Origin of the sequence: Streptomyces cyaneofuscatus (genome assembly GCF_033109485.1) — a bacterium.
GTDB lineage: Bacteria > Actinomycetota > Actinomycetes > Streptomycetales > Streptomycetaceae > Streptomyces > Streptomyces cyaneofuscatus.
Genome location: NZ_CP137002.1, coordinates 343671 through 399282 on the forward strand (window position 1 = coordinate 343671; position 55612 = coordinate 399282).

A 55612-nucleotide genomic window follows, 5' to 3' on the forward strand; every position below is an offset into this window, starting at 1 on the left:
CCGCGCTGCGCAGTTGACCCATGGTGGCGGCCGCCGAGACACCGTGCCCCTGGACGTCGCCGATGACCAGGGCGAGTTCGTCGCCGGTCTCGATGACGTCGTACCAGTCGCCGCCCACCTCCATGTCCTGGGTGCCGGAGAGATAGCGCCCGAGGGTGTCGACCCCGTCGACCTCCGGCAGCCGGTGCGGCAGCAGGGCGTCCTGGAGCCCCCGGGCGAGCGCCGACTCGCTGTCGTACCGCTGGGCGCGTTGCAGGGCCTGGGCGATCAGCCCGGCCAGCGCGGTCAGGACGGTGCGCTCCTCGGGGCTGAACCCCCGGGGCCGGTCGAAGCCGAGGATGCACGAGCCGACGGGCCGCCCCGACGCGATCAGCGGGAGGAAGGCGCGCGCGCCGACGTCGGTCTCCATCGGGATGCCCGGATAGGCGTCGGCCAGGCGCTGCATGGATTCGAAGAAGATCGGGCGGCCGGTGGTCAGGGTCTCCACGCCGGGGATGGAGACGTCGAGCCCGACCCCGTCGAAGCGGTCGAGGAACCCCTTGGGGAACCCCGTCTCCCAGGCGAGGTGGAGGTGACGTTCGCTCAGCAGGTAGATGGCGAGCTGCCGGCCGCCGAACGCGGGCAGCAGCTCCTCGGTGACCACGGCGGAGACCTGACGGGCCGTGACCGCCTCGGTGAGCGCGATGGCCAGGGCGACCGGGCGGTAGAGCGCGGAGGAGCGGTCGGCGGTGGAGCCGATGCCCAGCCCGGGCGTGGTGACGGACCCGGGCGCGTACGCCGGCCGTTCCGTGGCCTGGAAGACCGCGCTCAGCCCGTCGTGGCCGGGGTACAGGGAGACCGAGAGCCAGACCGACGGGGCCCGCCGGGCGAGGAAGTGGACGGGTTCGTCGGAGATCAGGGCCGCCCGGCAGTGGTCCTCGTACGCCGGATGCCCGAACCACGGCAGCACCTCCCACACGACGTGGCCCACCAGCTCGGCGCGGGGGAGGTCGAGCAGCTCCTCCGCGAGCGCGTTGGCGTAGGTGATGCGCCCGATCCGGTCCAGGGAGACGATCCCCCGGGGCAGCCGGTCCGCCGCCTCCGCGATGACGGGTCCCGCGCCGAAGTCGACGACGAAGCCGGTCAGATGGCTCTCCGCGCTCTCCCCGTCCGGGTGGGTCCAGCGGCCGGAGAGCTCCAGCAGGTGGTAGCGGCCGTCGGGCCCGCGCAGCCGCATCCTCCGCACCACCGGGTCGGCGGACTCCACCGCCTGCCGGGCCAGGGCCCACAGCCCGTACACGTCCTCCGGTACGAGGCGTTCGGCGAGGGCGTCGACGGTGCCGGGGAACTCCGCCGGCTCCGTCCCGAAGATCGCGCACAGGTCGTCGTCCGCGGTCAGGCCCCCGGAGTGCAGGTCCCAGTCGAAACTGCCGACCCGGACCGGGGGCGCGGGGGCGGCAGGCAGCTGGACGGGGATCGGCTCCTTCTCCCAGACGACGGGGAGGGACCGCGACTCCAGATCGGTGAGCGCGGCCCCGAGGCGGTGGCCCAGGCGCAGCAGCCGCTCCCCGTCGGCGGGAGCGATCTCCTCGCCCGGGGTGGCGGTCCGCAGGACGGCCATCACGCCCATGCTGCCCTGCGGGCCGGTGATCGGGACCCACAGCGAGCCGAACGGGAACGGCAGCCCCGCCATCAGCTGGGGAAACCGCCGCATGCCCTCCTCCGCGTCGGCGAGCAGCACGGGCCGCCCTGAGCGGTAGGCCTCGGAGACGGGGAACGGCCGGTTCACGTGCATCCGCCACCAGGGCCGGAACAGCGGCCCCGGCAGTCCGGCGAGGACGGCGAGGCGCAGCAGTCCGGGCGTCCCGGAGCGGAGGTAGATGCCGCCCGCGTATCCCCCGGCGGTCTCGACGGCGCTGACCACCCCCTGCGCGAGTACGAGGGACAGCTCGTCCGGTACTCGGCCGCCGTCGTCTTGCCCGGCCGCGGCCCCGTCTCCGGGGGACGGGGCGGGCCGGGTCTCATCGTGCCGGGTCACACAGCCAGCATGCTCCCCGCAGCGGGGGCCGCGCACGTCGGCGGACCGGCCGGAACCCCGTGCCGGCCGCTCCGCCGACGCGGTCTCAGTGCAGCTTGGCGACGGCGGTGCCGGTCGTCTTCCGGAATCCCTTCAGCGGGGCGCCGTCCAGGTCACCCAGCTGTCCCCACTCCAGGACGGTCACCGTGCGGCCGTCCCGGCCGACGGAGTGGAGGCCGATGTCGGTGGAGCCGACCTCCGGGTAGGACGTGTCGATGCTGTACACATGCGCGCCCTCCTCCACGTTCACCCGGCCGTGGTAGCGGCTGACGCCCTCCAGGCCGGGCTCCTGCTCCTTCAGCCGGTCGAGGCAGGTCGCCAGCGCGGTCCGCAGCTCGGCGGCGAGCGCCTTGGCCTTCGCGGCGGTGGGGGCGACGGTGATGGTCTGCCGGGCGCCGGTGTCCAGCTCGGTACGGAAGTCCCGGTGGCGGGTCCCCTTGGCCGGGATGGTCCCCGCCGTGCAGACGGAGCCCTCCTCGGGCAGGCCCTTGTGCACCGGCCCGGCGGTCCAGGGGGTGAGGGAGGCGGGCCACTGCCCGGCGGAGAGGAACTTCGGCGCGGCGGGGGCGGCGGCCGCGGGGGCCGTGGGCAGTGCGGTGGCGGCGAGGCCGACGATCGCGGCGGTCAGGAGTGCGGTGCGGAACGTGCGGGTGGTGCGCATGGTGGTGATCCCCGTTCAGATGGTCGAGCGGTCGGTCGGTGGAACGGCACCAGCCTGGGGCGGGCCTCCCGGCGGCGACAAGCACGACACGGGTTCCGACGGCCCTGGAACCGTCCCACCTCCGGTGACGTGGGTGTTCTCGGCGGGGTGGAACGCCTTGGTGGGACGGCCGGGGGAGGTCGAGCGGGTGTCGGGTGACGAGGGAACGGGCGGTCGACGGGTGGGTGAGGAGCTCGCACGGGAGGTGCTGGCGGGCCGGCTGCGGGAGCTGCGGGACGGCTCAGGCCGGACGTACGCGTCGCTGGCCCGGCGGATCGGGGTCAGCGGCTCGACGCTCCACCGCTACTGCACCGGGCAGACCGTGCCGGCGGAGTTCGCCCCGGTGGAGCGGCTGGCACGGCTGTGCGGCCGCACCGTCGAGGAACGGCAGGCGCTGCACCGGCTGTGGCTACGGGCGGACGCGGAACGGCTGGAGCGGCAGGAGGCGGGCGCGGCCCCGGGTGCCGAGGAGTCGGGCTCTTCGGCGGACCCGGATGCCGAGAAGGCCAGTTCTGCGGCGGACCCGGATGCCGAGGAGGCACGTTCTGCGGCGGGTCCGGCATCCGAGGCTCTGGGCACGCCCGGTGCGGAGGCCCTCGGCGATTCCGGTGCGCCCGGCGCCACCTCCGTACACCGCGACGGGGACCGGTCCGCGCCCGTACCCCCGGCGCCCCGCTCCCCCGTCGTACGCCGGTGGGCGCCGGTTCTCGCCGTCTGCGCGGCCGTCGCCGCCCTGGCCACCGGTCTGGTCGCGGGCTTCGGCGGGCCCGCGCGGCCGGAGCGCCCCGAGCGGCAGCCACCGGTGGCTCGGCCCGCCGCTCCCCCGTTCACCTGGACCACCGACGACCATGTCTGGCGGTACGGCTGCGGGCACGAGTATCTCGTCGCCCGTCCCCCGGGCGCGGTCCCGCCGCCACCGGCCGAGGCGGACGCGGAGCCCTGGGCGCAGGCGCTCGGCGCGGTGCACGCGGGTGAGACCGGCGTACGGATCACCCTCCAGGGCACGGGCGAGCGGGCGGTGGTGCTGGAGGCGCTGCGGATCCGGGTGGTCGCGCGGCGGGGGCCCGCCGAGGGGCAGGTCCACCGGATGAGTTCCGGGTGCGGCGGGGCGCTCACCCCGCGGATGTTCGACGTCGATCTCGACGCGGAGCGTCCGGTGGCCCGGTCCGTGCCGGGCAACGACACGGGTGAGCCCATCGCACCGGTCTCCTTCCCGTACCGCGTCTCGGCCGCGGACCCCGAGGTCTTCCTCGTCACAGGGCGTGCGGCCCGCTGCGACTGCGACTGGGTCGCGGAGCTGCGGTGGAGCGGCGGGGGCCGGTCCGGCACGGTGCGGATCGACGACGGCGGGCGCCCGTTCCGTACGAGCGGGGCGCCGGGCCGGCCCGTCCATGACTACAACTACGGGGCCCGGCGCTGGGCGGCGGCGGAGCCCGAGGGAGCCGGTTGACCGTCGGGGCCCGGGAGGGGACGGCGGTCCGGTGGCCGTCCGGGCGCCGCTGCGGCGATCCTGGGGACAGGCGGCCCGGACGGGTGACCTGCGGGGCGGCCGACGCTCCCACCTGGAGGTGCCGATGGACCCCGTCACCGCTCTGCGGCGTATCGCGTTCCTGCTGGAGCGCTCGCAGGCCGCCACCTACCGGGTGAAGGCCTTCCGGACCGCCGCCGAGGTGGTCGACACGATGGAGCCCGGGGAGGCGGCCGAGCGGGTGGCCGCGGGGACCCTGGAGCGGGTCTCCGGGATCGGCCCCCGTACCGCGCAGGTGATCCGGGAGGCCCAGGCAGGTGAGGTGCCGGGCTATCTGGAGCGGCTGGAGGACGAGGCGGCCGCCGAACCCGCACCCGGCACAGGCCAGGAACTCCTCTCCCGGCTGCGGGGCGACTGCCATCTCCACTCCGACTGGTCGGACGGCGGCAGCCCGATCGAGGAGATGGGCCGCACGGCGGCGGAGCTGGGCCATGAGTGGGCGGTGCTCACCGACCACTCGCCCCGGCTGACGGTCGCCAAGGGCCTGTCGCCCGAGCGGCTGCGGGAGCAGCTGGCGGTGGTGGAGCGGCTCAACGAGGAGTGGGCGCCGTTCCGTCTGCTGACCGGGATCGAGTGCGACATCCTGCCGGACGGTTCGCTGGACCAGGAGCCGGAGCTGCTGGAGCGGCTGGACGTGGTGGTCGTCTCCGTCCACTCCAAGCTGCGGATGGACCCGGCCCCGATGACCCGGCGTCTGGAGGCGGCCGTCCGCCATCCGCAGGCGAATGTGCTGGGCCACTGCACGGGCCGTCTGCTGTCGGAGCGCGGCAGGCCGGAGTCCCGGTTCGACGCGGACCGGGTATTCGCCGCCTGCGCCGAGGCGGGGACGGCGGTGGAGATCAACTGCCGGCCGGAGCGGCTGGACCCGCCCCGCCGGCTGCTGCGCCGGGCCGTGGAGGCGGGCACTCTGTTCGCGATCGACACCGACGCGCACGCCCCCGGCCAGCTGGACTGGCAGATCAACGGCTGCGCACGGGCCGAGGAGTGCGGCGTACCGGCGGAGCGGGTGGTGACCACCTGGCCGGTGGAACGGCTGCTGGACTGGGCGGGGTGACGGGGGCCCGGGAACGCCCGCCCCGGGCACGGGCCAGGGCGGTGCGGGTCTGCTGCACACAGGGACGCCCGCCCCAGGCACAGACCGGGGCGGGCGAGTCGCACCACAAGGGCGCCGGTCCTGCCGGGCCGTCTACTTCTCCGGGTAGATGTCTCCGGCGGCCATGGCGCTCTGCTGTTCGCTGCGGTCCCGGATCGTCCGGGACTTCTTCGCCAGCCGCTGACGTTCCTCGGGGTCCGTCGCGCGTTCCGCCGCCTCGGCGAGCTGCTGGGCTTTCTCACGCATCTGCCGCGCCAGGTCGGCGGGCTCGTCCGAACCGCTCATCACCACTCCTCGGGCCAGGGGAACCACTGCCTCCAGCGAACCAGTGACCGGAGGCTTCCGCATCCCGCGTACCCCACCGGGAACGTTTCACGTGGCGGCCCGGCTCAGCCGCCGGATCATCGCGCGCACCCGGGGGTGGCGTTCGTGGGCCTCGGACGCCCGCCGGTCCAGCTCCTCGCCCAGCCGCTTGGTCCGTTCGTCGATGTCGAGCTCGGCCAGCACCCGGTCGATCTCGGCGAGCAGCGCCCCGTGCAGCTGCCACTGGCGCGGGTGCTCCTGGACGTCCTCCAGCAGCAGGTCGGCGACCAGGTCGCGGGTGGCGCGGCTGCGGGCGAGCGCCTCGGAGAGCCGGTCCTCCGCCGCCTCACCGTCGGCGGCGAGCGGGGTGGTGACGAGGACGGCGAAGCTTTCGATGGCGTCGGCGAGCTGGCCGAAGAGCTCCTGGAGCAGGCCCGCCACATCGGCCGGGAACAGCGTCTCCTCCGTGCGGGCCTTCGCCAGGTCGGTGAGGGTGCGGGACAGGACCCGCAGCACGACCGCGCAGATCTCCAGGGTGTCCAGTCCGGTGCGCAGGACGACCCGGTAGAGAAGCCCTTGTCTCACCCTGGGGTTGAGGGTGAGACTTTCCTCCGCCTGGCGGAGCGAGGCGTCGACCTCGACGATGTCGTGGTCGAGCCTGCGGGCCTCGTGGAGCCGGGCCGCCGCCCGGGAGACGGGGTTGTTCCCCACCACCTCCTCGCCCATGCTGCGGAGCATCGTGCCCATCCGGCCGGCCAGGGAGCCGATGGAGGTGCCCGCCGACGCGACCCAGACGGGCGGGGCGAAGACCAGGTTGAACAGGAGCCCGACCACCGCCCCGATGAGCGTCTCCCACACCCGGTCCCAGGCGGTGTCGGCGACCTGGGAGACGCCGAGCACGAGCATCGCGCTGATCGCCACCTCGGGGACGAACTCGTTGACCCGTACCAGCCGCCCGATGAGCAGCGAGGTGAAGATGGTCAGCCCGAGGCTCCACCAGCTCAGCCCCACCAGGGAGCTGAAGGCGATGGCGATGAGCACGCCGACGATGACGGAGTTCACGCGGCGGATGCCGGTGGTAAGGGTGGCGTAGAGGGTCACCTGCACGACCAGGAGCGCGGTGAGGGGGGCGGTCAGCGGTGCCGGTTCGGGCAGGGCCCACACGGCGACGGAGTAGGCGATGACGGCGGCCGCGGTCGAGCGGAGCGTCTGGACCCCCGCGGGTTCGGTGGTGCGCTGCACGAGCTTGATGACGGGCGCGGAAACGGCGGGCATGCCTTTGACCGTGCCCCGTTTCCCCCGCGCGCAGCGCTCCGCGCCCGGGGTGCCTCCGTACGGCCCTGTCCCGGTGGCGGGACGAGGTCCCGTCCGTACGGCGTGCGCGCGGGCAGCGACCGAGGGACTCTGGATGCATGGCTGTTCTCGTGAATCCCCCCACAGAGACGCCCCCCGCCGAGGGCTCGATCGGCGATGCCCACGAGGAGCGCCCGGACGGCGGTGTCTGGGAGCACCCGGCCGTCTGGATCGGCCTCATCGTGCTCGGTGCGCTGCTGGTCGCCGGGTTCTTCGTCGCGCGGGTCTTCGGTCTGGCATGAGCGGGAGGAAGCCGCCCTCGGCGCGCCGGATCGCCGACGCGCTGATGGAGGAGTGCGGCCGGACGTACGCGGAGGAGGCGGGCATCCGGCTCAAGGACACCCCGCAGCCCCTCTACCAGCTCCTCGTGCTGAGCCTCCTGCTGTCCGCCCGCATCCGCGCCTCGGTGGCCGTCGCGGCCGCCCGGGTCCTCTTCGACCACGGCATGCGCACCCCGCGCCGGATGGTGGACGCCACCTGGCAGCAGCGGGTCGACGCGCTGGGAGAAGGCCACTACCGGCGTTACGACGAGCGCACCGCCACCCAGCTCGGTGACGGCGCCCAGCTCGTCCTGGACACCTGGCGGGGCGATCTGCGGCGACTGCGCGAGGAGGCCGACGGCGACCGGGACCGGCTGATGGAGGGGCTCCGGCGCGTGCCGGGCATCGGACCCGCCGGCGCCGACATCTTCGTACGCGAGGTGCAGTCCGTCTGGCCGGAGACCGGCCCCTGGCTGGGGGCGAAGGCGCTGCAAGGGGCCGAGCGGCTCGGCCTGCCCACATCCCCCGGCAAGGCGGCCCAGGCGGCGCGCGGACACGACGACGCGAGGTTCGCGGCCGCGCTCGTGCGGGCGGCCCTGAACAAGGACATCGTGGACGCGGTCACGGAGGCGGCACGCCGTCAGTAGCACCATCCGCACGGGGAGCCATCAGGAGCACCACCCGCACGCGGGCTGGCGCCCGGACCCGTACGCGCGGAAGCGCCCGTACCGTACGACTGATCGCGACGGCACGGGCGCCCCACCACCTCAGTGGCCGGAGGCTCCCCGCAGTGCGCGGGCCCGCTCTTCCTCCCGGCGGGCCGCCTCCTGCTCCTGCCTTCCTTCGGCCTTCATCCGCTCGTCGCCGAGGGCGATGCCGTCCGACTCCTTCTTCATGCCTTTCAGCCGGCGCGCCTTGGCGCGGGCCATGTCGGTGCTCCTACCCACAGGTGCCTCCGTACCGCGAGGAGATTCACGCTTCTCCCTCCCACTATGCCTACGCGCGCCGCAGAATGCAGGAGGCCGCCGGTGCGGGCTCTAGAGCACCGGCCCGTCGTCCTCGTCCTCGGGTCCGCCGGCCTCGACCCGCAGTGCCAGGTCCTGCAGGACATCGGCCGACGAGACGTCCGTCTGCCCGGAGTCGTGCACCTGCGCCAGCATCGTGAAAGCCAGCGTGAAGGCGCTCACGAGCTGCTCCACCGCGCCGCCGACCTCACGCCCGACCACGGTCACCACCTCCTCGACGGAGAAATCGTCGGGGATGGCGATGTGGGGCATCGTCTCGTTCAGCAGGGCGGTGACGGCGCCCGCTCCCGCATCCAGGTCTTCCCGTTCGAGGTCCGCCTCCAGCAGGCGCTGCATTTCGCGCGCCTCTGTGAGGATGCCGATCACGCGCTTCACGACTTCCCGTTGCTCCATGGCCGCGAGCATAGGGCGTGCGCACCGGTCACCACGTGCGGTGGAGTGCACTTCTGTGCGGCGTCCGCGTGCTGCCGCGGTGGCTCAGCCGGTGTCACGCACCGCCACGATGCCGTTGAAGACCCCCGCGTACGCCGTGCCGTCGGGGCCGATGGTGATGGGCGCCCAGTTGTTGTCGTACGCCGGTCCGGTGCCGGTCAGCTTGCGCCAACGGCGTTCACCGGTGCGGAAGTCGACGGCGGTGAGGTACCAGGCGTCGATGCCGAGGGCGTTGGGCTCCTTCTCGTAGAAGTAGAGCAGCCCGTTGGCGGTGGAGAGCTTGGGCACGGTGGAGGGTGAGCGGACGGCGCTCTCCCACACGGTGTCGCACCCGCTGCCGTCGGGCCGTACGTCGATGCGGGTGACACCGCCGACGACACTGCGGCCCAGCAGGAGCGAGGTGGGGTTCTCGTAGCCGTAGTTGTTCTCGACGACGAGGCTGTTGCCCCAGCTGATCAGGGAGTTGTCCGTGGTGGAGCGGCCGGAGCCGAAGACGGGGACCGAGCAGACGAGGCGGCGGTCGGCGGGGACGCCGGTGCCCCGGCGGTAGACGAGGACGTTCATGCGGTCGTCCGCGTTGTCGGTGATCGCCACGTACTCTTCACCGGTGCCGAAGAGGTCCGGCGTGGTGCCCGAGCCCTGGTTCACCGAGCCGGGCTTGGTGCCGGTGCCCCGGTCGTAGGTCTGGCGCCACTGGATGCGCGGGGTGCCGTCGGGGTCGGCGGTGAAGCTGTAGAGGGCGTGGTCGGAGACGATGGAGACCCCGTCCCGGGCCACGGAGAAGGAGTTCTGGATCTCCTCGCCGGTCAGCCGGACGGAGCGGATGACGGAGGTCTCCGGGTCGACCGTGCCGACCCGGCCGAGCCGGGTGACCCACCAGATGCGGCCCTGCCAGTCGGGCATCACGGAGGTGACGGGGTCGCAGGTGCCGCTGGGGAAGAGGTTGGTCCAGCTGACGCAGTCGTGCGGGACCTGCCCGGTGAGGTCCCAGTCGTTCTCGACGGTGAACTCCCAGCGGCCGGCCGCGTTCTGCCGGTGGGCGATGCGCAGGACGTGCTGGCGGGAGTCGGCGAGGACGACCCGGTCCTGGTCGTCGAGGTAGAAGTAGGCGCCGCCCGAGGTGTCCTTGAAGATCTTCGAGAAGTCGAGACGCGTGATCGCTTCGACGGTGGACGAGCGCTGCGGCAGCTTGTACTCGGCCAGCGTGTCGAGGGTGCGCGGGTCGAGCAGCTTGAGCAGGAAGCCGGTGAAGGTCCCGCAGACCGTGATCAGCCGGCCGGCCGTGTCGAAGGTGGCGGTGGCGCACTCGCCGCCGACCGGGGCGATCTTCTCGCTGACCACTTCCGGGTTCCGGCCGAGCGGCCCGGAGTACGGGTGGGTGCCGCTGCCCGCCGCGTCGGCGTGCATGCCGCTGCGGCCGTTGGGGGCGAGGTACGGGTGTTGCGGGGGCGCCTGGCCGGGGGCCGGGGAGGCGGTGGCGGGCGCGCCCTGGTAGTCGCCGACCAGGCGGTGGCCGGGAGCCTTCGGGATGTCGTCGGCCACCGCGGGGGCCGCGGGGGCCAGGAGGGTGACGGAGGCGACGGCGAGCGTCAGGGCCAGGACGCGGGTGAGCACACGGCGGTACGGCGGGGGCATCGGGCTCCTTGATTACGGACGGGGGTCGCGCCGCCGCCCGACGTTAGGACGCACCCCTTGAAGTGTCCATGGAAAGCGGAAGGGTTTCGCGGGCACGACACACGGCCGCAACACCGCGCCACGTGCGGCAATGCCCGCTCCACACCGAGCCGAGCCCCGTCCGCCTGTCCGCTACCGCCCGCCTGTCCGCTATCCGCTCGCCTGTCCGCGCGGGGGGAGCTTCTTGCGCGAGCGGTTCTCCAGCATCGCCCGGCGGATCCGGGCCGCCGCCGCGTGGGCGTGCTCCGGGGTCGCGGTGTGGTCGGCGACCGAGGTGACGAACCGGTGCAGGGGCTGCCGGCAGCGGGTGCACGGGGCGTCGGTCGAGGCGAGGTGGCCGTCCTCGCACTCGGGGTCGGAACAGGAACCGGGCATCAGCAGCTGCTCGGCGATGTCCTGGGCGCTCCAACGCCGGCGGCCGTCCTCGTCCTTCTCGTTGAGGGCGTGGGCCCAGCGCAGGTTCCAGCGGCGTTCGATGCGCTCCCGGAGGAGACCGGCGCTGCGGTTGCGGCCCAGCTCGTCGTGGATCAGGTCGTGGACGGTGCTCGGGACCCGGCCGCCGAGCGCCTGGAGAAGCTGCTGCGGCAGCGCCTGGAGGACATAGCCGCGCGGGTTGCTCTTGGCGTTCTCCCGCCAGCGGTCGCAGGCGCAGGACCCGTCGGGCCTTCTCGGCGCGTGGCAGCGCTCGCACAGGCCGCGGCACTCGGCGCACAGCCCGCCGTCGAGTCCGTCCAGGTGGGGCGCGGGCGCCCGGCCGCACTCCTGGCAGCAGGCGGCGCACGGCCCGCAGAGCCGCTCGCTGCCTGCCTTCGTCGTCCAGGTACGCATCTGGCACCGGCAGCAGAGGCCGGTGTTGCAGTACTCGTGGTGGGCGGCGCCCGAATGGCGTCCGGGGGGCGGAAAGGACATCTGCCCATTGTGCGTGATCGCCGGACACCGCAGGACCGGCGGCCGGAATCAGGGGTGCAGGCCGCTGACCAGGTTGGCGGTGGCGCCGATCCCGTCGTGGATGGTCGGCGCCATGCTCGTACTGGCCAGCAGGAAGCCCAGCAGGGCGCAGACGATCGCGTGCGAGAGCTTCAGCCCGCCGTTGCGGAGAAAGATCACCGCCAGGATCGTCAGCAGCACCACCAGGGAGATCGAAATGACCATGGCCAGCCTCCTCCGCCGCGCCGGATTTGCGGCATTCGGCCGCCAGTGTGGCGCAGCGGGGCGACCGTTCGGCGCACTGGCGTGTCCGCCGAACGGGTACTCCCGGCCTGTGCGGTGTTACGGGGTCGGAGCCGCGCCCGTCCGCGCACGGAGGAAGCGTTCCAGCCCGGCCAGGTCGTCGGTGTTGAGGTGGTCGGCCCCGGCGGCCAGGAGCTCGTTCCAGACCGCCTCGCGTTCGGGTCCCGGCAGGTCGGGGGTGGCCCAGAAGCGGATACGGCGGCCCTCGCGGTGGGCGGCCCGGACGAGGGTGCGGAGCCGGTCGCGCTCGGCGCGGGGGAAGGGGCCCGCACCGAGCCAGCCGAAGGTCTGGGTCCAGTTGGCGCTGATCAGCGGGGTGAACGAGGCGGGTGACGCGGTACCGAGGTCGTCGAGGCGGCCGTCGTAGAAGGCGAGGCGGGTGCGCTGGGCCTCCATCGGCACCCGGGCGGCGCGGTCGCCCGAGATGACGGCGGTGACCGCTCCGGGGCGGACCCGGCCGTGGTGGTAGCGGGTGAACAGGGAGCCGTAACGGGTGAGCTGCCGGTCGAGTTCGCGGTAGGCGGCGACGCCGTCGGCCTTGATGTCGATGAGGAGTTGCAGGGGCCGGCGGTGGTGCGGGTACACGCTGCCGTGTCCGGCCCGGACCAGGGCGCGTAACGGTTCGAGGTAGAGGCCGGCGAGGGTCCGGCTGGGGTCGAGCCCGGCGGGGTCGTGGGCGACGAGCAGCTCGCCGTCGACGAGGAAGATGTCGGCCTCGACGCTGGTGAAGCCGTGCGCGAGGGCGTCGTGGAGCGGACGCGGGTGCAGGTAGTCGTTGTGCGCGTGGGCGTGCCGGAGGGGGCGGGACCTGGAGGGGCGGCCGACGGTGGCCGGGGAGGCTGCGGCCGGGGACGCGGCGGCCACTCCGGCGGGAGCGGCGATCACCGCGGCGGCGGCGAGGGTGACGGTAAGGGCGCGGCGGCGGGTCGGGGCGGGCGGTGCGGCCATGGAGGCTCCCTGAAGCGTCTGCGGGGCCCGGGACGGGCCGGACGCGACGAGTATGGGCCCGGCCACCGGCAGACCGTCAGGTACCTGCCAATTGTTGGCGTGATCGTCGCCTGCCGGTCAGCGCTTGATAAGTGGATCGCGCTCCACGGACCCGCTCATGGGACGCGCTGACCACCCCCGTCACCCCACCGGGACACGCTCCACGGCCCGCTCGTCCCACCGGACCGTCCGGTCGCACCAGCGTTCCAGCAGCACCCGGTCGTGGCCGACGGCCAGGAGCGCGGCGCCGGACTCCGCGCGGTACGCCTCCACCACGGCGACCAGCGCGGCCGTCGTCGAGGCGTCCAGCATCGCGGTCATCTCGTCGCAGATCAGCAGCCCCGGCCGCAGCACGAGCGCCCGCGCCAGGCAGGCCCGTTGCAACTGCCCGTCGCTCACCGCGTGCGGGCGGCGCTCCAGCAGTTCGGCGGAGAGGCCGACCAGCGGGGCCAGCTCCGCCACCCGGGCCGGGACCTCGCGGCGGCGGCCGGTGGACCGGAGGGGCTGGGCGATAAGTTCGCGCAGGCTGAGGCGGGGGTCGGCGGAGAGGCGGGGCTGCTGGAAGACGACGCCCACGGCGGTGCGCTGCTCGCGCGGGGCTCGGTGCCGCCAGCCGCGTACGACCGTTCCGTCGAGGGTCATGGTTCCGGCGTCCGGGCGGTGCAGGAGGGCGGCGACCTTGGCCAGGGTGGACTTGCCGCAGCCGCTGGGGCCCAGGAGCCCCACCGCCTCGCCGTGCCCGACGCTCAGGGAGACATCGCGGACGACCGGGGCGCGGCGGTCGTACCCGGCGGTGATACGGGTCAGCTCAAGCATCGGCGGCCGCCTTCGTGAGGGTGTGCGCGTGGCCGGTCAGCCCGTGGTGGCAGGCGAGGCTGTCTGCGAAGGCCGGGCGTTCGGTGGTGCAGCGGTCGTCGGCGCGGGCGCACCGGGCGGCGAAGGCACAGCCGGCGGGGAGCGCGCCGAGCTCGGGCGGCATGCCGGGGATGGGGGCGAAGTCCCGTTCGGGCAGGGCGTCGAGCAGGCCCTTCGCGTACGGGTGGCGGGGGCCGGGTGCGCCGAAGAAGGGGCCCGCGTCGGCGATCTCGACGATCCGGCCCGCGTACATCACGGCGACCCGGTCCGCGATCCGCTCGGCCGCCGCCAGGTCGTGGGTGATGATCAGCAGCGCCCGGCCCTCGTCGGTGTGGCGGCGCAGTTCGTCCACGGTCCGCTCGACCAGATCCCGGTCGAGGCCGGTGGTCGGCTCGTCCGCGAGCAGCAGCGGGGCGTCGCCGATCAGGGCGAGGGCGGTGGCGGCGCGCTGGGCGAGGCCGCCGGAGAGTTCGTGCGGGTAGCGGTCGAGGTGGTCGGCCGGGAACGAGGCCCGGGCGGCCGCCTCCTGTACGGCGGCGGACCCGCGCAGCCCGGAGAGCTCCCGCAGGGTCTCCTCCAGCTGGGCGCGGACGGTGCGCACGGGGGTGAGGTGGGCGGCGGGGCTCTGCGGTACGAGGCCGATGCGCCGTCCCCGTACCGTACGGGCCAGCGTCCGCTCCCCCGCCGTCAGCAGGTCGGTGTCCCCGCCCAGCACCGCGCTCCCCGTGGTCTGCGCGTTGGCCGGGAGCAGGCCGAGCAGCGCGGAGGCGAGCACCGACTTGCCGCAGCCGCTCTCACCGACCAGGGCGAGGCACTCTCCCGGCGCGACGGAGAACCGGGCGTCGGTGACCGCCGCGATGTCCCGGCCGCCGCGCATCCGGAAGCGTACGGAGAGGTCCTGGACGTCGAGGACGGCCGCAGCGTGGTCGCGGGTCACAGCATCAGCTCCGATTTCCGGCGCGGGTTGATCCGGTCCCGCCAGGCTCCGGCGATCCCCGCCAGGGCGAGCGTCGGGATGATCAGGAAGAGGCCGGGGAAGAGCGTCGGCCACCAGTCCCCCGCGAGCAGCGAACCGCGCGCGGACTGGACGAGGTTGCCGAGACTGGCCTGGTGGGCGGGGAGGCCGAGCCCGAGGAAGGAGAGCGCGGACTCGTGCCACATGGCGTGCGGCACCATGAGGACCGCCGCGAGCCCGGCCTGCGGGAGCACCCCGGGCAGCAGGTGGCGCACGATGACCCGGACCCGGGACGCGCCGCCGGAGACGGCCGCGTCGATGAAGGGGCGCGAGCGCAGCGAGAGCACCTCGGAGCGGACGATCCGGGCGGTGGAGATCCAGTGGGTGAGGGCCACCGAGATGATGACCGGCCAGACCCCGGGCCGGAACATCGCCACGATGAAGATGCCGAGCAGCAGATGCGGGATGGAGGACAGGGTGTCGACGATCCGCATCACGATCCGGTCCGGCCAGCCGCCGAACGACCCGGCGAGCGCGCCGATCGCCGTGCCGATCACGGTCGCCGTCAGGGCCGCGACCAGTCCGACGAGCAGCGAGACGCGGAGCCCGTAGACACAGCGCAGCAGCAGGTCGCGCCCGACGTCGTCGGTGCCGAAGGGGTGGGCCCAGGACGGTGGGTGGAGCTTGTTCGACAGGTCGACGGCCTGCTGGTCGAGCTGGGCCAGCGGCGGCACGATCAGTACGGCGAGGGCGACGGCGACGACGATGGTCGCGGAGGTGGCGACCCGGATACGGCGGGTGGTGCGGCCCGGCAGCGGGGCGAGCGCGGTCTCAGCCATCGAAGGCCACCCGGGGGTCGGCGAGTCCGTAGAGGAGGTCGGAGAGGAGGTTGCCGAGCAGGACGGCGGCGGTGGCGAGCACCGTGAGCGCGGCCAGCAGGGAGAAGTCGACCGAGGTGGCGGCCTCCACGGTGGCGGCGGCGATGCCGGGCCAGCTGAAGACCGTCTCGATGAGGAGTGCCCCGGTGATGAGTTCGGGGACGCGGGAGCCGATCAGGGTGAGCATCGGCAGCATCCCGGAGCGCAGGGCGTGGCCGAGAAGCACCGTGCGCTCGCTCAGCCCGCGGGCGCGCGCCCCGCGCACCGGGTCCTCGGCGAGTGCGTCGGTGACCCCTTGACGTACGTACAGGAAGAACCACGGCAGCTGGGAGATCCCGAGGACGGCCGCCGGCAGGACGAGGTGGGAGGCGACCTGGCCGAAGGTGATGGTCTCGCTGGCGGCGTCGGTGAGCCCGCCGGCCGGGAGGACGTCCAGCTTCAGGGCGAAGAGCCAGATGGCGAGGAGGCCGAGCCAGAAGACGGGGGCGGCTTCCAGGGTGTACGCGGCGGAGCTGACTCCGCGGTCCAGCCAGCCGCCGGGCCTGCGGGCGGCGAGGACGCCGAGTCCGGTGCCGAGCAGGATGGCGATCAGGAACGCGGAGGCGGCGAGCAGGGACGACCAGCCCATGCGTTCGACGATCACGTCGGCGACCGGCTGGCGCATCACGCTGGAGTCGCCGAAGTCCCCCTGGAGCGCCGAGGTCAGCCAGTTCCACCAGCGGGTGACGAGCGGCTGGTCGACGCCGAGGTTGACCCGGAGCTGGTCCAGGTTCTCCTGCGAGGCGGTGAGGCCCGCGGTGCCCGCGTACGCCTTGACGGGGTCGAAGGGGGACGCGGCGGCGACGGCGAAGACGCCGAAGGTGACAGTGAGGAGGACCGGGACGGCGAACAGGGCCCGCCGTCCCGTCATCCGTGCCATCGGCCCCCAGGGGAGGCGCGGCTTCACTTCTTCGTGTCCCCGGTGCTCTCGGGCTTCCACTTCTCGACGTTCCACCAGGGGCCGGAGGCCAGCCCGTGGTCGTGCGGCTCGACCTGGGTGGTGAGGGGGCCGAAGCGGTCGTCGACGACGTAGAGGTGGTCGATGTGGGTGAGGAAGGTGTAGCCGGGGTTCTTCACCAGCTCGCGCTGGACGGTGTCGTAGGCCTTCTTCCGCTCGGCCTTGTCCCCGCTCCTGCGGCCGGCCTCGATCGCCGCGTCGACGGCCTTGTTGTCGTACCAGGCCATGTTGTTGAAGCCGTCGCCCGCGAGGGAGGACTTCAGCAGGGTGTACTGGTCGAAGTCGGGGTCGGCCGGCGAGCCGCCGCCCGCGAGCACGGCATCGTTCTTCATCCGGGGCTGGATGACCTCCCAGGTCCCGGCCTCGGTGCGGATGTCGATGCCCGCCTTCTTGGCGTCGGAGGCGTAGGCGAGGGCGTGCTCCTGGCGGAGCTTGTCACCGCTGAGGTACCAGAGGGGGAACGTGGCGCGCACGCCGTCCTTGACCCGGACGCCGTCCTTGCCGGGCTTCCAGCCGGCCTCGTCCAGGATCTTCTTGGCGGCGGCGACGTCGTGCTTGCGCTCGGTGCCCTGGGTGAACCACTCGCTGTCGGTGGGGACCGGCCCGTAGGCGGGCTTGCCGCTGCCGTTGAGGATGGCGTCGACCATCGTCTGCCGGTCGACCGCGACATCGAGGGCGCGGCGCACGGCGGTGTCACCGGCGACCTTGTTGTTGGTGGGCAGCGTCACCGTGCGGTAGTCGTAGCTGTTGGCCGCGTACGTCTTCTTGCCCTTGTCGTCCGCGAAGCCCTTGGCGAGGTTGGGCGGCAGGATCGCGCCGTCCAGGTCGCCGGAGCGCAGCCGGGTGGCGCGTACGTCGTCGTCCTTGATGATCGCCATGGTGAACTTCTTCACCTCGGGTTCGCCGCCCCAGTAGTGGGGGTTCGCGGTGAAGCTGAGCTTCTCGCCCTTGGACCAGTTGGTGAGGACGTACGGTCCGGTGCCGATCGGCTTGGTGGTGAAGGCGCCCGTGTTGACGTCCTGCTTGCCCGCGATGTGCTCGGGGGCGATGGGCAGGACGGTGCGCTGGGCGAACGGCGCGTAGGGGTACTTGAGCGTGAAGACGACGGTGTCCTCGCCCTTCGCCGTGACGTCCTTGACGGCGTCCAGCTCGGTGCGGGAGGGGTTGTTGGTCTTCGCGTCGAGGATGGTGCGGTAGGTGAAGACGACGTCCTTGGCGCTGAACGCCTTGCCATCGCTGAACTTCACGCCCTGGCGCAGCTTGTACGTGTACGTCAGCCCGTCCTCGCTGACCTCGGGCAGCGCGGCGGCGAGGGCCGGCTGGAGCTTCAGCTCCTCGTCCAGGGCGAGCAGCCCGTCGAAGATCTTGGAGTTGCCGTCCTTGCCGTAGCCGAGCAACGGGCTCAGGCTGTCGGGCTCGTAGGCGATGCCGACGACGGCCGAGGTGGTCCCGGTGCCGGAACCGGCCTTGGGGCTGTCCGGGTTGGAGCAGGCTGCCGCGGTCAGGGACAGTGCGGTCACCAGCGTGGCGGCGACCGCCCCCCGTATCGATCGGGCCGTCATACTCTGCACATCCCTGTTCAAGATCGACTGTTATTGCGAACGGTATGCAATTAAACAGCACGTAAAAGGCCCTGGTACACCCCGCCTCGACAGGTGAGACGCGGGTACGAGGGCCTTGGCCCGACAGGCTGCTACGGGGCGGGCAGCTCCGCCAGTTCCGCAACCGCCTCACGGTGGCTGCCCGCCGAGCCGTACGCGATCGAGTCCGCCTTGGCGCGCTTGAGGTAGAGGTGCGCCGGGTGTTCCCAGGTCATCCCGATCCCGCCGTGGAGCTGGACGCACTCCTCGGCGGCGTGGACCGCGACGCCGGAGCAGTAGGCCTGCGCCACCGCTACCGCGAGCGGGGCGTCGGGGCTGCCGGTGGCGAGGGCGTCGGCGGCGTTACGGGCGGCGGCGCGGGCCGAGACGACCTCCAGCCAGAGCTGGGCCATGCGGTGCTTGAGCGACTGGAAGGAGCCCACGGGCCGGTTGAACTGGTGGCGTTCGCGGGTGTACCGCACGGTCTCGGTGAGGCACCACTCGGCGATCCCGAGCTGCTCGGAGGCGAGCAGTCCGGCTCCGGCCAGCAGACCGCGCCGTACGGCGGTGGTGCTCGCGTCCGCGTCGGCGAGCAGGGTCCCGGCGGCGCCGGACAGGGTGAGGGCGGCGAGGGGGCGGGTCAGGTCCAGCGGTACGAGGGGTTCCACCACCACTCCGGGGGCCACAGCCTCGACCGCGTACAGGCCTTCGGCGGTAGGCACCAGCAGGACGTCGGCCACGGCCGCGTCGGCGACTCCGCGTACCGTGCCGTCGAGTGAGGTGAGGGCCGCCCGCGCACCGGAGGGCGGGGTGGCGAAGGGCACGGCGAGCACCGCCGTACGCGCACCGGAGGCCAGCTCGGCCAGGAGCGCGGCGGCCGGTCCGTCCTCCCCGTCGGCCAGTGCGAGCAGCGTTTCCGTCGCCACGACGGCGCTGGTCAGGTACGGGGCCGGGGCCACGCTGCGGCCCAGCTCCTCCAGGACCACGGCGGCCTCCCGGTGGGACGCGCCCTGGCCGCCGAGCTTCTCCGGTACGAGGAGTCCGGCGGCGCCGATGCCGGTGGCCAGCGCCTCCCACAGCCGGGGGTCGTACGGCGTGTCGGACTCGGTCGCCGCGATCACCGTCGGCGCGTCGGCCCGGTCGGCGAGGAGGGCGCGTACGGCGGAGCGCAGGTCCTCCTCGTCCTGGGTGTAGAGGAGGTCGGGGGTGGCGGGGGGCTGTCCCGGGGTGGCGGCGGAGGGCTGTCCGGGGGTGGCGGCGGGGGGCTGGGTGGGCGCGGTCATCGGCTCAGGTCCTTCCAGGCGACGTCCTTGTCGTTGCGGGGTTCGGCGGGCAGCCCGAGCACGCGCTCGGCCACGATGTTCAGCAGGACCTCGCTGGTGCCGCCCTCGATGGAGTTGCCCTTGGAGCGGAGGTAGCGGTAGCCGGCGTCGCGGCCCGTGAAGTCGACCAGCTCCGGGCGGACCATGGTCCAGTCGCCGTACAACAGGCCCTCGTCGCCGAGCAGTTCCACCTCCAGGCCGCTGATCTCCTGGTTGAGGCGGGCGAAGGCGAGCTTCATCCCCGAGCCCTCGGGGCCCGGCTGTCCGGCGACGAGCTGCTGACGCAGCCGCTCCCCGGTGAGCCGGGCGACCTCGGCCTCGACCCAGAGGGTGAGCAGGCGTTGGTGGGTGTCGTGGGTGCGCAGGTCGGGGCGGTTCCGCCAGGTCTGCGAGACCGGGCCGATCATGCCGCCCTCGCGCGGGATGCGGGAGCCGCCGATGGAGACGCGCTCGTTCATCAGCGTGGTCTGGGCGACCTTCCAGCCGTCGCCGACGGGGCCGAGCCGGTGGCTGTCGGGGATGCGTACGCCGGAGAGGAAGACTTCGTTGAACTCGGCCTCCCCGGTGATCTGGCGCAGCGGCCGGACGTCCACGCCGGGGTCGGTCATGTCGCAGATGAAGTAGCTGATGCCCCGGTGCTTGGGGAGGTCGGGGTCGGTGCGGGCGATGAGGATCGCCCAGCGGGCCAGGTGGGCGCTGGATGTCCAGACCTTCTGCCCGTCGATCACCCAGTCGTCGCCGTCGCGAACGGCCCGGGTGGCGAGCGCCGCGAGGTCGGAGCCGGCGCCGGGCTCGCTGAAGAGCTGGCACCAGACCTCCTCGCCCACCCACAGCGGGCGCAGGAAGCGGCGCTTCTGCTCGTCGGTACCGAAGCCGAGGATGGTGGGCGCGGCCATGCCGAGGCCGATGCCGATGCGGCGCGGGTCGTTGTCCGGCGCGTCGGCGGCGGCGAGTTCGGCGTCCACGACCTGCTGGAGGGAGCGGGGCGCGTCGAGTCCGCCGAGGCCCACCGGGTAGTGGACCCAGGCGAGGCCCGCGTCGAACCGGGCCTTCAGGAAGTCGGTACGGTCGGTCGTGGCGGGCGGGTGCGCGGCGAGCAGCTCACGGGTGCGGCGGCGGATCTCGGCGGCGTCGACGGCGGGTGCGGCGGCGGGGCTCATCGGGCACCTCCGGCCACTCCTGCGGGCACTCCTGCGGGCAGGACGACGATCCGGCCGGTGCTGGTGCCGTCGGCGACGCGCTGGACGGCCTCGGCGGCTCCGGCCATCCCGACACGCTCACTGATCAGGGGTTTCACGATCCCCTGGGCGGCCAGCTTGGTCAGCTCGTCGTGGCAGGCGCGGACGGCGGCCGGGTCCTTGGTGTTGTAGAGGCCCCAGTGCAGCCCGACGATGGAGTAGTTCTTCACCAGGGCGTGGTTGAGCGCCGGGGCCGGGATGCTGCCGCTGGCGAAGCCGACGACGAGGACGCGGCCCTCGAAGGCGATGCACTTGACGGACTTGGCGTACGCGTCGCCGCCGACCGGGTCGTAGACGACGTCCGCGCCGCGCCCGCCGGTGGCTTCCTTCACGGCGGCGACGATGTCCTCGCCGCGCCGGTCGATGACCAGGTCGCAGCCGAGCTCACGGGCGACGGCCGCCTTGTCCGGTCCGCCGACGACCCCGATCACGGTGGCGCCCGCGGCCTTGCCGAGCTGGACGGCCGCGCTGCCGACACCGCCCGCCGCCGCGTGGACGAGGAGGGTCTCGCCGGCCTGGAGGTGGGCGCGGCGGTGCAGGCCGAACCAGCCGGTCTGGTAGCCGATGTGGAGAGCGGCCGCCTCGGCGTCGTCCAGGGCGTCGGGGGCGGGCAGCAGGGCTGCCTCGTCCGCGACGACGTACTCGGCGAAACCGCCGTACGGCAGGGCGGGGGTGGCGAGGACGCGCCGCCCGTCCTCCGTCGTGCCGCACACCTCGACGCCCGGGGTGAACGGGAGCGGCGGCCGCACCTGGTACTGGCCCCGGCAGAGCAGGGCGTCGGGGAAGTTGACGTTCGCCGCGGCGACCCGGACGAGCACCTGCCCGTCACCGGGGGTGGGCCGGTCCGTCTCCTCCAGGCTCATCACCTCGCCCGGCTCGCCGTTCCGGTGCACTCGCCATGCCTGCATGAGGGGCCTCCACAACACTGTCGGCATCAACCGCTGCCGCTGTCGGCATTTCCACTGCTCGCGTAACCACTGCTCGCGTAACCAGCGCTCCGGCGCATACTAAGCGGTCGCTTGCCTGGATGGGAACACCCCGGTGGTGCTTCACCCCCGCTTCGGCTTGGCCCGCACATGCATCCGCTCGCCCTGCGGGCCGAAGAGGCTCAGGAACTCCACCGGCTTGTCCTCCGCGGGCCCGAACCAGTGCGGCAGCCGGGTGTCGAACTCGGCGGCCTCCCCCGGCTCCAGCACCAGATCGTGCTCGGCCAGCAGCAGCCGCAGCTTCCCGGAGAGCACGAACAGCCACTCGTACCCCTCGTGCGTGCGCTGCTCCGGTACCTCGCCGCTGCCCGCCTCCTGCACCATCTTGTACGCCTGGAGTCCGCCGGGCCGGGCGGTCAGCGGCAGCATCGTCCGGCCGTGCTGCACGATCGGCTTGGCCCGCACCCGGGGGTCCCCGACCGGCGGGGCGCCCACCAGGTCGTCGAGCGGGACCTCGTGGGCGCGGGCGATGGGGAGCAGCAGCTCCAGGCTGGGGCGGCGGCCGCCGGACTCCAGCCGGGAGAGCGTGGAGACGGAGATCCCGGTGGCGGCGGAGAGGGCGGAGAGGGTGACCCCGCGGTCCTTGCGCAGGCGGCGCAGGCGGGGGCCGACCCCGGTGAGGACGGCGTCGAGTTCGGGGTCGTCCCGGTCGTGTTCCTTCATGCGCCCATTGCAGAATCGGCAAGCGGGATTGTCAATCCCGCTTCGCCATTCCTGACGGTTTCAGTGGGCGAAGACCTCGAAGGTGACCGCCGGGCGCCCGCCGAACCGGTCGGCCTCGGCCCGCACCATGCCCTCCAGGAAGGTCCGGCAGTACGTCTCCGGCTCTTCCTCGCTCAGGGCCTCGATGTACGTGCGGTGCGCGAGCAGGGACGTGACGGAACGTTCGAACCCCGCCGTCGCGTCCACCGCGTGCGTGGGCCGGTCGCTGCCCGCCACGGCGGTCCACCGCACCCCGTCCCACGGCTCCAGGCCCTGTTCCTTCAGCTCCGGGAAGATCCACCGGTTGCCCGCGTCGGCGACTGCGTCCAGGGTGGCCCGGCCGACCGCCCGGTGGTCGGGGGTGTTCCAGGCGACGCCGCCCCAGGTGTCCCGGTGGTTCAGGGTGACGACCAGTTCCGGGCGGTGGCGGCGGATGGCGGCGGCGATGTCGCGGCGCAGCCCGGTGCCGTACTCGATCACCCCGTCGCGGTGGTCGAGGAACTCCACCGTACGGACCCCGACGACGGCGGCGCTCACCCGCTGCTCCCGCTCGCGCAGGGGCGCGCACTCCTCGGGCGGCAGGGTGTCGATCCCGGCCTCGCCCCGGCTGGCGAGGAGGTAGACGACCTCACGGCCGCCGTCGGTCCAGTCGGCCACGGCGGCGGCCGCGCCGTACTCCAGGTCGTCGGGGTGGGCGACCACCGCCAGGGCGCGGCTCCAGTCGGCGGGCAGGGGTTCGAGCGGCTGCTGCGTCATACCCGCAGGCTACCGACGATCATGCGAGAGAGCCGTGACCGGCGGATCTCCGGGTACGGGAGGGGAATGCGGGCGGGCCGTACGGTGCTGGAAACACGTACAGCCGCCGCTGGGGACACGTGTAGAGTCCCAGCCCTCCCGCCGCCCGCCCGGCCGTCGAAAGGAACCCCCACCCGTGACCAGCCCCGCATCCCTCTCCCCCGCCCAGGCCGCAGCCCGTCTGGAGGAGTTCACCGTGATCGATGTGCGGGCTCCCGGCGAGTACGCCGCGGGCCATGTACCCGGCGCGCTGAACATTCCGCTCGACAAGCTGCCCGACGCGCTGCCCGCCCTCAAGTCCGCGTCCGCCCGCGGCTCGCTGCTGGTGGTGTGCGCCTCCGGCGTTCGCTCCACCCGGGCCTGCGAGATCCTCGCGGGCGCCGACATCGAGGCCGCCACGCTGACCGGCGGCACGTCCGCCTGGGAGGGTGACGGCCGCGGCCTGGACCGGCCCGAGGGTGCCCGTGCCGTCTGGCCCATGGAGCGCCAGGTGCGGCTCGCGGCCGGTTCGCTGGTGGTGGCCGGGCTGGTGGCGGGCATCCGCTTCCCGGCCGCCCGCTGGCTCTCCGCCGGGATCGGCTCGGGCCTGGTCTTCTCGGCCGTCACCAACACCTGCGGCATGGCGTCGGCCCTGTCGAAGCTCCCGTACAACCGGGCGCCGCGCTCCGCCGAGGACCTGGACGCCACGCTGGAGGCGCTCCAGCGCTGACGTCCGCCGCGCCGATGGTCAGGCTTCGTCCCTGACCATCGCGAGCAGCCGGTCCAGGACGCGCGGTCCGCCGGCGCGCACCCCGTCGTGCTCGTACTCGTTCGTCACCCAGGTGCGCAGCCCCCGGATCGCGGCGGCGGTGCGCAGCGAGTGCTCGGTGTCCACGTACATGTCGTCGTGGTAGACGGCGGCGGCGACGGGCACCTCGTTGGCGGCGAGCCGCTCGGGGTCGTAGAGCGTGGGCCAGTCGGTGCGCTGCGCGAGGAGCTCGGCGGTCTCGCGGAGCGGGCGCAGCGCCGGGTCGACGTCGAAGTGCCAGGGGTGGACGGTCTCGCCGGTGAAGAGGAGCGGCCCGTCGCCCGCCAGGGCCGCCGCCGCGTCGAACTGCGGGAACTCGGTGCGTACGCGTTCGGCGGACCAGCCGGTGGGGCGCTCGCCGTATCCGTAGATCGCCTCGTGGACCAGGGCATAGAGCGGGTGCCCGGCGAACGAGGTGGCCGAGCGCAGGGCCTCCTGGAAGGTGTCGGAGAGCTCGGTGCCGTGCGGGGTGCGGACGAACGCGTTCTCCAGCAGGTAGTGGAGCTGGTGGCTGCCGCTGCCGGCGCCGAGCAGGATGCCGAGCGACTGGAAGAGTTCGGGGGTCAGCCGGTGGCCGGCGCTCTCGGGACGGTGTTCGGCCAGGTACGCGGCGATGGCGCGGGCCCGGTCGACGTCCTGCGGGTAGCGGGCGTAGTGCGCGGCGACCTTCCGTTCGATACGGGGGTACGCGGCCCGGTAGACGTCGTCCGCGTGGGCGTCCAGCGAGGGCAGCCCGCCCGTGATGAGGACCGCCGCGAGTCCCTCGGGCGCCGAGGAGAGGTAGCGGACCGCGCAGAACCCGCCGAAGGACTGGCCGAGCACCGTCCAGGGGGCGCCGCCGGTCAGCCGGGGGCGGATGAGCTCGCAGTCCCGGACGATGGCGTCGGAGCGGAAGTGGGCGAGGTAGTCGGCCTGCTCCCGGGGACCGCCGAGCAGCGGGAGGGTCTGCCGGTTGGCGGGGGTGGACAGGCCGGTGCCGCGCTGGTCGAGCAGGAGCACCCGGAACTCGCGCAGGGCCCGGCCGAGCCAGGCCTCCGTACCGGTGAACCGGCGGGCGCCGAAGCCGGGGCCGCCCTCCAGGTAGACCAGCCAGGGCAGCTCCTCGCCCGCCCTCCCGGCGGCCACGGCCTCGCGCCCGTACACCTCGATCTGCTCGCCGCCGGGGTCGCTGTGGTCGAGGGGGACGGTGAAGCGGTGGTCGGTGAGGACGACGCCGGGCTGGCGGTAACTGGTCACGGGTGCTCCTGGGTCGTGGGGCCGGGCGGGTCCTGATGAGTCCTGATGAAAGGGCCAGTTCAGCACATGGCCCGGCGCCGTCGGCGAAGGGGCGGGTGCCCCGGACGGTCCCGGCCCGTGTGCGCCGCGCCCGGGGCGCTCCTACTGTGCGGACATGATCCGGTTCGAGCAGGTCGGCAAGGTCTACCCGGACGGGACGACGGCGGTCGACGGGCTCTCCTTCGAGGTGGCGGAGGGTGAGCTGGTGACGCTGGTCGGGCCGTCCGGCTGCGGCAAGACGACCACGATGATGATGGTCAACCGGCTGATCGAGCCGACCTCGGGCCGGATCCTGGTGGGCGGCGAGGACATCGCCGGGATCGACCCGGTGAAGCTGCGCCGCCGGATCGGCTATGTGATCCAGCAGGTCGGCCTCTTCCCGCACCGCACGGTCCTGGACAACACCGCGACCGTGCCCGCGCTGGTCGGCTGGAAGCGCGCACGGGCCCGGGAGCGGGCGGCGGAGCTGCTGGACCTGGTGGGTCTGGACCCGAAGACGTACGGCTCGCGCTATCCGTCGCAGCTCTCCGGCGGTCAGCGCCAGCGGGTCGGCGTGGCGCGGGCGCTCGCCGCGGACCCGCCGGTGCTGCTGATGGACGAGCCCTTCGGAGCGGTGGACCCGGTGGTGCGGGAGCGGCTGCAGAACGAGTTCCTGGCCCTCCAGGAGCGGGTGCGCAAGACGGTCCTGATGGTCACGCACGACATCGAGGAAGCGGTCCGGATGGGCGACCGGATCGCGGTGTACGGGGAGGGGCGCATCGAGCAGCTGGACACCCCGGCCGCCGTGCTCGGCACCCCGGCGACCCCGTACGTGGCCCAGTTCGTGGGCTCGGACCGGGGGTTGAAGCGGCTGTCGGTGACCGCGATCCAGCCGGAGGACCTGGAGGAGCCGCCGGTGGCCCGGCTGGACGAGTCGGCGGCGGTGGCGGCGGAGCGGCTGCGGGCGGCGGGGGCCCGCTGGGCGGTGGTGCTGAGCGGCGCGGGCGAGCTGCACGGCTGGGTGTCGGCGGACGCGCTGCGGAGCGCCGGGGAGCGGGGGACGGTGGGCGCTCTGGCCCGCCGGATGGAGGCGTGGGTGCCGGTCGGCGCCCCGTTGAAGCAGGCGTTCAGCGAGATGCTCCAGCACGACGCGGGGTGGGTGGCGGTGCTGGACGGGGCCCGGTTCCTGGGGGTCCTGACGCCCGCGAAGCTCCATGAGGCGCTGCGCCGGTCGGTGGACGCGGACGCGCAGGGGGTGGGGCGCGAGGAGGTGGACTTCGACTCGGTGGCGGACGCGTGAGCGGGGGCGGCCGGTGTGCGGGAGCTCGTGCTCCCGCACACCGGCCGCCCCCGGTATCTCCCTCGTACGGGAGGTCAGTTGAGAATCGCGCGGACGATCGCGCCGAACACGCGACCCACCGCCCCCAACGCACCGGTCTCCACCATGACCTCCGCCACGTCGCTGCCGCTGTCGGCCGCCTCGGCCCCGTGTTCCTTCAATCGGCATCGGCGGCACACTCCGCGCCGCAGCCGTCCCCGTTTCGTGCAGCGCGTGCACGCCTTGCGCAGAATCCCCATGCGGTCAGGATCTCATCCCGGGCCGCAGGGGCGGGAGGTCACCTGCCGCGCCGGTAGCTGCTGCCGTCCCGGGGCCGCACCAGCAGCCCGGCGACGACCAGGTGGCGGCGGAGCGCGGAGCAGTCCTCGTGAACGGTGAGCAGCGCCTCGTTGACCTCCTGCTCGGTGTACGAGCGGTCGCGCTCGAACAGGGTCTCGGCGAGGTGCACCAGCAGCTGCTCCAGCCGGGCCTGCTTGCGCGGGATCGTGACCAGCCGGCCGTGCGCGAAGAGGGCGGAGACCTGGTGCGTACGGCGGACGGGCCGCTGCGGCGGCAGGGTCGATTGTTCAGGCATGGGCCCGAGCGTCGCAGGCCACGAGCGGGCGGGCAACGCGTTTTCCGCGCGCCGGGAGCGGCGGCCCGTCCCCCGTTGACAGCGTCGGGCACCCTCGCTCTAATGGTCGGCGTGCGGCGTGACGTCGGCCAAAGAGATCTGGGCCGGCCGACGGCCAAGCCAGCACCTTCTTCCAGGGACGACGTGATGAGTCCACTCACCGCCCGCTGCTTCTGACGCCCAGCGCCTCCGCGACCGCGCGTGCCGCCGTTCCCGGCCGCACTCCGCGCCCCGCGCCGCGCCGTATCCACACCCTTTCCGCACCCGTCTACGGGAGACCCAGAACACCCATGCCCTCTGCCTTCCAGCAGTCCGTCATCGATGAGTTCCGCGCCAACGCGGGCAAGGTCGGCGGCCCCTTCGCCGGCTCCGACCTCCTTCTGCTGACCACCACCGGCGCCCGCACCGGGCGGCCCCACACCACCCCGCTCGGCCATGTCCGCGACGGCGAACGGGTGTTGGTCGTCGGCTCGAACCTCGGCGCCCCGCACCACCCCGACTGGTACCACAACCTCCTGGCCCACCCGGCGGTCCAGGTGGAGCTGGGTGACCAGGAGTTCGAGACCATCGCCGTACCCGCCGAAGGGGCCACGCGCGACGAGCTGTTCGCCCGGGTGGTGGCCGAAGCGCCCGGCTACGCGGAGTACCAGGCGGCGACCGACCGGGGGCTGCCGGTGGTGGTCCTCCACCTCCCCGACCCGCAGGAACCGGCCCCCGCCATCACCTCGCTGGCCGGCAAGCTCACCGAGGTGCACACCTGGCTGCGCGGCCAACTGGCCCAGGTGCACGCGGAGACGGAAGCGCACTTCGCCGCCCGCGCCGCCCACCGGGGAGCGGGCGCCCCGGCGTCTCCCGGCCTCGGCCTCCAGATCCGGCAGCGCTGCCTGGCGTTCTGCCAGGCGCTGGAGTTCCATCACACGAGCGAGGACGGCCATATGTTCCCGGCCATGGAGGGCTACAACCCCCACCTCCGCCCCGTCTTCGACCGGCTCCGGGAGGAGCACCGGTCGATCGCGGCCGTGCAGTCGGCGCTGGCGGCGCTGCTGGCCGGTGTGGCCATCGCCGATCCGGACCGCTTCCGCGCCGAACTGACGAGGATGTCGGACCAGTTGACCGAGCACCTCGACTACGAGGAGGCCGAGATCCTGCCCCTGCTGGCGGACGTGCCATGGCCGCCGGCTCCCCGTTGAGCACGTTGAGGACTCAGCCCTTGGGGATGAGCTTCTTCGACTCCAGGTAGCTGCGTGCGACGTCCTCGGGGAGCCTGCGCCAGCTGTCGACCTGTTCGTTCATGGAGGCCAGGTCGGCGGTGGTCAGGACGGTGTTGAGCCGGCCGAGGGCGTCGCGCACGCCGGCGCTCCCGGCGCGGGCGCGGTTGACGACGGGGACCACGTAGTCGGCATTCTGGAGCTTCTTGTCGTCCGCCAGCAGGACCAGTCCGAACTGGTCGAGGGTGGCGTCGGTGGTGGTGGTCAGAACCATCTGGTCCTGACCGTTCTGGACGGCCTGTTTCGCCTGGGTGGTGCCGACGCCCTTCGGGTCGACGGCGACGATGTCGATGCCGTACGTCTCCTTCAGCCCGGGTGCGCAGTAGGGCCGCTGGACGCATTCGTCGCCCGCCGCGAGGCGTACCGGGAGCTTCGCCCGGCCGAGGTCGCTGAGGGTCTTCAGGTCGTGCTCCTTCGCGTAGGAGGCGGCGACCGCGAAGGCGTTCTGGTCGACGGCCCGGCCGGGGTCCAGCACGGTGAGCCCGCGCGGCGCCGCGAGCGCGCGCAGCGCCTTCATGGTGGCGGCGAGGTCGGGCGATCCGACGGGGGCCGCGTCGGCGCCGTTGGCCTTGGCGTTCAGCCAGTCGGCGAAGGTCGCCGCGTACTCCGGTACGACATCGATCTGGCCGCTCTCCAGGGCGGGTTCGTAGATCTCCCGGTTGGTCACGGAGATGATGTCGGCGGAGTATCCGGCGCGCTCCAGGAGCAGGGTGTACATCTGGGCCAGCAGGTCGCTCTCGGTGAATCCGGCCGAGCCGATGGTCAGTTCCTTGCTGTCGCCGGGCGGCGCGGTGACCTCGCCCTGGTTCTCCAGGCTGGGGCCGGTGGTGCAGGCGGTGGCGGCGAGCAGCACCAGCGCCGCGAGGGTCCGGCGGGCCCGGCTCATGCGGCCTCCCTCCCCCGGCTGGGCGCCATCCGCTGACCCGCCTCGAAGAGGCTCTCGACGAGGAGGGCGAAGACCGCCACCAGGATCGCCCCGGCGACCACCTGCGGGGTGGAGGCGAGGTTGAACCCGGCGGTGATGATCCGGCCCAGTCCCCCGCCGCCGGCCAGGGCGGCGAGGGTGGCGGTGGCGACGAGCTGCACGGCGGCGATCCGGACGCCGGTGAGGATCAGCGGGAGTGCCAGCGGCAGCTCCACGCTCCACAGCATCTGGCGCCCGGTCATGCCCATCCCCCGGGCGGCCCGCACGACGTCCCGGTCCACCTCGCGCATCCCGACGTACGCGTTGGTGAGCAGCGGCGGCACGGCGAACAGCACGAGCGCGATGATCGTCGACCACTGGCCGTACGTGCCCACGGGGGTGAGCAGCAGCAGGACGAGCACGGCGAAGGTGGGCACCGCCCGGCCGATGTTGGAGATGTTGACGGCGAGCGCGCCGCCCTTGCCGAGATGGCCGAGGACCAGGGCGACGGGCAGGGCGATCAGGCAGCTGATGAGCAGGCAGACGACGGTGAGGAAGAGATGTTCGCCGAGCCGGTTCCAGATCCCGTCGGGGCCGGACCAGTGGGTGGCGGTGGTGAGCCAGGACCAGGTCTCGGAGAGCACGTTCATGTCTGCCTCCGGGTCCAGGGGGTCAGCATCCGTTGCGCGCCCAGGAGGAGGAGGTCGGCGGCGACGGCGATGACGACGCAGAGCACGGAGGCGGTCAGCACCTGGGCCTTGAAGTAGGTGTTCATCCCGGAGTAGATGAGGTTGCCGAGCCCGCCGTATCCGACGATCGCGCCCACCGTGACGAGGGAGACGGCGGAGACGGTGGCGATCCGCAGTCCGGCCATGGCGGCGGGCAGCGCGAGCGGGAGTTCCACGGCGAGCAGCAGGCGCAGCGGCCCGTACCCCATGCCGCGCGCGGCCTGCCGGGTCTCCTCGGGGACGGCCCGGAGCCCGGCGAGGATGTTGCGGACCAGCAGGGTCAGCGAGTAGAGGACGAGCCCCGTGACGACGAGCGCGGCGGAGAGCCCGTACACCGGCAGGAGCAGCGAGAACATCGCCAGCGACGGGATGGTGTAGAGGATCGTCGTCAGCCCCAGCACGGGTCCGGCGGCCCACCTCCAGCGGCGGGCGGCGAGGGCCAGCGGGACGGCGAGGGCGAGCCCGATGAGGACGGCGAGCGCGGTCAGCTGGAGGTGCTGAAGGGCAGCATCCCAGAGGATCTCCCGGCGGCTGGAGAGGTAGGCGCCGCAGATCCATTCGTTGCGTGCGAGGCAGTCGTCCGGGGGTGCCGTCACCCGCCCATTCCAGCCCGGCCACGGGGGCACCGCCCGTCCTGTTCGCCCGTACGGGGAAGCCGCCGGGACGGCACTGCGCGGGCGGATCCGCCGCCGTACGGTGGGAGGGAGCGAGCGCGCGCGTCCCCGCACGGCGTGTGCGGCCCCCGGCAGAGATGGCAGGTGCCCGCGATGGCCGGTGAGATCTCCTTCTTCGAGCTCGGGGTGGACGATCCCGAGAAGGCCCGGACGTTCTACGGTGCCTTGTTCGGGTGGAACTTCGAGCCGGGCCCCTCGGGCGAGGGCGGCTTCGCGATCGGGACCCCCAGCGGGCAGGGGGGTGTCCACGGTGGTGATCCCGGGGGCGGCCCGTATCTCTTCTTCCGGGTCGACGACATGGCCGCCGCGGTGGCGCAGGTGCGTGAGCTGGGCGGCAGCGTGGAGGGTACGGACCTGGGCGAGGACGACGCGTCGGCCGCCCGGTTCGGCCGTTTCCGGCTCTGCCGCGACGACCAGGGGTCCCCCTTCGGCCTGCACGAGCCGCCCCGCGCCGGCTGACGGCCGAGGGGCCGGTCACGCCCGGGGGACTTCCGGAGAACGTCCTGCGGGGTTCGAGCAACCCCGGGCGCCCCGCCGCCGTCTTGATCACTGACAGAACGGTTCGCCGCCCGGGAACGAGCGGCGTCCGCCCCCACCTGTACCGGGCTCGGAGAACCGGCCAACTATGCACCCTATGTATACACGGTGCGCATAGTGGACACCGGCCCGTCCCGGGCACCGCGCGGAAGGCTCCCATGCAGACCAAGGCACTGGCGCCCGAGTACCAGGGTGCTCTCACCAAGATGTCGGTGAACGCCTCCCTCACCGACGTACTGGCCGAGGGCGTACGGCATCTGAAACAGGCCGAGCTCTCCGGCTCCCAGGAGGAGGTGGCGCGGAGCGGGCTCGCCGTGGCCGAGGCGCACCGCCGGCTGGGGCAGGTCGAGGAGGCGGACCGGGCGTGGAAGGCCAGCTACCGGGCCGCGCGCTCGGCCGGGGCCACCGGGGCGATGGCCTGGGCGCTGTGGAGCGGGGGGACGCTGGCGCGTCAACGGGGTTCGCTGCGGCTGGCGTTCCGGCTGCTGGGGCTCGCCGCCGAGCTGGGCAAGCGCGGTGGCGACGTGGTCGCGCGCGGCTACTCGCTCGCCGGACTGGCCGAGACCGGGCGCATCCAGGGCGACTACGAGACGGTCGCCACCCTGCACGAGCAGTTGCTCGCCGAGGCCCGCGCCCGGGGCGAGGCCCGCCACACGGTGTGGGCACTGGAGGGCATCGCGCAGATCCACCGCAACACCGGGCAGCTCGACTCGGCCCTGGAGATGTTCGAGGAGGCGGCCGCCCTCGCGGGTGACGCGGACGACCGGCGGGGCCGGGCCTGGGCCCTGCGCGGCATCGCTGACATCGTTTCCCTCCGGGACGGGGCGACGGAACGCGCGCTCGGTCTGCTCGCCGAGGCCGAGGTCACCTGCCGGGAGATGAAGCTCTCCAGCGCACTCGCCTACAACCACAAGATGCGCGCCAACGTGCTCTTCCGCGCCGGACGGTACGAGGAGGCCCGCGAGGTCTACGAGCAGGCGCTCGGCGAGTTCCGCGCGATGACCGAACCCCGGGGCGAGGCGCTGGCGGCCCTGGGTCTGGTCAAGGCGCGCGCCCGGCTCGGCCGGGACCGCGCGGACACGGCCGCCGAGTTGGACGAGCTGCGGGGCAGGCTGAGCCGGATCGGGCTGCTCAACGCCCGGGAGATGGTGGAGAAGGCGTACGCCGAGCTGGGCGTGGAACCGGTCGCGGATCTCCCGGAGGCCTCCTCGGCGACCGCCCCCGGCACCGGATCCGCCGCCGCGTACGAGGAGGCCCGGGCCCGATGACCCTGTCCACGACCCGTCAGGCGGCCGCGCCGCAGATACTCGACCGGTGCCGCGAGCTGGTCCGGCCCGCCCTGGTCGAGTCGGTGCGCCGGCTCCACCCCTGGCACGCCGAGACGGCCGCCTTCTCGCTGGGCTGGAGCGGGGTGGACGGCGACCCGGTCCCCGGCTCGCAGGGTAAGGGGGTCCGCCAGGCGCTCGCGGTGCTCGGCGCGGAGGCCGCCGGGGGCAGCGGCCTGGACGGGGTCACCGGCGCGGTCGCCGTCGAGCTCGTCCACACCTTCTCCCTCATCCACGACGACATCATGGACGGCGACGAGACCCGGCGCCGCCGCCCGACCGTCTGGAAGGCGTACGGCACCGGGCCCGCCGTCCTGACAGGGGACGCCCTGTTCGCGCTGGCCGTCCGGATCCTGACGGAGGTCCCCGGCCCGAGAGGTACGGCGGCGGTGCGCCATCTGTCGGGGGCGCTGGGCGACCTGGTGCACGGTCAGGCGCAGGACCTGCTCTTCGAGTCGCGGCCGTGGACGGGGCCCGAGGCGGTCCTGCCGCACGAGTACCGCGCGATGGCCACGCACAAGACGGGGTCCCTGCTCGGCTGTGCCGCCGCCCTGGGTGCGGTGCTGGCCGGTGCCCCCGCGTCCACGGCCGACGCGCTGGACGGGGCGGGGCGGCATCTGGGCGTGGCGTTCCAGGCGGTGGACGACCTGCTGGGGATCTGGGGCGATCCGCAGATCACGGGGAAGCCGGTCCACAGCGACCTGCGGCGGCTCAAGAAGACCTTCCCGGTGCTCGCCGCTCTGGCGGCCGACCACCCGGCGGCCCGGCGGCTGGAGGCCCTCCTCACCGGGGCCGGGCCGCTCGACGAGGCGGGGCTGCGCCGGGCGGCCGAGCTGGTCGACGAGGCCGGCGGACGCCGGGCCACGGTCACCGAGGCCCGGGAGCACCTGCGGGCCGCCCGCGCCTGCCTGGACGGGGTGGAGCTCCACGAGGGCGCGCGGGGGGACCTGCTCACCCTGATCCCGTTCCTCGTCGACCGCACCGGATGACCTGAAGCCGGCGGCCTTTCCCGGGCCGCCGGCTGCGAGGATGAACACCCCCAAGCCCCTGAACACCCTTGAGCCCCTGCGCACCCCGAAGGCCGGAGCCGCCATGTACCCCCACCCCGCCCCCGTACAGGCACTGCTCGTCGTGGATCTCCAGGCGGCCTTCGTCGCGGGCGAGAACCCCGTGCCCGACGCGGCCCGGCTGCTGGACCGGGTCGACGCCCTCGTCCGCCGGGCCCGGGCGGCCGGGGCGCTCATCGTCCACCTGCAGAACGACGGGCCGGCCGGGGAGCCCGACGAACCGCACACCCCCGGGTGGGAGTTGTTCCTCCCGGTCAACGGCGGCCCGGCCGAGACCGTGATGCGCAAGACCGAGGACGACGGCTTCGAGGGCACCGCGCTGGAGGACCGGCTGACGGGCGCCGGGGTCGCGTCGCTCGCCGTGTGCGGGGTGATGTCGGAGATGTGCGTCCTGGCCACCGCCCGCAGGGCGCTGGAGCTGGAGTACCGGGTCGTGCTGCCGCACGACGCGCACGCCACGTACGACATCCCGGCCGCGCCGGGGATCAGTGAGATCGTGCCGGCGGCGATGGCGTCCCGGGTCGCGGAATGGGCCCTCGGCGACGAGGTGGAGATCATCGCCCACGCCGGGGACGTCACCTTCGCGGCCACCCGGGCGGAGTCCTTTCCCGACAATAGAACTACGTGACCGTCAGGTAGATGGTGCCGCCATCCACTGCGGCAACCGGCCGCCCCCGAGATGCGGCGAACAGAGTCACGTCCTCCCCGAGGCAATTCCTTCGGCCAGCCCCCGCGATTGCGCCGCACCCCCTCCCCTGACACGCATTCCGACGCTTTCGCGAAGTTACGGATCGGCCGCGCGTACCACCTGATCAGCGGCATCGTACGGGTAATCCCCACGTGGTCGTATGAGCGAGTCACGCGCACGATTTCGCCACATGTCTGCCAAAGTGCACTTCGGCTTTACTCACCGGATTGAGCGAAGAGAGCCGTACGTGCTGCACATGCGTCGTGCCGAAGAAAGACAATTGACGGTCCTTCATTTGGTTCAGCCCGTGGACGGTGGAGTGGCCCGGGTCGTCACCGATCTCGTCAGGGCCCAGACCGTCGCCGGGCTGCGGCCCGTGGTGGCCTGCCCGCCCGGGAGCCCGCTGGCCGTCGGGGCGGCCGCCGCCGGGGCTCAGGTCCGGGGCTGGTCCGCCACCCGGGCCCCGGGCCCGCGGCTGGCCGGTGAGGTCGCCGCCGCGCGGCGGATCGTCCGCGACTGCCGCCCGCACGTGGTGCACGCGCACAGCGCCAAGGCCGGTCTCGCGGGCCGGATCGCCGTACGGGGCCGGGTGCCCACGGTGTTCCAGCCGCACGCCTGGTCCTTCGAGGCCGTGGACGGCCGTACCGCCGAACTGGCCCGGGGGTGGGAGCGGTTCGGGGCGCGCTGGGCCGACCACATCCTCTGCGTCAGCGAGTCCGAGCGGCGCACCGGCCAGCAGGCGGGCATCGCCGCCCGCTGGTCGGTGATCCACAACGGCATCGACCTCGACCGCTTCCGTCCCGGCGGGCAGGCCGACCGCACCGCGGCCCGGGCCACGCTGCCCTTGCTGGACGGGGTGGATCCACGGGCTCCCCTCGTCGTCTGCGTCGGCCGTCTGACCCGGCAGAAGGGCCAGGACGTCCTGCTCGACGCCTGGCGGCGGCTGCGGGTGCCGGGCGCGCGTCTGGTGCTCGTCGGCGACGGCCCGGACCGGGCCGGCCTGGAGGCCACGGCCCCGGCCGGCGTCCTGTTCACCGGGGCGAGCGCCGACGTACGGCCGTGGATCCACGCGGCCGACGTCGTCGTCCTGCCGTCCCGCTGGGAGGGCATGGCACTGGCGCCTCTGGAGGCCATGGCCTGCGGCCGGGCCGTGGTGATGAGCGAGGTGAGCGGGGCGCGGGAGAGCGTGGCGCCGGGCGACGAGGACCACCTCCTCGTACCGCCCGAGGACCCCGCGGCGCTCGCCGCCTCGCTCACCGCGCTGCTCACCGATCCGGAGCTGCGCGAGGCGGTGTCCCACCGGGCCCTGCGCCATGCCCGGGCGGCGTTCGACGTCCGACGGACCGCGGGGGCGGTTGCCGGTCTCTACCAGGAAATTGTCTCCCTGTCCGGCCCCACGATGAGGAAGCGCACCGAGCGATGACGATGGAGAGTGCACCGGCCCCCGGCGCCGGACAGGCAACAGCCGTACAGGCGCCCACGGTTCATCCGCCGCGAAGAGGCGACGGCGGTACGCGGGAGCTCGGCGGTGGACGCGCCGCCACGCGTTTCGCGCCCGTCGCGCAGCTGCTCGGCGCGGACGCGGCGGCGCTGGCCGGCACGTTCGCCCTGTGCGCCCCGGCCGGCTGGCCCTGGCCCGTGGTCGCCGTCCAGGCGGTGGCGCAGGTGCTGCTCCACGCGTACCGGGGGCTCTACCGGCTCGGCCTCTCCCCCTCGGTGCTCTCCGAAGTGCCCGCGCTCCTCGGTCTCTCCCTGCTCCAGTGGTACGTGACCATGGAGGTCGTCGACGTCTGGGCCCCGGCCCACGCGTTCGGCTGGGCGGTGCTCGCGTACGCGGCGGCCGTCCAGACCGTGCTGTGCGCCTCCGCACGCGCGGTGGTGCACCGGATCCGGCACCGGGCGGCGATCCGCAACCCGCTCTCCACGCTGATCGTGGGCCACGGCCCGGTGGCCCGTCAGGTGGCGGCGGCGCTGTACGACCACCCCGGGTACGGGCTGCGCCCGGTCGGCCGGGTCGCCGCGTCCGCCGGTCCCGACGCCTCCGCCGTCTCCACGGAGGACGCCTCCGCACCGCCGGACGTCGTGAAGCTGCCGGTCCTGGTCACCCCGCAGGAGGTGGGACGGGCCGTCGTGCAGAACAGCGTGCGGCACGCGGTGTTCACCGCGCCGCCAGAGTCCACCCCCGACGGTGCCGCTCTGTTCGCCCTGCTCACCGGCCACGGCTGCCGGGTGTGGCTGGTGACCGGCGACACCGCCGTGGCCACCCGCCCCGCCGGGGGCCGCCCCGACCACCTGTGGGGATTCGCCGCCCACCCGCTCCAGGACGGCACGCACCGGCCCGTGAGCCATGCGGCGAAGCGGGTGATGGACGCCCTCCTGGCGGGGACCGGTCTGGTGCTGCTGTCCCCGCTGATGGCGGTGTGCGCGCTGGCGGTGCGGCTCTCGGACGGGCCCGGCGTCATCTTCCGGCAGGAGCGGGTGGGCCGGCACGGCCGCCCCTTCGTCCTGCTGAAGTTCCGTACGCTGCGGCCCGCCGACGCCCAGGAGTCGGCGACCCGGTGGAACGTGGCCTCCGACGGCCGGATGAGCCGCGCCGGCCGGCTGCTGCGCCGCAGCTCGCTGGACGAGCTGCCGCAGCTGTGGAACGTCCTGCGCGGCGACATGAGCCTGGTCGGCCCCCGGCCCGAACGCCCCTTCTTCGTCGCCCAGTTCAGCCGTACGCACCCCGGCTACCAGGCCCGCCACCGGATGCCGGTGGGCATCACGGGGCTGGCACAGGTGAACGGGTTGCGCGGTGACACCTCGATCGAGGAGCGGGCCCGGTTCGACAACCGGTACATCGATACCTGGTCCCTGTGGCAGGACGCGTGCGTGCTGGCGCGGACCGTGGGCTCCTTCTTCCGGCTCGGAGGCAGCTGACCATGGCCGCCACCCTCACCGCACCGGTGCCCGGGGCCCCGGCCCGTACCGTTCCGCTTCCGCCTTCGAGCGGTTGGCGGAGCCGGTGGCCGCTGCTCCCCCTGATCGCGACCGTCCTGCTGCCCGCCCTGCCGTACGCCGTCGGCGGCGGGGTGGGACCGGCCGACATCGCCTCCGGCATCGCGGTGCTGGTCTGTGCGGGGCGGCTGCTGTCCCTCCGGCAGCGCCCGCTCAATGGGGCCGCCGCCCTGGTGCTGGGGCTGCCCGCCGTGGGGTTCGCGGTGGCGGCGGTGACGGCGGCCGACCCCGGCGCCGCGCTGCCGGGTCTGGTCCGCTACCTCCAGGTCTTCGTCCTGGTCCCGGCCGCCGTCTGCCTCCTGCTCAAGGACGCCCACGGCTTCCGCATCGTCGCCGGGGCACTGGTGGTCCTGGCCCTCGTCCAGGGTGTGGTGGGCGTCGACCAGTACGTCACCGGGACCGGCGCCTCGTACATGGGCGAGGAGGTCCGGGCGGTCGGCACGTTCGGACCCAGCGACATCATGGGGATGGCCACGGTCGTCGCCTACGGACTGCTGGCCGCCGCCGCCTTTGCTCTGCGGACCCCGCGTACCGCCCCGGCCTGGCTGCGTCCCGCGGCCGCTGTCGTCGCCGTCGGGCTGATCGTGCCGCTCGCGCTCTCCTTCAGCCGGGGGGTGTGGATCGCCACGGCGGCCGCCCTTCTGGTGGCGCTCTGCCTGACGGGCCGCCGTCAGGCGCTCGCCTCGCTGGCGGTGCTGGGGGCCACCGGGGTGGTCCTGGTCGGCGGGTTCGGCATCGGCTCGGAGATGATCTCCGAGCGGGCCGCCAGCGTCACCCAGGTGACCCGGGCCCCCGACCGGTCGGTGAGCGACCGGTACGCCATGTGGAGCGCGGCGGGCTCCATGTGGCGCGAGCAGCCCGTGACCGGGGTCGGCCTCAAGGGGTTCCCGGCCCACCGCGACGCCCACGCCTCGGTCGGTCTCTCCTCCGGGAGCGACACGGCGGGCGCGGGCCAGCAGTTCCGCAGGCAGGCCCTGCTCTCCCCCCACAACATGTATCTGCTCATCCTCAGCGAGCAGGGCCTCATCGGCCTGACGGCGGTCGTCGGCAGCTGGGCGGCGATCCTGACCGGCGCCGTACGCAGGCTGGTCCGGGCCCGCTCGCGCGGCCACGCGGCCGTGGACTGCGGGCTGGTGGCGGTCGCCCTGATGGCCTGGCAGAGCGTCAACTTCCTGTACTCCGACATCGGCGGGCCCACGACCGTGCTGAGCGGCATCGTCCTGGGGCTGGCCGCCTGGTGGGCGCTGGCCGAGCCGGAGAAGGCGGGCACCGCATGAGCGACACCGGTACGGGGACGGAGGCGGAGGCGCTCCCCCGCGAGGCCCCTCCGCTCGACGACCGCCCCCGCGACGCCCTCCCCCAGAAAGCCCGCGCGGAGGCCGTCCCTCCCCTGCTCCCGGGGCCTGGGCAGCCTCCCGGCTCCGGCCCCGGGGGGACCACGGCCGTCGACACCACGCCGGAACCGGCGGACAGCGGCGAGGCTCCCGGGCTCGGCTCCTTCCTCGCCCGTGCGGCGGCGGGCACGGCGGTGCTGACCGTGCTCGCGGCCGTACTCGGCCTGGTGCGGGACCAGGCGATCGCCCGGTACTTCGGGGCGAGCGACGCCAGTGACGCGTTCCTCATCGCCTGGACCGTGCCGGAGATGGCGGCCACGCTGCTGATCGAGGACGGGATGGCGCTGCTCCTCGTCCCGGCATTCAGCCTCGCCCTCACCCGGCGCGCGGACGCCGAGGCCACCCCGAGGACCGACACCGGGGAACCGGCACCCGACCCCGTACGGGAGCTGGTGGCGGCCACCCTCCCCCGGCTCTGCGTCCTCCTCATGGCCGGAGCTGCGCTGCTGATGGCGGGCGCCCCCTGGGTCGTCCGCGTCCTCGCACCCGGGCTGGCCGATCCGGACCTCGCGGTGGACTGCACCCGGCTCACCGCCGTCACCGTGCTCACCTTCGGCATCACCGGCTACCTCAGCGCCGCCCTGCGCGCCCACCGCAGCTTCCTGCCGCCCGCCGGGGTCTACGTCGCGTACAACATCGGCATCATCGGCATGACGCTGGCGCTGCACTCGGTGTGGGGCGTACGGGCGGCGGCGGCGGGCGTCGCCGTCGGCAGCCTGCTGATGATCCTCACCCAGCTCCCCACCCTCCTGCGCCTGCTGCCGCTGGCCCGCCCCCGCTTCACACGGCTCAGGAAGCGTGCCTCGCGCACCGCTCCCCTGCTGGGCCTGACGGTCCTCGCCCCGGTCGTGCTGTTCGTGGTGAGCCGTCAGTCACAGGTGCTGGTGGAGCGGTTCCTCGCCTCCACTCTTCCGGCGGGCGCCATCTCGCATCTGAACTACGCGCAGAAGGTCGCGCAGATGCCGATGGTGCTCTCGCTGATGATCTGCACGGTGACGTTCCCGGTCGTCGCGCGGGCGATGGCCTCCGGTCAGCGGGAGAAGGCCCGGCAGCGGGTCGAGCGGGACCTCGCGCTGGCGGGCATGGTCGTGCTGCTCGGCACGGCGGTCGTCCTCGGTTACGCGCCCCAGATCATCGAAGTCCTCTTCCAGCGCGGCGCGTTCGACACCGCCGACACCGAGGCCACCGCGCAGGTGATGCGGGTCTACGCGGCGGGGCTGCTCGGCCACTGTCTCGTCGGCGCGCTGAGCCGGCCGTTCTTCTCGTCCGGCCGGCCCACCTGGTTCCCGGCGTTCGCGATGGGCACCGGGCTCCTGGTCACGATGGGCGCCGGATACGCGCTCACGTACCGCTTCGGCGTCTCCGGGATCGCCACCGCCAACGCCGTCGGGATCAGCACCACCGCGCTGCTCCTGCTGATGGGTCTGGGCACCCGGGTGGTCCCGATCCGGGCCCGGGCGGTCGCCCTGTCGCTCGGCCGTCTCGCGGGCGCGGCGCTGGTGGCCGGGGCGGCGGGCTGGGCGGCGGCGCAGCTGGTCCCCGACGCCGTGCTGAGCCTGGCCGCCGGGTGTGTCCTCGTCCCCGCCGTCTTCTTCCTGACCGGGCTGGCCCTGCGCTCGCCCGTGGTCGTCTCCCTGCTGGCACTCATCCGACGGAGGTTCACTGATGGCCGCTGACCCCTCGGCGCCTTACGCCGACGCTCCCTCGTCCCGGCTCCGCCCGCACACCCGACGTCAGCCGTGGATCCTCACGTACCACTCGGTCACGGACACCGACGACGACCCGTACGGCATCACCGTCTCCCCCCGGCGGCTCGGCGAGCAGCTGGCGTGGCTGCGCAGCCGGGGGTTGCGGGGGGTGGGGGTGTCGGAGCTGATGCGGGCCCATGCGGCGGGGCGGCGGGATGTGGTCGGGCTGACCTTCGACGACGGGTACGCGGACTTCCTCCGGGAGGCATTGCCCGTCCTGCGCGTCCACGGCTGCACCGCGACCGTCTTCGTCCTGCCGGGGCGGCCGGGAGGGGTGAACGAGTGGGACCCGCTGGGACCGCGCAAACCGCTGCTCACCCACGACGAGATCCGGCGCGTCGCCGAGGCGGGGATGGAGGTCGGCTCGCACGGCCTGCTGCACCAGGACCTCACGACGCTGGCCGACGAGGAGCTGCGCCAGGAGACCGTCCGCAGCCGCGAGTTGATCGCCGATCTCACCGGCACGCTCCCGGAAGGCTTCTGCTATCCGTACGGGACGCTGGACCGGCGGGTGGCGGAAGCCGTGCGCCGTGCCGGGTACGGATACGGCTGCGCGCTGGCTCCGGGACCGCTGCTCAGCCGGTTCGCGCTCCCCCGCACCCACATCAGCCAGGCGGACCGGGGCGTACGGCTCTGGGCGAAGGACCTGCGGCACGGGCTGCGCCACGGGGCGGTCCCCGGCGCGGGCGCCCGAACGGCTCCCCCGGTACGGGCGGGTGGCCCCCGGTGAGGGCGCTGCACGTCATCACCGGGCTCGGGGTCGGGGGCGCCGAGCAGCAGTTGCGGCTGCTGCTGCGCCATCTGCCGGTGGAGTGCGACGTGGTGACGCTCACCAACCCGGGCCCGGTGGCGGACGGCCTGCGGGCCGACGGGGTGCGCGTCATCCACCTGGGGATGCGCGGCAACCGGGACCTGTCGGCCGTCGGACGCCTGACCCGGCTGATCCGCGACGGCCGCTACGACCTGGTCCACACCCACCTCTACCGGGCCTGTGTGTACGGGAGGATCGCGGCGCGCCTGGCCGGTGTGCGGGCGGCCGTGGCGACCGAACACTCCCTGGGGCGCGCCGAGATCGAGGGCCGCCCGCTGACCCGGGGCATCCGCGCCCTGTACCTCTCCACGGAGCGGCTCGGCGCGGCCACGGTCGCCGTCTCCTCCACGGTCGCCGGGCGGCTGCGGGACTGGGGGGTGCCCGCCGAGCGGATCCGGCTGGTGCCCAACGGCATCGACGCGGACCGCTACCGCTTCGACCCGGACCGGCGGCTCGCCGTGCGGGCGGCGCTGGGGATCCCCGACGACGCGTTCGTGGTCGGCGGGGTGGGCCGGCTGGTGCCCGGGAAACGCTTCGACGTGGCGGTACGGGCGGTCGCCGCGCTGCCGGGGGCCCGGCTGCTGCTGGCCGGTGACGGGCCGGAGGCCGGGGCGCTCAAAGACCTGGCGGCCCGGCTCGGGGCGGCGGACCGGATCCGCCTCCTCGGGGAGTGCGGCGCGGGCGGAAGCGGCCCGGTGCCCGGGGTCCCGGCCCTGCTCAGCGCCGTCGACACCTTCGTATCGACGTCCCGCGAGGAGTCCTTCGGGCTTGCCGCCGTGGAGGCGCTCGCCGCCGGGCTGCCTGTCCTGCACGACGCCTGCCCGGCCATCGACGACCTGTCCGCCGCCCATGCCCCGGGGGCCACGCGGATCGCCGGGAGCCCCGACGAGCTGACCGCCGTGCTGCGGCAGCGGATACAGGACCGCCCGGACCGCAGCCCGCCACCGCGGGCCGTCGGCCACTACGACATCCGGCGCAGCAGCGAGCGCCTGATGGACGTGTACGCGTACGCCCTCGACACCGCCCCACCGAACCGGAGAGCCCTTTCATGACCGAGTCTCCCGAGCAGCAGCGACCCGCCGTCCTGCGGAAGCGGCTGCGTACCGCCCCCGCGCAGCTGCGCACCGCCCTCACCCGGCTGCCCCACTGGTGGCCCCTGCCCGTCTGTGTGCTGCTCGGCACCGCGTCCGGGCTCTCGTACGGGCTGCTCGCCTCCCCGCAGTACGAGGCCACCAGTTACGCCATGGCGGTCGCCGAGGAGGAGGCGGTCCCCGGGGCCGCGCTCGGCTACGCCCAGTCCTACGGGCGCCTCGTGACCAGCGACGCGACCCTCTCCTACGCCCAGGGGGCGGCCGGCGAGCCGGTGCGCGCCCTGCGCTCCCAGGTCCGCTCGGAGACCTCCCCCGACTCGCCGATGATCTCGGTGACCGGGACGTCGGACAAGCCGGGCAAGGCCGCCGACATCGCGAACGCGGTCATCGAGGCCGTCATCGTGAGCAGCGGCCATGTCTCCAAGGACACCGGGGTGAAGCTGATCAAGTTCACCCACGCCATGAAGCCGGACCAGCCGGTCTCGCCGTCGGTGCCGCTGGGTACCGCCGTGGGAGCGGCGGCGGGCGGTCTGCTGGGCGGTCTCGTCCTGCTCGTCCGCCCGCGCCGCGCGGGCTGGAGCGTCTCCGCCCAGGTGCCCGGACCGACCGCCGCCGAGGACCAGGCCACCGCCACCGAGGACCGGGAGCTCGTACGATGACGGCCGACCGGGCGGGCAGCCTCACCGTGACGCTCTGCCGTGACTTCCGGGAGTTCGGCGCGCTCGCCGGGGAGTGGGACGCGCTGCACCGCCGCTGCGCCACCGCCACCCCGTTCCAGAGCCACGCGTGGCTCCATTCCTGGTGGATCTCCTACGGTCAGGAGGGGAGGCTGCGGGTCCTGCTGGTGCGCCGCTCGGGGCGGCTGATCGGGGCGGCGCCGCTGATGCTGGTGCACCGTCCGATGCCGCTGCTGGTGCCGATGGGCGGGGCGATCTCCGACTTCTTCGACATCCTGCTGGACGAGGAGGAGGCCGGGTACGCGGTCGGGGCGCTCCAGCGGGGTCTGGACCGGGCCGCCCGGCACACCGTGGTCGACCTGCGGGAGGTCCGGCCGGACGCGTCGGCGCAGCTGCTCTTCGGGCGGTGGCCGGGCGCGCGGAGCCGGCTCACGGACTCGACGTGCATGGAGCTGCCCGCCCGGCCGCTCGGCGATCTCGTGGGCCGGCTCACCGGCTCGCGGGGCCAGCGGCTGCGGGCCAAACTGCGCAGGATCGAGGCGCTGGACGTGGAGGCCCGCGAGATCCCGCAGGACGGGGTGGCGGCGGCCATCGGCACCCTGCTGCGGCTCCACGAACTCCAGTGGCGGGACCGGGGGGTGAACCCGGAGCACCTGCGGGCCCGGTTCTCGGACCACCTGGTCCGCTCGGTGGGCCGGATGGTGGGCGACGGCAGTGCCGCCGTCACCGAGTTCCGGATGGGCGGCCAGGTCGTGGCGGCCAACCTGACCCTGCAGTCCGGGCAACTGGCGGGCGGCTACATGTACGGGGCGGACCCGGGGCTGCGGGACCGGAAGGTCGATGTGTCGACGATGCTGCTGCGCGAGGTCTCCCAGCAGGCCTCGGACACCGGCCGTGAGGTGCTGAGCCTGCTGCGCGGCGCGGAGCAGTACAAGAACCACTGGCAGCCGGTCACGGTGGTCAACCAGCGGCTGCTGCTGGCCCGCCCCGGTCTGGAGCCGCTGCTGCGGCTGCGGGAGTCGCAGGTGGCGGTACGGGAGCGGGCCGTGGAGACCGTGAAGACCCGGTTCCCCGCTGCGCGGGACTGGCACGGGCGGCTTACCACGCTTCCCGTCATCGGGCGGTGAGGCGGGCCGCGACAGGCCGTGGAACAACACCGCAAACATCGCCTTCGCGTCGATCCGTTACCGTCCGGCGCCTCTCGCGTTGTCAGGGCATGCGGGCCTCGTGCTCCGCAGCAACCCCCCTTCCTTACAAGGAGTTCTGATGTCGCGTATCACGAAGGTCGCCGCTGTCATGGCGGGCACCGGTGCCCTCATCGCCGGCGGCGCCGGCATGGCCTCCGCGGACGCCGGTGCGCAGGGTGCGGCCATCGGGTCCCCCGGTGTCCTCTCGGGCAACGTCGTCCAGGTCCCGGTCCACGTGCCGGTCAACGTCTGCGGCAACACCGTCAACGTGATCGGGCTGCTCAACCCGGCCTTCGGCAACACCTGTGTCAACGCCGACGGTGGCCACGACGACAAGGGCGACTACGGCTACGGCCGCTGATCACCCCGTTCCACGGAAACGGCCGGCTCCCTCCTTCCCGGAGGGGCCGGCCGTTTCGCTGTGCGCGCTCAGGCGTAGCGGTAGATCTTGCTGTGGTCGAGGAGCTTCCTCGGGGTGACGTTCCACGGGGGCATCGGGTCGTCGAGCCCGAAGACGTAGGCGCGGTCCCGGCCGGGTGAGGCGGGCTTGCGGCCCGGCAGGTAGGCGGCCTTGGGGTGCGCCTTGCGCCAGCGGTCCCAGAGCAGGTCGATGAACGAGTGGTGGAGCCAGAAGACCGGATCCTCGGGGGAGGCGGCCCCGGCCATCGGGCCGCCGACCCACTGGTGGACCCGGTTGTGGTTGCCGACGTTGCGCACCCGGTGGATGCCCCAGCCCTCGATGCGGTTGCGGAACCCCTCGGTGCTGATGCTGTTCCACGGCTCGGTGTCGTAGACCGGGTCCTTCAGCGCCCGCGCCACGTCGTCGGCGGTGGGGAGGGAGACCGGGTTGTTGCCGGGCCTGCCGAAGTTGCGGGTCAGCCAGTTCTGGTCGGTGACCCCTCGGCCGACACTCCAGTTGCCCGTGGCATAGGCGAACGGGCCGGTGGTGACGCGCCGGTCGCCGGCCCGGCCGTTGCCGCCGAGGAAGTCCTCCGCCCAGAGCGAGGAGGTGGTCGAGCGGTCCTTGGTCCAGTCCCAGTACGGGACGCTCACCCCCGGGTCGACGGCCTGGAGGGCCCGCTCGAACTCCAGCAGGTAGCGGCGGTGCCAGGGGAAGAACGAGGACGTCATATGGGCGGGGCGCGGCCGGCTCTCCGTGTCCATGACGTAGTACTCGCGGTGCATGACGACGAAGTCGTCGTAGCGGCCCGACTTCTTGAGCTTCAGGATCGCGTCGACGAGACGCCGCTTCTCGGTGCGCGTGAGGTCGCGCTGGTTCTTGCGGGTGTACACCGGTTCCGGTCCTCCTGGTTCTTGAGCGGTGCGAAGCTCACTTGTGGTGCCACGTGCGCCTGTGGTCGGGGGCGGGGAGCGCGAGGCGGGCGGTGCCGAGCTCGTCCACGGCGGCGCGGGCCGCCTCGCGGAGCGTGGGGAACGACTCGTAGTGCGTGACGTCGCTCAGATACGTGCCGTCCGCGCGCCGCATGACGTGCAGCGGGCGGCCGTCGATGCGGATCTCCGTGACCGGCTCGGTGTCGTGGGCCCCTGCGCCGCCGCCCGCCTCGCCGGCCGGGACCAGGACGGTCACCGAGCCGCGGATCTCCCGGCCCCGGTACATCTCGGCGAACTCCTCCGCCGCCGCGGCGGTGTGCCCGGGCCCCTGCGCGGGCGCGGAGGCGGTGCCCGGCTCGTTGTCGTAAACCGGCAGGAGGACCGCGGCGGTGCCCCCGGCGACGGCCGCGGTGAAGGCGGTGCGCAGGACGATCCGGCGCGACGGACCGCGTGCTCCACGCGGTGCGCCGCCGCCCGGATCCGTGGTTCGGCTCATGGTGACTGCCTCTCCTTGACGCCCCTCGGGGCTGCTGTTGCTCGCGATGGTGGCAACGAGGCGGCGCCGAAACCGTTCTCGTGGGCGCGGCGTGCTGCGCGTTCCGTCAAACGCGTGACCGTGCACGGCCATCCGCGCGGGAGGCCCGCGTCGCGCGGCGCGCGGCGTGCAACGGACCGGACCATGACCTGGCGAACTCGGCGAACTCGTGGAGGTGGATGGACATGACCGTTCCGAATCAGGTGTCCGACGATCGTGCGGCCCGCATCGATCTCGCCGACCCGGCCTTCTGGCAGCTGCCCCGCCCGGAGCGGCTCAGCGCCTTCGCCCGGCTGCGGCAGCTGGAGGCACCCGTGCTGTTCACGCCCCGTCCGGGCACCGCCCGTACCTCCGGCAAACCGTTCTACGCCCTCGTGCGCCACGCGGACGTGCTGACCGCGAGCCGTACCCCGAAGGTCTTCGCGAGCGCGCCGGGGGTCACCACCCCGGAGCCGGCCGGCTGGGCGAAGGCGCTGTTCGGGAACTCGATGGTCAACATGGACGGGCCCGAGCACGCGGCGCTGCGGCGGATCATCTCCCGGCGCTTCACCCCCCGGCTGCTCGCCGCCACCGAGGAGAACATCGGCCGGCTGGCCGGGCGGCTGGTGGACGAGATGATCGCCGAGCGCCCGGGCGACTTCATGCCCTCGGCGGCGTCGCGGCTGCCGCTGGAGGTGATCTGCGACCTGATGGGCATCCCCGGGGAGCACCGGCCGCGGATCGCCGCGCAGATCGACCACGCCTCCGAGCATGTCGGCGTCGAGCGCCGGGGCCGGGCCAGGCTGCGGATCCCCGGCCGCGGGCTCGCGTCGCTGGCGATGATGCAGCTCGTCATGGCGCGTCTGGCACGGGAGCGGCGGCGCCGCCCGCAGGACGACCTCGTCTCGGCCCTGGTGCGCGCGGACATCGAGGGCGAGGGCCTCTCCTCGCGGGATCTGGGCGCCTTCTTCTCGCTGCTGCTGGTGGCCGGGGTGGAGACCACGCGCAACGCGATCGCGCACGGGCTGTTCCTGCTGGGCCGGCATCCGGAGCAGCGGGAGCTGCTCCGGTCGGACTTCGACCGGTACATCGGGGGTGCCGTCGAGGAAATCGTCCGCCATTCGACGCCGATCATCCAGTTCCGCAGGACCGTCGTATCGGAATGCGAGCTGGGTGGCCGGACCTTTCTTCCCGGGGAGAAAGTCGCACTGCTCTACGCGTCCGCCAATCGCGATGAATCGGTTTTCACCCGTCCGGATCTCTTCGACATCACCCGGTCGCCGAATCCGCACCTGGGTTACGGGGGAGGTGGCCCGCACCACTGCCTCGGCGCCCACCTGGCCCGCCTCGAAATGACGGCCCTGTACCGGGAACTGCTCACCCGACGGACCGTCATCCGGCGGACGGGCGATCCGAAGCTGGTCGATTCGAATTTCGACAACCGCGTCGGTTCCCTGCCCTTCACGCTCGACTCCACCGTCACCTGAACGGCCCGTTCGCAACGCCGCATACGATAAATGGACCGCTCTATTCGCGTGCGGTGCAGGATGATGAAACTCTCTTCCCATCGGGCCGAACCGGCCGGAATTCCCTTTCAGCCAGGAGGAGTCATGCCGGCCAAGCGCCGACTCATCACCACATGCATCGCCGCGGCCGTCCTCAGTCTCCTGGCAGGCGGCGGTATCGCCGGGCAGCTGCCGCCGGGCACCGATTCCGTGGACAGCGCCGCCCCGGGGCCGCAGGGCAGCAGGGGCGCCGGTTCCACGGCGCACGGCGCCTATCTGGACTACGGGCCCGCCGGGGTGAGCAGGATGGCGGACCTGTCCCGCTGGCTCGGCGGCGCCGAGCTGCGGGTGGGGCACACCTACCTGCCGGGCGACCTGTGGGTGAACATCGAGGGGACCCCCGACTTCCTGGACGCCTGGGCCGACTGGCGCAAGGCGGACGAGGACCGGATGTTCGTCCTCAACGTGCCCATGCTGGAGCGGAACGAGGAGCGTGTCCCGGATGCCCAGGTCCGCCGGCTGCTGCGGTCCGGGGCGGCGGGCGACTACGACCAGCACTTCACCAGGCTGGCGGAGCGCCTGGTCTCCCTCGGTGTGCCGGACACGGTGATCGTGCTCGGCTGGGAGATGAACGGCACCACGTACACCCACCGCTGCGGTCCCGATCCGGCGTCCTGGAAGGCGTACTGGCAGCGGATCGTGACGGCGATGCGTGCGGTGCCCGGCCAGGAGTTCCGCTTCGACTTCACGCCCAGCCGGGGGCTGGACGCGGTGCCGTGGACCGCGTGCTACCCGGGTGACGATGTCGTCGACATCATCGGCATGGACTCCTACGACCAGCCGCCGGGCGAGTCCTTCGACGACCAGATCAACGATCCGTACGGCCTCCAGAAGCACGTCGACTTCGCGGCGGAGCGCGGCAAGCCGATCTCGTTCCCGGAGTGGGGGCTCTTCCGCAACGGTGACAATCCGGAGTACATGCGCCGGATGCTCGACTGGATCGACCGCCACCAGCCGCTGTACCAGACGATCACGGACTACTGCCCGCACGGGGTGTGGCAGTGCAAGAGCAATCCGCGCTCCTCAAGGGTGTTCCGGACGAAGCTCGCCGAGATGGCCGCCCCGGTGAAGCCCGCGCCTCCCACCACGGCCCCGAGCCCGACGCCTTCTCCGACCCCTTCCCCGACGCCGCCTCCGACTCCGAGCCCGACCGTCCCGCCGGCCGTCCAGCCGTCGCCCACGCCGTCGGTGCAGCCCACCCCCACCGCCCCCGAGGCGCCGGGCACCCGCAGGTGGTGTGTGACCGTGCCGTTCGGGGACCTGCTGGGGCCCTGGCTCAAGGAACGCAGGATCTGCTTCCGCTACTGACCGCGTGCATGGAAACGGCTCCGGCCCTCCACCGGAGAGCCGGAGCCGTCCACCCACACGGGTCCAGCGCGGGGGCAGATGGACAAGCAACCGCTTGTCACTCCCCCAACGGGGACACGGCCCGCCGCGTCACGCCGCCGAACGGGCGAAAGCCCGTACGCAGGACCGGGCCGGAGCGCGGGCCGCTGCGCACTCGGGGGTGACGCGCGACCATGGAGACCTAGAGATGGTGGTGAGGTGCATGGCATCCGCCGACGAGGGCCCCCCGGCGGGCCCCGGCCCGCTGCCCCCCGCGGATCCACGGGGCCCCGTGCGGCTGGGCGACGACGCGGTGGCGGTGATCGCCGGGGACGGCACGGTCATCGGCTGGACCCGCGGGGCGGAGGCCCTGCTGGGGTACGCGGCCGCCGAGATGGTGGGCCGCTCCGCCGCCCTGCTGCTGGCCGGGGCCCCGGACACCCGGCGTACGTCCGCGATCGCCGCCCGTAGCCGTGAGGGGTCGGGGTGGAGCGGGCAGATCGCCCTGCGCGGCCGGGACGACCGGCTGATCGATGTCGACGTACGGGTCTCCGCCTCGTTCCTGGTCGCCGGGCGCGAGGGTTTCCTGGTCTCCGGGCGGGAGCGCACCCCGCAGTGGACGGTCGACGGGTCGGTGCTGGAGGGGTTCCTGACCCGGTCGCCGGTCGGCATGGCGGTGCTGGATCCGGAGCTGCGCTACATCTGGCTCAACGACACCCTGGAGCAGTTCGGCGGGGTCCCCCGGGAGCAGCGCCTGGGGCGGCGGCCCGCCGATGTGCTGCCCGGGCTGCTCTCGGCGCCCATCGAGCGGCTGATGCGGCAGGTCCTGGCGAGCGGTGTACCGGTCACCGACTACGAGTACCTGGGCTGGAGCTGGTCCGACCCGAACCGCCGGCGGGCCTATTCGAGCTCGTTCTTCCCGCTGGCGGACGCCGAGGAGAACCGGATCGGCATCGGCTACATGGTGCTGGACGTGACCGACCGGTGGAACGCGCGCCGGCTGCTGGCGCTGGTGAACGAGGCGGGGGCCAGTATCGGCTCCACCCTGGATGTGCAGCGCACGGCCCAGGAGCTGGCGGATTTCGCGGTGCCCCGGTTCGCCGACTTCGTCTTCGTCGACCTGCTGGAGACGCCGCTGGGCCGGGACCGGCCGGAGACGCCGCTGCCCGGGCCGGGGATGCAGGTCGGCAGGCCGCCGATGCTCCGGATGGCAATGAGTTCGGTGCGCGAGGGGTGTCCGGAGGCCGTGGTGCAGATCGGGGAGAGAGTCGAGTTCGTACCGCCGCCGCACGACGTCCACCTCCTCTTCGACGGTGACCCGGTCCTCCTGCCGATGCTCGACCCGGACAGCCATACGTGGGCCGTGGAGCACCCCGCGCGGGCCGCCCGGATCCGCGAGTTCGGGCTGCACTCGCTGATCTCCGTGCCGATGCGGGCGCGGGACACCGTCCTCGGGCTCACCACGTTCATGCGGTCGCAGAACCCGGTCCCGTTCGACGAGGACGATGTGGCGCCGGCCCGGGAGCTGGTGGCCCGGGCGGCGGTGTGCGTGGACAACGCCCGGCGCTACACCCGGGAGCACACCGCCGCGCTGGTGCTCCAGGAGAGCCTGCTGCCGCACACCCTGCGCGGCGGGACGGCGCTGGACGTGGCCTCCTCCTACCTCCCGGCGGACGCGAAGGTCGGCGTCGGGGGCGACTGGTTCGATGTTATCCCGCTGTCCGGGGCCCGGGTCGGCCTGGTCATCGGGGACGTGGTGGGGCACGGGATCAGCGCGGCGGCGACGATGGGGCGGCTGCGGACCGCCGTGCAGACGCTGGCCGACATGGACCTGGCGCCCGACGAACTGCTGGCCCGGCTGGACGACCTCGTCATGCGGCTGAGCGAGGAGGAGCCGGCGGGCGGGAAGGCCGACCGGGGCGGCACGACGGTGCTGGGCGCCACCTGCCTCTACGCCGTCTACGATCCGGCGTCCCGCTGCTGCACGATGGCCCGGGCCGGGCACCCGCCGCCGGTGATCGTCACCCCGCAGGGTGCGGTCAGCTTCCCCGACCTTCCCCTCGGCCCGCCGCTGGGCCTCGGCGGGCTCCCCTTCGAGTCCCTCGAGGTCGAGCTGCCCGAGGGAACCCTGCTCGGCCTCTACACCGACGGCCTCATCGAGGGCCCCGAGAAGGACGTCGAGCAGGGCAAGATCCGGCTGGGGCGGGCGATCTCACGGGAGGGGCTGCCGCTGGACGAGCTGTGCGAGGCGGTGGTGAAGGAGCTCCTGCCCGTTCCGCAGCCGGACGACATCGCGCTCCTGCTCGCCCGCACCCACGCGCTGAGGCCCGACCGGCTGGTCTCGTGGGAGGTGCCGCTCGACCCGGCGGCCGTCGGGGCGACCCGGAACAAGGTGGCCCGCCAGCTGGAGGCGTGGGGTCTCGACGAGCTGACGATGACGACCGAACTGATCGTCAGCGAGCTGGTGACCAACGCGATCCGGTACGCCTCCGGCCCCGTCCGGCTGCGGCTGCTGCTCCAGTCCGTGCTGACCTGCGAGGTCTCCGACGCCAGCAGCACCACCCCACGGCTGCGGCACGCCCGGACGACGGACGAGGGCGGACGCGGTCTGTTCCTGGTCGCCCAGCTCGCCCGGCGGTGGGGCACCCGGTACACGCACCGGGGGAAGATCATCTGGGCGGAGCAGGGGCTTCCGTCGTCTCCGCCTCCGCCGGTGCCCACGGTCGGGTCCCCTCCGGTGTCTCCGACTCCTCCCGGCTCTTCCGGCTGAGCAGCCTCGTCAGCGCGCCGCCCGCCCGGATCAGCTCGTCCCAGGTGCCCTCCTCGACGATGCGGCCCCCGTCCAGGACCGCGATGCGGTCGGCCCTTCGGACGGTGGCGGGGCGGTGGGCGATGATCAGCGTCGTACGGGAACGGGCCCGGGAGTCCGCCGTGAGCGCCCGCGCCAGTTCCGCGTCGCCCTGGTGGTCGAGGTGGGCCGTCGTCTCGTCGAGGACGAGGACCCGGGGGCGGCCGAGGAGCCCCCGGGCCAGGGCGACCCTGGCGCGCTGGCCGCCGGAAAGGGTCGCGCCGCGTTCGCCGACCGGGGTGTCCAGGCCCTGGGGCAGCGCGTCGGTGACGGGGACGAGGCCGCAGGTGCGGATGGTGGCGGCCAGCTCGTGGTCGGTGGCGTCGGGGGCGCCGAGGCGGAGGTTCTCGGCGAGGGTCCCGTGGAAGAGCGGGGCCTCCTGGCCGACGACGCACATGGCGGCCCGCAGGTCGTCCTCGGCGAGGTCCCGCAGGTCGACGGGGTGGGCGGGGCCCTGAGGAACCAGCTCCACCATGCCTTCCTGCGGGTCCCAGTAGCGGGCCAGGAGATGGGCGACGCTGCTCTTTCCGGCCCCCGACGCGCCGACGAGGGCCACCGTCTCGCCCGGCCGCACCGTCAGGTCGAGGCCGTCCAGGACGGGGGCGGAGCCGTAGCCGAACCGTACGCCGCGCAGCCGCAGGCCCAGCGGGCCCGCAGGGGCGGGGAGCGGGGAGACCGGGGCGGGGGCCCCGGCGGGGGCGTTCACCGCCGCGCGGACCCGGGCGGCGGCGGCGCGCAGGCTGCCCGCCCGGCCCAGCGCGGCCGCCGATTCGGCCACCGGGGCGAGGGCGCCGAGGGCGAGGGCCATCGCTGCCGGGGCCCAGGCGCCGTCGAGCCGTCCGCCGCCCGCCGCGTGGGCGGCGGCGGCCACGACCCCGATGACGGCGCCGACGACGAGCAGATCGCGGGCGGCTCCGGCACCTGTCTCCCAGGACTGCTCGGCCCGCTGGGCGCGGGCGAGGCGCCGGCCGCCGGACCGCAGCCGGGCCCGCGTACGGTCCAGGGCGCCCGCCATCAGCAGCTCGCGGATGCCGTCGACACTCTCCACGCTCTCCGCGGAGAGGTCGGCGAGCGCGGCCCGGGTCCGCGCCCCGCGCTCGGCCCGGCCCCGCGCCTCCAGCAGGGGCGACCAGAGGAGCAGCAGGGCGGCGGGCACGACGGCGAGAAGCAGCCAGGGCCCGAGGACGCCCAGCAGGGTCGCGGCGACCGCGAAGACGAGCCCGGAGGCGAGGAGTTGGGCGATGGCGTGGGCGTAGAAGAACTCCAGCGCCTCCACATCCCCGAGCGCGGTCGCGGCGAGGTCACCACTGCGGCGCCCCGCGATCCGGGCGGGGGCGGAGCGGGCGAGCCCGTCGAAGACCCGGACCCGCAGTTCGGCCAGGACGCGGTAGGCGAGGTCGTGTGAGAGGTCCATCTCCCGCCAGGTGGCGAGCGCCCTGAGCAGGACGAGCCCGATGAGGACGGCCACGGTCGTGGGTGAGGGGGCGCGGTGCTCGATCACCGCGGTGCCCACGGTGTGCGCGGCGAGGGTGACCAGGGCGACCAGGGCCGCCTGGTCGACGAGGGCGGCGAGGCAGGTGCGCAGAACGGTGACGCGGTGGGCGCCGAGGACGGGGAGGAGGGAGCGGAGGGCGCCGGTGTCGTGGGGGGCGGTGGCCTTCGCGGATGCGGACAGGGGTGCGGGCTCGGGCGGTGTCATGCGGCGTGTTCCTCCTGGGCGGTGCGGCCCGCTTGCTCCTGGGCGGTGTGGCCCGTCGGCTCCGTCGGCTCCTGGGCGGTGTCGCCCGCTTGCTCCTGGGCGGTGTGGCCTGCCGCGATGAGCGAGGCGTACACGCCGCCGCCCGCCAGCAGTGCGCTGTGGTCGCCGGATGCCTCGACCCGGCCGCCGTCGAGGACGACGATGTGGTCGGCGTGGCGTACGGCGTCGAGCCGGTGGGCGACGACGAGGCAGGTACGGCCCCGGCTCGCCGCCGGCAGCTCCCGGACGATCCGGGCCTCGCCCCGCTCGTCCACCGCGCTGGTCGCCTCGTCCAGGATCAGGACCGGGGCGTCGGCGAGGAGCGCGCGGGCGAGGGCGAGCCGTTGGCGCTGGCCGCCGGAGAGCGTGGCGCCGCGTTCGCCGACGAGGGTGTCGTACCCCTGGGGGAAGGCGGTGATCTCCTGGTGGATGCCCGCCGCCCGGGTGGCGGACCGCAGCTGTGTGTCGGTGGCGTCCGGCCGGGCGATGCGCAGGTTCTCGGCGATCGTGGCGTGGAAGAGGTACGTCTCCTGGGAGACGACGGCGATCCCCCGGCGCAGCGAGGCGAGGGGGTGGGCGGCGGTCTCGGTCCCGGCGATCGTGACGCGGCCGCTGTCGGGGTCGCGCTGGCGCAGCAGCAGGCTGAGCAGGGTCGACTTCCCGGCGCCGGAGGGCCCGACGATCGCCGTCGTCCGCCCGGCGGGTGCGGTGAAGGTGACGCCGTCCAGGGCGGGGCGCTTGCTCGACGGATGGGTGAAGTGGACGTCTACGAAACGGATTTCGGGGGCGGTGTCCCAGCGGGCCTCCACCGTTCCCCGGTCGGCGACGGCGGGTTCGGCGGTGCGCAGGGCGGCGATCCCGTCGGCTGCGGAGACCCCGAGGTAGCCGGCGTGCCATTCGCGGGAGAGGTCGCGGATGGGGCGGAAGCACTCGGAGGCGAGCATGAGCAGGAGGTACGTCCCGGTGGTGGCGGTGCGTCCGGTGGCCGCCGAGGAGCACGCCACCAGGACGGCTGCCGCGGTGCCGCCCTGGACGGCGAGGTCGGTGAGGCCGGTGTCGACGAGCGAGACCCGGAGTTTGGCGACGGTCGCCCGGTGGAGCGCCACCGACCGCTTCTCCAGCCGGTCCCGTACGCGGCCCACCGCACCGGCCGCGCGCAGGGTGGCCATGCCCTGGAGGGCCTCCAGGTAGTCGGCGGCGAGGGCTTCGTAGGAGTCCCAGTGCTCCTTGCCGCGCCGGGCGAGCAGGCGGTCCCATCCGCGCGGACCGAAGAGTGCGAGCAGCAGGGCCAGGCCGAGGGCGAGGGCGGCGTACGGCTCGATGAGCGCGACGGCGACGAGCAGGAGGGGCGGGACGGCGGAGGTGATGAGCGCCTGGGGGAGGTAGCGGGAGACGTACGCGTCCACGCCCTCGACGCCGTCGACGAGCGTGGCGCGTACGGCTCCGGCCCGGGCACCGGTGATCGCGGTGGGCCCGAGTTCGCCGAGGCGGGACAGGAGGGTGTCGCGGAGCCGGATCCGGACGGCAGCGCCCGCGGTGACGGCGGTCAGCCGCTGGGCCCGGCCGAGCGCGGCGCGGACGAGGACGACGGCGAGCACGGAGAGGAGGAGCGGCGCCAGGCCGGACGTGTCTCCCTGGGCGATCCGGGAGAGGACGACGGCGAGCAGCACGGCTTGCGCGAGGTGGGTGAGGGTGACCGCGGCCAGCAGCGCGGTCGCGCAGCCGAGGGGGCGGCGGGCGGTGCGGGCGGCGCGCAGGAGTTCGGGGTGGAGCATCATGGGCGTTCTTCCTTGCCCGGGAGGGGCGGTGGGGCGGGGAGTGAGGGATCGGCCGGCCCGGCGAGGGCGAGGCCGTGGACGATCCAGTCGTGTCCGGGGGCGTCGCCCAGTGCGGCGCCGAGGTCGGCCTGGAGCCAGGAGCCGATGGGGCGTGAGCGGAGCCCGAGGGCGGTGGCGTGGGCCTGGGTTACCCCGGCGGCGTAACCGGCGGCCAGGTGGCTGCTACGGATCAGGGACGGCGGGGCGTCGGCGGGGCAGCCGTGGGCGACCAGCACCGCGCCTGCCGTACCGATCCACCGCTGGCCCGCCGCCCAGTGGGCGAGGGTGGGGCGGGCGTCGCCGGAGGCGAGGCGGCCGGCGGTCGTGAGGAGCCCCGGGGCGTCGCCGCCGACCGCCGCGGCCCAGGCGGGGCCGTCCGGCCGGGCCCCCTCGGCGGTGGCCAGGACCCGGGCGAGCAGGTCCGGGGCAGGCGG

At 73.7% G+C, this 55612-nt stretch carries 54 protein-coding genes (2 of these 54 only partly in view); 23 read left to right on the forward strand and 31 right to left on the reverse strand.

The genetic code is table 11. From position 1 onward, the window contains the following. Together R2B67_RS01365 and R2B67_RS01370 are read right to left on the reverse strand one after the other, a co-directional pair. Nucleotides 1-2017 carry the 5' portion of a SpoIIE family protein phosphatase gene (locus R2B67_RS01365; RefSeq protein WP_317815969.1) on the reverse strand. It extends 593 nt beyond the left edge of the window, so only the first 2017 of its 2610 coding nucleotides appear in the window; its start codon is at nt 2015-2017; its stop codon lies off the left edge, out of view. A gap of 85 nt (nt 2018-2102) precedes the next feature. Then, on the reverse strand, nt 2103-2717 hold the full coding sequence (locus R2B67_RS01370) for a hypothetical protein (protein WP_317815970.1): 615 nt from the start codon (nt 2715-2717) through the stop codon (nt 2103-2105). Nucleotides 2718-2937: 220 nt separating this feature from the next. On the opposite strand from R2B67_RS01370, the gene R2B67_RS01375 reads away from it, so the two are divergent. After that, nucleotides 2938-4206 (forward strand): helix-turn-helix domain-containing protein, encoded by a 1269-nt coding sequence (locus R2B67_RS01375; RefSeq protein ID WP_317815971.1) that lies wholly within the window; start codon nt 2938-2940, stop codon nt 4204-4206. A 124-nt stretch (nt 4207-4330) separates the two neighbouring features. Further along, entirely contained in the window at nt 4331-5338 is a 1008-nt protein-coding gene (locus R2B67_RS01380; protein WP_317815972.1) for a PHP domain-containing protein, read from the forward strand. 132 nt (nt 5339-5470) lie between these two features. Here the strand turns inward: R2B67_RS01380 and R2B67_RS01385 are convergent, their stop codons facing one another. Both R2B67_RS01385 and R2B67_RS01390 read right to left on the reverse strand, forming a co-directional pair. Next, complete coding sequence (locus R2B67_RS01385) at nt 5471-5662, reverse strand: DUF6381 family protein (RefSeq protein ID WP_317815973.1); 192 nt, start codon at nt 5660-5662, stop codon at nt 5471-5473. Nucleotides 5663-5749: 87 nt separating this feature from the next. After that, the gene (locus R2B67_RS01390) at nt 5750-6955 is read right to left on the reverse strand and encodes an FUSC family protein (protein WP_018512918.1); all 1206 of its coding nucleotides are present in this window, start codon (nt 6953-6955) and stop codon (nt 5750-5752) included. A 137-nt stretch (nt 6956-7092) separates the two neighbouring features. Here R2B67_RS01390 and R2B67_RS01395 point away from each other — a divergent pair, with 137 nt between their 5' ends. Continuing rightward, nucleotides 7093-7275 (forward strand): DUF6480 family protein, encoded by a 183-nt coding sequence (locus R2B67_RS01395; protein WP_030565535.1) that lies wholly within the window; start codon nt 7093-7095, stop codon nt 7273-7275. Beyond that, nucleotides 7272-7940: an endonuclease gene (locus R2B67_RS01400; RefSeq protein ID WP_317815974.1), complete on the forward strand. Its 669-nt coding sequence runs from the start codon at nt 7272-7274 to the stop codon at nt 7938-7940. The genes R2B67_RS01395 and R2B67_RS01400 overlap by 4 nt, the downstream gene beginning before the upstream one ends. 120 nt (nt 7941-8060) lie before the next feature. On the opposite strand, the gene R2B67_RS01405 is transcribed toward R2B67_RS01400, so the two are convergent. From R2B67_RS01405 to R2B67_RS01480, 16 genes are all read right to left on the reverse strand, one after another. Next, the gene (locus R2B67_RS01405) at nt 8061-8240 is read right to left on the reverse strand and encodes a hypothetical protein (protein WP_317815975.1); all 180 of its coding nucleotides are present in this window, start codon (nt 8238-8240) and stop codon (nt 8061-8063) included. 90 nt (nt 8241-8330) lie between these two features. After that, nucleotides 8331-8723: a hypothetical protein gene (locus tag R2B67_RS01410; RefSeq protein WP_018512922.1), complete on the reverse strand. Its 393-nt coding sequence runs from the start codon at nt 8721-8723 to the stop codon at nt 8331-8333. A 72-nt stretch (nt 8724-8795) separates the two neighbouring features. After that, nucleotides 8796-10385: a hypothetical protein gene (locus tag R2B67_RS01415; protein ID WP_317815976.1), complete on the reverse strand. Its 1590-nt coding sequence runs from the start codon at nt 10383-10385 to the stop codon at nt 8796-8798. A 189-nt stretch (nt 10386-10574) separates the two neighbouring features. After that, nucleotides 10575-11333 carry a hypothetical protein gene (locus tag R2B67_RS01420; protein WP_237329193.1) on the reverse strand — a complete coding sequence of 253 codons (759 nt, stop codon included), beginning with the start codon at nt 11331-11333 and terminating at the stop codon, nt 10575-10577. 48 nt (nt 11334-11381) lie between these two features. Continuing rightward, nucleotides 11382-11576, reverse strand: coding sequence for a hypothetical protein (locus tag R2B67_RS01425; protein WP_018512925.1), 195 nt, complete (start codon nt 11574-11576; stop codon nt 11382-11384). Between the two features lie 117 nt (nt 11577-11693). Then, nucleotides 11694-12602: a phosphatidylinositol-specific phospholipase C/glycerophosphodiester phosphodiesterase family protein gene (locus R2B67_RS01430; protein ID WP_317815978.1), complete on the reverse strand. Its 909-nt coding sequence runs from the start codon at nt 12600-12602 to the stop codon at nt 11694-11696. Between the two features lie 180 nt (nt 12603-12782). Then, the gene (locus tag R2B67_RS01435; protein WP_317815979.1) at nt 12783-13457 is read right to left on the reverse strand and encodes an ABC transporter ATP-binding protein; all 675 of its coding nucleotides are present in this window, start codon (nt 13455-13457) and stop codon (nt 12783-12785) included. Next, nucleotides 13450-14373, reverse strand: a complete 924-nt coding sequence (locus R2B67_RS01440; protein ID WP_317824753.1) for an ABC transporter ATP-binding protein — start codon at nt 14371-14373, stop codon at nt 13450-13452. Before R2B67_RS01440 ends, R2B67_RS01435 begins: the two co-directional genes overlap by 8 nt. A 56-nt stretch (nt 14374-14429) precedes the next feature. Next, nucleotides 14430-15290: an ABC transporter permease gene (locus tag R2B67_RS01445; RefSeq protein ID WP_317815980.1), complete on the reverse strand. Its 861-nt coding sequence runs from the start codon at nt 15288-15290 to the stop codon at nt 14430-14432. Continuing rightward, nucleotides 15283-16248: an ABC transporter permease gene (locus tag R2B67_RS01450; RefSeq protein WP_317815981.1), complete on the reverse strand. Its 966-nt coding sequence runs from the start codon at nt 16246-16248 to the stop codon at nt 15283-15285. Before R2B67_RS01450 ends, R2B67_RS01445 begins: the two co-directional genes overlap by 8 nt. Nucleotides 16249-16271: 23 nt before the next feature. Beyond that, nucleotides 16272-17888 (reverse strand): ABC transporter substrate-binding protein, encoded by a 1617-nt coding sequence (locus R2B67_RS01455; RefSeq protein ID WP_317815982.1) that lies wholly within the window; start codon nt 17886-17888, stop codon nt 16272-16274. 131 nt (nt 17889-18019) lie between these two features. After that, nucleotides 18020-19189: an acyl-CoA dehydrogenase family protein gene (locus R2B67_RS01460; protein WP_317815983.1), complete on the reverse strand. Its 1170-nt coding sequence runs from the start codon at nt 19187-19189 to the stop codon at nt 18020-18022. Then, nucleotides 19186-20388 carry an acyl-CoA dehydrogenase family protein gene (locus tag R2B67_RS01465; RefSeq protein ID WP_317815984.1) on the reverse strand — a complete coding sequence of 401 codons (1203 nt, stop codon included), beginning with the start codon at nt 20386-20388 and terminating at the stop codon, nt 19186-19188. The genes R2B67_RS01460 and R2B67_RS01465 overlap by 4 nt, the downstream gene beginning before the upstream one ends. Next, nucleotides 20385-21374, reverse strand: a complete 990-nt coding sequence (locus R2B67_RS01470; protein ID WP_317815985.1) for an NADPH:quinone oxidoreductase family protein — start codon at nt 21372-21374, stop codon at nt 20385-20387. Before R2B67_RS01470 ends, R2B67_RS01465 begins: the two co-directional genes overlap by 4 nt. 141 nt (nt 21375-21515) lie before the next feature. After that, nucleotides 21516-22115 carry a helix-turn-helix domain-containing protein gene (locus tag R2B67_RS01475; RefSeq protein ID WP_030565560.1) on the reverse strand — a complete coding sequence of 200 codons (600 nt, stop codon included), beginning with the start codon at nt 22113-22115 and terminating at the stop codon, nt 21516-21518. 60 nt (nt 22116-22175) lie between these two features. Next, entirely contained in the window at nt 22176-22910 is a 735-nt protein-coding gene (locus R2B67_RS01480) for a PIG-L deacetylase family protein (protein WP_317815986.1), read from the reverse strand. Nucleotides 22911-23085: 175 nt separating this feature from the next. Here R2B67_RS01480 and R2B67_RS01485 point away from each other — a divergent pair, with 175 nt between their 5' ends. Further along, a complete protein-coding gene (locus R2B67_RS01485) occupies nt 23086-23658 on the forward strand; it encodes a rhodanese-like domain-containing protein (protein ID WP_151511241.1) in 573 nt (190 codons plus the stop codon). Nucleotides 23659-23676: 18 nt separating this feature from the next. On the opposite strand, the gene R2B67_RS01490 is transcribed toward R2B67_RS01485, so the two are convergent. Continuing rightward, on the reverse strand, nt 23677-24972 hold the full coding sequence (locus R2B67_RS01490) for an alpha/beta fold hydrolase (protein WP_317815987.1): 1296 nt from the start codon (nt 24970-24972) through the stop codon (nt 23677-23679). A gap of 154 nt (nt 24973-25126) precedes the next feature. Here R2B67_RS01490 and R2B67_RS01495 point away from each other — a divergent pair, with 154 nt between their 5' ends. Beyond that, the gene (locus R2B67_RS01495; RefSeq protein ID WP_317815988.1) at nt 25127-26290 is read left to right on the forward strand and encodes a betaine/proline/choline family ABC transporter ATP-binding protein; all 1164 of its coding nucleotides are present in this window, start codon (nt 25127-25129) and stop codon (nt 26288-26290) included. A 74-nt stretch (nt 26291-26364) separates the two neighbouring features. On the opposite strand, the gene R2B67_RS01500 is transcribed toward R2B67_RS01495, so the two are convergent. Both R2B67_RS01500 and R2B67_RS01505 read right to left on the reverse strand, forming a co-directional pair. Further along, nucleotides 26365-26568, reverse strand: coding sequence for a hypothetical protein (locus tag R2B67_RS01500; protein WP_162602893.1), 204 nt, complete (start codon nt 26566-26568; stop codon nt 26365-26367). Nucleotides 26569-26606: 38 nt separating this feature from the next. Further along, a complete protein-coding gene (locus R2B67_RS01505) occupies nt 26607-26903 on the reverse strand; it encodes a DUF2087 domain-containing protein (protein WP_317815989.1) in 297 nt (98 codons plus the stop codon). Nucleotides 26904-27232: 329 nt separating this feature from the next. Between R2B67_RS01505 and R2B67_RS01510 the strand changes: the two genes are divergently transcribed. After that, on the forward strand, nt 27233-28132 hold the full coding sequence (locus tag R2B67_RS01510; protein WP_317815990.1) for a nitroreductase/quinone reductase family protein: 900 nt from the start codon (nt 27233-27235) through the stop codon (nt 28130-28132). A 13-nt stretch (nt 28133-28145) separates the two neighbouring features. Here R2B67_RS01510 and R2B67_RS01515 read toward each other — a convergent pair whose 3' ends face one another. From R2B67_RS01515 to R2B67_RS01525, 3 genes are read right to left on the reverse strand one after another with little or no spacing between them, the layout of a single operon-like run. Beyond that, a complete protein-coding gene (locus tag R2B67_RS01515; RefSeq protein WP_317815991.1) occupies nt 28146-29096 on the reverse strand; it encodes an ABC transporter substrate-binding protein in 951 nt (316 codons plus the stop codon). Beyond that, a complete protein-coding gene (locus R2B67_RS01520; protein ID WP_109980667.1) occupies nt 29093-29764 on the reverse strand; it encodes an ABC transporter permease in 672 nt (223 codons plus the stop codon). Before R2B67_RS01520 ends, R2B67_RS01515 begins: the two co-directional genes overlap by 4 nt. Continuing rightward, nucleotides 29761-30438: an ABC transporter permease gene (locus tag R2B67_RS01525; RefSeq protein ID WP_317815992.1), complete on the reverse strand. Its 678-nt coding sequence runs from the start codon at nt 30436-30438 to the stop codon at nt 29761-29763. The genes R2B67_RS01520 and R2B67_RS01525 overlap by 4 nt, the downstream gene beginning before the upstream one ends. A 171-nt stretch (nt 30439-30609) precedes the next feature. Here R2B67_RS01525 and R2B67_RS01530 point away from each other — a divergent pair, with 171 nt between their 5' ends. From R2B67_RS01530 to R2B67_RS01590, 13 genes are all read left to right on the forward strand, one after another. Beyond that, nucleotides 30610-30975, forward strand: a complete 366-nt coding sequence (locus R2B67_RS01530) for a VOC family protein (protein ID WP_151511343.1) — start codon at nt 30610-30612, stop codon at nt 30973-30975. A gap of 236 nt (nt 30976-31211) precedes the next feature. Next, entirely contained in the window at nt 31212-32321 is a 1110-nt protein-coding gene (locus R2B67_RS01535; protein ID WP_317815993.1) for a tetratricopeptide repeat protein, read from the forward strand. Beyond that, nucleotides 32318-33367 carry a polyprenyl synthetase family protein gene (locus tag R2B67_RS01540; RefSeq protein WP_317815994.1) on the forward strand — a complete coding sequence of 350 codons (1050 nt, stop codon included), beginning with the start codon at nt 32318-32320 and terminating at the stop codon, nt 33365-33367. The genes R2B67_RS01535 and R2B67_RS01540 overlap by 4 nt, the downstream gene beginning before the upstream one ends. Nucleotides 33368-33470: 103 nt before the next feature. Then, the gene (locus tag R2B67_RS01545) at nt 33471-34073 is read left to right on the forward strand and encodes an isochorismatase family protein (protein WP_317824754.1); all 603 of its coding nucleotides are present in this window, start codon (nt 33471-33473) and stop codon (nt 34071-34073) included. A gap of 307 nt (nt 34074-34380) precedes the next feature. Next, complete coding sequence (locus R2B67_RS01550; protein ID WP_398867832.1) at nt 34381-35556, forward strand: glycosyltransferase; 1176 nt, start codon at nt 34381-34383, stop codon at nt 35554-35556. Then, on the forward strand, nt 35553-37052 hold the full coding sequence (locus R2B67_RS01555; RefSeq protein ID WP_317815995.1) for a sugar transferase: 1500 nt from the start codon (nt 35553-35555) through the stop codon (nt 37050-37052). Before R2B67_RS01550 ends, R2B67_RS01555 begins: the two co-directional genes overlap by 4 nt. Nucleotides 37053-37054: 2 nt before the next feature. Next, nucleotides 37055-38407 carry an O-antigen ligase family protein gene (locus R2B67_RS01560; protein WP_317815997.1) on the forward strand — a complete coding sequence of 451 codons (1353 nt, stop codon included), beginning with the start codon at nt 37055-37057 and terminating at the stop codon, nt 38405-38407. Further along, nucleotides 38404-40200, forward strand: a complete 1797-nt coding sequence (murJ, locus tag R2B67_RS01565) for a murein biosynthesis integral membrane protein MurJ (protein WP_317815998.1) — start codon at nt 38404-38406, stop codon at nt 40198-40200. The genes R2B67_RS01560 and murJ overlap by 4 nt, the downstream gene beginning before the upstream one ends. After that, the gene (locus tag R2B67_RS01570; RefSeq protein ID WP_317816000.1) at nt 40190-41002 is read left to right on the forward strand and encodes a polysaccharide deacetylase family protein; all 813 of its coding nucleotides are present in this window, start codon (nt 40190-40192) and stop codon (nt 41000-41002) included. The genes murJ and R2B67_RS01570 overlap by 11 nt, the downstream gene beginning before the upstream one ends. Beyond that, nucleotides 40999-42135 (forward strand): glycosyltransferase, encoded by a 1137-nt coding sequence (locus R2B67_RS01575; RefSeq protein ID WP_317816001.1) that lies wholly within the window; start codon nt 40999-41001, stop codon nt 42133-42135. Before R2B67_RS01570 ends, R2B67_RS01575 begins: the two co-directional genes overlap by 4 nt. After that, nucleotides 42132-42833, forward strand: a complete 702-nt coding sequence (locus R2B67_RS01580; protein WP_317816002.1) for a YveK family protein — start codon at nt 42132-42134, stop codon at nt 42831-42833. Before R2B67_RS01575 ends, R2B67_RS01580 begins: the two co-directional genes overlap by 4 nt. Then, the gene (locus tag R2B67_RS01585; RefSeq protein WP_317816003.1) at nt 42830-43978 is read left to right on the forward strand and encodes a GNAT family N-acetyltransferase; all 1149 of its coding nucleotides are present in this window, start codon (nt 42830-42832) and stop codon (nt 43976-43978) included. Before R2B67_RS01580 ends, R2B67_RS01585 begins: the two co-directional genes overlap by 4 nt. A 139-nt stretch (nt 43979-44117) precedes the next feature. Further along, nucleotides 44118-44399 carry a chaplin gene (locus R2B67_RS01590; protein WP_317816004.1) on the forward strand — a complete coding sequence of 94 codons (282 nt, stop codon included), beginning with the start codon at nt 44118-44120 and terminating at the stop codon, nt 44397-44399. Between the two features lie 68 nt (nt 44400-44467). Here the strand turns inward: R2B67_RS01590 and R2B67_RS01595 are convergent, their stop codons facing one another. Both R2B67_RS01595 and R2B67_RS01600 read right to left on the reverse strand, forming a co-directional pair. Next, nucleotides 44468-45331, reverse strand: coding sequence for a tyrosinase family protein (locus R2B67_RS01595; RefSeq protein ID WP_317816005.1), 864 nt, complete (start codon nt 45329-45331; stop codon nt 44468-44470). 37 nt (nt 45332-45368) lie between these two features. After that, the gene (locus tag R2B67_RS01600) at nt 45369-45866 is read right to left on the reverse strand and encodes a tyrosinase family oxidase copper chaperone (protein WP_317816006.1); all 498 of its coding nucleotides are present in this window, start codon (nt 45864-45866) and stop codon (nt 45369-45371) included. 224 nt (nt 45867-46090) lie between these two features. Between R2B67_RS01600 and R2B67_RS01605 the strand changes: the two genes are divergently transcribed. The 3 genes from R2B67_RS01605 (at nt 46091) to R2B67_RS01615 (ending at nt 51545) form a co-directional block, all read left to right on the forward strand. Next, entirely contained in the window at nt 46091-47371 is a 1281-nt protein-coding gene (locus R2B67_RS01605; protein ID WP_317816007.1) for a cytochrome P450, read from the forward strand. A gap of 123 nt (nt 47372-47494) precedes the next feature. Continuing rightward, nucleotides 47495-48757 carry a glycoside hydrolase family 26 protein gene (locus R2B67_RS01610; RefSeq protein ID WP_317816008.1) on the forward strand — a complete coding sequence of 421 codons (1263 nt, stop codon included), beginning with the start codon at nt 47495-47497 and terminating at the stop codon, nt 48755-48757. Nucleotides 48758-48998: 241 nt separating this feature from the next. After that, complete coding sequence (locus R2B67_RS01615; protein WP_317816009.1) at nt 48999-51545, forward strand: SpoIIE family protein phosphatase; 2547 nt, start codon at nt 48999-49001, stop codon at nt 51543-51545. Here R2B67_RS01615 and R2B67_RS01620 read toward each other — a convergent pair. The 3 genes in view from R2B67_RS01620 to R2B67_RS01630 are tightly spaced (each overlapping or abutting the next) and all read right to left on the reverse strand, a layout consistent with a single transcriptional unit that may run on beyond the window. Further along, a complete protein-coding gene (locus R2B67_RS01620; protein WP_317816010.1) occupies nt 51445-53322 on the reverse strand; it encodes an ABC transporter ATP-binding protein in 1878 nt (625 codons plus the stop codon). The two genes, R2B67_RS01615 and R2B67_RS01620, sit on opposite strands and share 101 nt — an antisense overlap. Then, nucleotides 53319-55139 carry an ABC transporter ATP-binding protein/permease gene (locus R2B67_RS01625; protein WP_317816011.1) on the reverse strand — a complete coding sequence of 607 codons (1821 nt, stop codon included), beginning with the start codon at nt 55137-55139 and terminating at the stop codon, nt 53319-53321. The genes R2B67_RS01620 and R2B67_RS01625 overlap by 4 nt, the downstream gene beginning before the upstream one ends. Then, on the reverse strand, nt 55136-55612 hold the 3' end of the coding sequence (locus R2B67_RS01630) for a nitroreductase (protein WP_317816012.1). Its footprint extends 879 nt past the window's final position; only the last 477 of its 1356 coding nucleotides appear in the window; its start codon lies off the right edge, out of view; the stop codon is at nt 55136-55138. The genes R2B67_RS01625 and R2B67_RS01630 overlap by 4 nt, the downstream gene beginning before the upstream one ends.

Coding starts and splice junctions, on each gene's coding strand:
- R2B67_RS01370 (WP_317815970.1), bottom strand. CDS start 2,717: ATGCGCACCACCCGCACGTTCCGCACCGCACTCCTGACCGCCGCGATC.
- R2B67_RS01380 (WP_317815972.1), top strand. CDS start 4,331: ATGGACCCCGTCACCGCTCTGCGGCGTATCGCGTTCCTGCTGGAGCGC.
- R2B67_RS01385 (WP_317815973.1), bottom strand. CDS start 5,662: ATGAGCGGTTCGGACGAGCCCGCCGACCTGGCGCGGCAGATGCGTGAG.
- R2B67_RS01390 (WP_018512918.1), bottom strand. CDS start 6,955: ATGCCCGCCGTTTCCGCGCCCGTCATCAAGCTCGTGCAGCGCACCACC.
- R2B67_RS01395 (WP_030565535.1), top strand. CDS start 7,093: ATGGCTGTTCTCGTGAATCCCCCCACAGAGACGCCCCCCGCCGAGGGC.
- R2B67_RS01400 (WP_317815974.1), top strand. CDS start 7,272: ATGAGCGGGAGGAAGCCGCCCTCGGCGCGCCGGATCGCCGACGCGCTG.
- R2B67_RS01410 (WP_018512922.1), bottom strand. CDS start 8,723: ATGCTCGCGGCCATGGAGCAACGGGAAGTCGTGAAGCGCGTGATCGGC.
- R2B67_RS01415 (WP_317815976.1), bottom strand. CDS start 10,385: ATGCCCCCGCCGTACCGCCGTGTGCTCACCCGCGTCCTGGCCCTGACG.
- R2B67_RS01420 (WP_237329193.1), bottom strand. CDS start 11,333: ATGTCCTTTCCGCCCCCCGGACGCCATTCGGGCGCCGCCCACCACGAG.
- R2B67_RS01425 (WP_018512925.1), bottom strand. CDS start 11,576: ATGGTCATTTCGATCTCCCTGGTGGTGCTGCTGACGATCCTGGCGGTG.
- R2B67_RS01430 (WP_317815978.1), bottom strand. CDS start 12,602: ATGGCCGCACCGCCCGCCCCGACCCGCCGCCGCGCCCTTACCGTCACC.
- R2B67_RS01435 (WP_317815979.1), bottom strand. CDS start 13,457: ATGCTTGAGCTGACCCGTATCACCGCCGGGTACGACCGCCGCGCCCCG.
- R2B67_RS01440 (WP_317824753.1), bottom strand. CDS start 14,373: ATGCGCGGCGGCCGGGACATCGCGGCGGTCACCGACGCCCGGTTCTCC.
- R2B67_RS01445 (WP_317815980.1), bottom strand. CDS start 15,290: ATGGCTGAGACCGCGCTCGCCCCGCTGCCGGGCCGCACCACCCGCCGT.
- R2B67_RS01450 (WP_317815981.1), bottom strand. CDS start 16,248: ATGGCACGGATGACGGGACGGCGGGCCCTGTTCGCCGTCCCGGTCCTC.
- R2B67_RS01455 (WP_317815982.1), bottom strand. CDS start 17,888: ATGACGGCCCGATCGATACGGGGGGCGGTCGCCGCCACGCTGGTGACC.
- R2B67_RS01460 (WP_317815983.1), bottom strand. CDS start 19,189: ATGACCGCGCCCACCCAGCCCCCCGCCGCCACCCCCGGACAGCCCTCC.
- R2B67_RS01465 (WP_317815984.1), bottom strand. CDS start 20,388: ATGAGCCCCGCCGCCGCACCCGCCGTCGACGCCGCCGAGATCCGCCGC.
- R2B67_RS01470 (WP_317815985.1), bottom strand. CDS start 21,374: ATGCAGGCATGGCGAGTGCACCGGAACGGCGAGCCGGGCGAGGTGATG.
- R2B67_RS01475 (WP_030565560.1), bottom strand. CDS start 22,115: ATGAAGGAACACGACCGGGACGACCCCGAACTCGACGCCGTCCTCACC.
- R2B67_RS01480 (WP_317815986.1), bottom strand. CDS start 22,910: ATGACGCAGCAGCCGCTCGAACCCCTGCCCGCCGACTGGAGCCGCGCC.
- R2B67_RS01495 (WP_317815988.1), top strand. CDS start 25,127: ATGATCCGGTTCGAGCAGGTCGGCAAGGTCTACCCGGACGGGACGACG.
- R2B67_RS01500 (WP_162602893.1), bottom strand. CDS start 26,568: ATGGGGATTCTGCGCAAGGCGTGCACGCGCTGCACGAAACGGGGACGG.
- R2B67_RS01505 (WP_317815989.1), bottom strand. CDS start 26,903: ATGCCTGAACAATCGACCCTGCCGCCGCAGCGGCCCGTCCGCCGTACG.
- R2B67_RS01510 (WP_317815990.1), top strand. CDS start 27,233: ATGCCCTCTGCCTTCCAGCAGTCCGTCATCGATGAGTTCCGCGCCAAC.
- R2B67_RS01515 (WP_317815991.1), bottom strand. CDS start 29,096: ATGAGCCGGGCCCGCCGGACCCTCGCGGCGCTGGTGCTGCTCGCCGCC.
- R2B67_RS01520 (WP_109980667.1), bottom strand. CDS start 29,764: ATGAACGTGCTCTCCGAGACCTGGTCCTGGCTCACCACCGCCACCCAC.
- R2B67_RS01530 (WP_151511343.1), top strand. CDS start 30,610: ATGGCCGGTGAGATCTCCTTCTTCGAGCTCGGGGTGGACGATCCCGAG.
- R2B67_RS01535 (WP_317815993.1), top strand. CDS start 31,212: ATGCAGACCAAGGCACTGGCGCCCGAGTACCAGGGTGCTCTCACCAAG.
- R2B67_RS01540 (WP_317815994.1), top strand. CDS start 32,318: ATGACCCTGTCCACGACCCGTCAGGCGGCCGCGCCGCAGATACTCGAC.
- R2B67_RS01545 (WP_317824754.1), top strand. CDS start 33,471: ATGTACCCCCACCCCGCCCCCGTACAGGCACTGCTCGTCGTGGATCTC.
- R2B67_RS01555 (WP_317815995.1), top strand. CDS start 35,553: ATGACGATGGAGAGTGCACCGGCCCCCGGCGCCGGACAGGCAACAGCC.
- R2B67_RS01560 (WP_317815997.1), top strand. CDS start 37,055: ATGGCCGCCACCCTCACCGCACCGGTGCCCGGGGCCCCGGCCCGTACC.
- murJ (WP_317815998.1), top strand. CDS start 38,404: ATGAGCGACACCGGTACGGGGACGGAGGCGGAGGCGCTCCCCCGCGAG.
- R2B67_RS01570 (WP_317816000.1), top strand. CDS start 40,190: ATGGCCGCTGACCCCTCGGCGCCTTACGCCGACGCTCCCTCGTCCCGG.
- R2B67_RS01580 (WP_317816002.1), top strand. CDS start 42,132: ATGACCGAGTCTCCCGAGCAGCAGCGACCCGCCGTCCTGCGGAAGCGG.
- R2B67_RS01585 (WP_317816003.1), top strand. CDS start 42,830: ATGACGGCCGACCGGGCGGGCAGCCTCACCGTGACGCTCTGCCGTGAC.
- R2B67_RS01590 (WP_317816004.1), top strand. CDS start 44,118: ATGTCGCGTATCACGAAGGTCGCCGCTGTCATGGCGGGCACCGGTGCC.
- R2B67_RS01600 (WP_317816006.1), bottom strand. CDS start 45,866: ATGAGCCGAACCACGGATCCGGGCGGCGGCGCACCGCGTGGAGCACGC.
- R2B67_RS01605 (WP_317816007.1), top strand. CDS start 46,091: ATGACCGTTCCGAATCAGGTGTCCGACGATCGTGCGGCCCGCATCGAT.
- R2B67_RS01610 (WP_317816008.1), top strand. CDS start 47,495: ATGCCGGCCAAGCGCCGACTCATCACCACATGCATCGCCGCGGCCGTC.
- R2B67_RS01615 (WP_317816009.1), top strand. CDS start 48,999: ATGGCATCCGCCGACGAGGGCCCCCCGGCGGGCCCCGGCCCGCTGCCC.
- R2B67_RS01620 (WP_317816010.1), bottom strand. CDS start 53,322: ATGACACCGCCCGAGCCCGCACCCCTGTCCGCATCCGCGAAGGCCACC.
- R2B67_RS01625 (WP_317816011.1), bottom strand. CDS start 55,139: ATGATGCTCCACCCCGAACTCCTGCGCGCCGCCCGCACCGCCCGCCGC.